Source organism: Companilactobacillus sp., from assembly GCF_022484265.1.
In the GTDB taxonomy this organism is placed as follows: domain Bacteria; phylum Bacillota; class Bacilli; order Lactobacillales; family Lactobacillaceae; genus Companilactobacillus.
The window spans coordinates 1326441-1384111 of the sequence record NZ_JAKVLR010000001.1; the positions used below are offsets into that span (position 1 = coordinate 1326441).

53 protein-coding genes and 3 riboswitches (2 of these 56 cut by a window edge) are annotated in these 57671 nt (G+C 39.2%); of the genes, 28 read left to right on the forward strand and 25 right to left on the reverse strand.

Annotation, left to right across the window (positions count from 1 at the left end):
* On the reverse strand, positions 1-642 hold the 5' portion of the coding sequence (locus LKF16_RS06500; protein WP_291469816.1) for a LacI family DNA-binding transcriptional regulator. The gene continues 357 nt to the left of window position 1, outside the view; only the first 642 of its 999 coding nucleotides appear in the window; the start codon lies at positions 640-642; its stop codon lies beyond the left edge, outside the window.
* A gap of 211 nt (positions 643-853) precedes the next feature.
* Between LKF16_RS06500 and LKF16_RS06505 the strand changes: the two genes are divergently transcribed.
* Both LKF16_RS06505 and LKF16_RS06510 read left to right on the forward strand, forming a co-directional pair.
* The gene (locus tag LKF16_RS06505) at positions 854-2263 is read left to right on the forward strand and encodes an SLC45 family MFS transporter (protein ID WP_434735161.1); all 1410 of its coding nucleotides are present in this window, start codon (positions 854-856) and stop codon (positions 2261-2263) included.
* A gap of 2 nt (positions 2264-2265) precedes the next feature.
* On the forward strand, positions 2266-3939 hold the full coding sequence (locus LKF16_RS06510) for a glycoside hydrolase family 13 protein (RefSeq protein ID WP_291469818.1): 1674 nt from the start codon (positions 2266-2268) through the stop codon (positions 3937-3939).
* A 154-nt stretch (positions 3940-4093) separates the two neighbouring features.
* On the opposite strand, the gene LKF16_RS06515 is transcribed toward LKF16_RS06510, so the two are convergent.
* Complete coding sequence (locus LKF16_RS06515) at positions 4094-4714, reverse strand: NAD(P)H-binding protein (protein ID WP_291469820.1); 621 nt, start codon at positions 4712-4714, stop codon at positions 4094-4096.
* A gap of 73 nt (positions 4715-4787) precedes the next feature.
* Between LKF16_RS06515 and LKF16_RS06520 the strand changes: the two genes are divergently transcribed.
* Positions 4788-6131: an aminotransferase class I/II-fold pyridoxal phosphate-dependent enzyme gene (locus LKF16_RS06520; protein WP_291469821.1), complete on the forward strand. Its 1344-nt coding sequence runs from the start codon at positions 4788-4790 to the stop codon at positions 6129-6131.
* A gap of 111 nt (positions 6132-6242) precedes the next feature.
* On the opposite strand, the gene tenA is transcribed toward LKF16_RS06520, so the two are convergent.
* Together tenA and LKF16_RS06530 are read right to left on the reverse strand one after the other, a co-directional pair.
* A complete protein-coding gene (gene tenA, locus LKF16_RS06525; RefSeq protein WP_291469823.1) occupies positions 6243-6917 on the reverse strand; it encodes a thiaminase II in 675 nt (224 codons plus the stop codon).
* A 42-nt stretch (positions 6918-6959) separates the two neighbouring features.
* A riboswitch (TPP riboswitch) is annotated at positions 6960-7060 on the reverse strand.
* A gap of 25 nt (positions 7061-7085) precedes the next feature.
* Positions 7086-7499, reverse strand: a complete 414-nt coding sequence (locus LKF16_RS06530; RefSeq protein WP_291469825.1) for a winged helix-turn-helix transcriptional regulator — start codon at positions 7497-7499, stop codon at positions 7086-7088.
* Positions 7500-7627: 128 nt separating this feature from the next.
* Here LKF16_RS06530 and LKF16_RS06535 point away from each other — a divergent pair, with 128 nt between their 5' ends.
* The 4 genes from LKF16_RS06535 to LKF16_RS06550 all read left to right on the forward strand — a co-directional run bounded on the left by LKF16_RS06535 (position 7628) and on the right by LKF16_RS06550 (position 11767).
* Positions 7628-8791, forward strand: coding sequence for an NADH-dependent flavin oxidoreductase (locus tag LKF16_RS06535; protein ID WP_291469827.1), 1164 nt, complete (start codon positions 7628-7630; stop codon positions 8789-8791).
* 98 nt (positions 8792-8889) lie between these two features.
* Positions 8890-8979, forward strand: a riboswitch (TPP riboswitch).
* A gap of 111 nt (positions 8980-9090) precedes the next feature.
* Positions 9091-9681, forward strand: a complete 591-nt coding sequence (locus tag LKF16_RS06540; RefSeq protein WP_434735178.1) for an ECF transporter S component — start codon at positions 9091-9093, stop codon at positions 9679-9681.
* 9 nt (positions 9682-9690) lie between these two features.
* Positions 9691-11127 (forward strand): ABC transporter ATP-binding protein, encoded by a 1437-nt coding sequence (locus tag LKF16_RS06545; protein ID WP_291469832.1) that lies wholly within the window; start codon positions 9691-9693, stop codon positions 11125-11127.
* A complete protein-coding gene (locus LKF16_RS06550; protein WP_291469834.1) occupies positions 11111-11767 on the forward strand; it encodes an energy-coupling factor transporter transmembrane component T family protein in 657 nt (218 codons plus the stop codon). The genes LKF16_RS06545 and LKF16_RS06550 overlap by 17 nt, the downstream gene beginning before the upstream one ends.
* Positions 11768-12101: 334 nt before the next feature.
* Here LKF16_RS06550 and LKF16_RS06555 read toward each other — a convergent pair whose 3' ends face one another.
* The 5 genes from LKF16_RS06555 to LKF16_RS06575 form a co-directional block, all read right to left on the reverse strand.
* Entirely contained in the window at positions 12102-13331 is a 1230-nt protein-coding gene (locus LKF16_RS06555) for an MFS transporter (protein ID WP_291469835.1), read from the reverse strand.
* Position 13332: 1 nt separating this feature from the next.
* Positions 13333-14217: a shikimate dehydrogenase gene (aroE, locus tag LKF16_RS06560; RefSeq protein WP_291469836.1), complete on the reverse strand. Its 885-nt coding sequence runs from the start codon at positions 14215-14217 to the stop codon at positions 13333-13335.
* A 19-nt stretch (positions 14218-14236) separates the two neighbouring features.
* A complete protein-coding gene (locus tag LKF16_RS06565; protein WP_291469837.1) occupies positions 14237-15121 on the reverse strand; it encodes a shikimate dehydrogenase in 885 nt (294 codons plus the stop codon).
* Between the two features lie 105 nt (positions 15122-15226).
* Complete coding sequence (locus tag LKF16_RS06570) at positions 15227-16066, reverse strand: SDR family NAD(P)-dependent oxidoreductase (protein ID WP_291469838.1); 840 nt, start codon at positions 16064-16066, stop codon at positions 15227-15229.
* A gap of 21 nt (positions 16067-16087) precedes the next feature.
* Entirely contained in the window at positions 16088-16939 is an 852-nt protein-coding gene (locus tag LKF16_RS06575) for a sugar phosphate isomerase/epimerase family protein (protein WP_291469840.1), read from the reverse strand.
* 213 nt (positions 16940-17152) lie between these two features.
* Between LKF16_RS06575 and LKF16_RS06580 the strand changes: the two genes are divergently transcribed.
* Entirely contained in the window at positions 17153-18058 is a 906-nt protein-coding gene (locus tag LKF16_RS06580) for a LysR family transcriptional regulator (protein WP_291469841.1), read from the forward strand.
* 66 nt (positions 18059-18124) lie between these two features.
* On the opposite strand, the gene aroD is transcribed toward LKF16_RS06580, so the two are convergent.
* Together aroD and LKF16_RS06590 are read right to left on the reverse strand one after the other, a co-directional pair.
* A complete protein-coding gene (aroD, locus tag LKF16_RS06585; protein WP_434735162.1) occupies positions 18125-18886 on the reverse strand; it encodes a type I 3-dehydroquinate dehydratase in 762 nt (253 codons plus the stop codon).
* Positions 18887-18901: 15 nt separating this feature from the next.
* Entirely contained in the window at positions 18902-19780 is an 879-nt protein-coding gene (locus LKF16_RS06590; protein ID WP_291469842.1) for a shikimate dehydrogenase, read from the reverse strand.
* 118 nt (positions 19781-19898) lie between these two features.
* Here LKF16_RS06590 and LKF16_RS06595 point away from each other — a divergent pair, with 118 nt between their 5' ends.
* Positions 19899-20828, forward strand: a complete 930-nt coding sequence (locus LKF16_RS06595) for a LysR family transcriptional regulator (RefSeq protein ID WP_291469844.1) — start codon at positions 19899-19901, stop codon at positions 20826-20828.
* A 13-nt stretch (positions 20829-20841) separates the two neighbouring features.
* Here LKF16_RS06595 and LKF16_RS06600 read toward each other — a convergent pair whose 3' ends face one another.
* Complete coding sequence (locus LKF16_RS06600; protein WP_291469845.1) at positions 20842-22029, reverse strand: MFS transporter; 1188 nt, start codon at positions 22027-22029, stop codon at positions 20842-20844.
* 218 nt (positions 22030-22247) lie between these two features.
* Between LKF16_RS06600 and LKF16_RS06605 the strand changes: the two genes are divergently transcribed.
* Together LKF16_RS06605 and LKF16_RS06610 are read left to right on the forward strand one after the other, a co-directional pair.
* Entirely contained in the window at positions 22248-22982 is a 735-nt protein-coding gene (locus LKF16_RS06605; RefSeq protein ID WP_291469847.1) for a hypothetical protein, read from the forward strand.
* Between the two features lie 83 nt (positions 22983-23065).
* Positions 23066-25192 (forward strand): LTA synthase family protein, encoded by a 2127-nt coding sequence (locus LKF16_RS06610; protein ID WP_291469849.1) that lies wholly within the window; start codon positions 23066-23068, stop codon positions 25190-25192.
* Positions 25193-25416: 224 nt separating this feature from the next.
* Here LKF16_RS06610 and LKF16_RS06615 read toward each other — a convergent pair whose 3' ends face one another.
* Positions 25417-26457, reverse strand: coding sequence for a glycoside hydrolase family 73 protein (locus tag LKF16_RS06615; protein WP_291469850.1), 1041 nt, complete (start codon positions 26455-26457; stop codon positions 25417-25419).
* A gap of 233 nt (positions 26458-26690) precedes the next feature.
* Here LKF16_RS06615 and LKF16_RS06620 point away from each other — a divergent pair, with 233 nt between their 5' ends.
* The 4 genes from LKF16_RS06620 to LKF16_RS06635 all read left to right on the forward strand — a co-directional run bounded on the left by LKF16_RS06620 (position 26691) and on the right by LKF16_RS06635 (position 31949).
* On the forward strand, positions 26691-28460 hold the full coding sequence (locus tag LKF16_RS06620; RefSeq protein ID WP_291469852.1) for a glycerophosphodiester phosphodiesterase: 1770 nt from the start codon (positions 26691-26693) through the stop codon (positions 28458-28460).
* A gap of 563 nt (positions 28461-29023) precedes the next feature.
* Positions 29024-29701 (forward strand): helix-turn-helix domain-containing protein, encoded by a 678-nt coding sequence (locus LKF16_RS06625; RefSeq protein WP_291469854.1) that lies wholly within the window; start codon positions 29024-29026, stop codon positions 29699-29701.
* A 98-nt stretch (positions 29702-29799) separates the two neighbouring features.
* A complete protein-coding gene (locus LKF16_RS06630; RefSeq protein WP_291469856.1) occupies positions 29800-30720 on the forward strand; it encodes an aldo/keto reductase in 921 nt (306 codons plus the stop codon).
* 299 nt (positions 30721-31019) lie between these two features.
* On the forward strand, positions 31020-31949 hold the full coding sequence (locus LKF16_RS06635) for an aldo/keto reductase (RefSeq protein ID WP_291469857.1): 930 nt from the start codon (positions 31020-31022) through the stop codon (positions 31947-31949).
* A 90-nt stretch (positions 31950-32039) separates the two neighbouring features.
* Here the strand turns inward: LKF16_RS06635 and LKF16_RS06640 are convergent, their stop codons facing one another.
* Together LKF16_RS06640 and LKF16_RS06645 are read right to left on the reverse strand one after the other, a co-directional pair.
* Positions 32040-32825 carry a YibE/F family protein gene (locus LKF16_RS06640; protein WP_291469859.1) on the reverse strand — a complete coding sequence of 262 codons (786 nt, stop codon included), beginning with the start codon at positions 32823-32825 and terminating at the stop codon, positions 32040-32042.
* Positions 32825-33913 carry a YibE/F family protein gene (locus tag LKF16_RS06645; RefSeq protein ID WP_291469861.1) on the reverse strand — a complete coding sequence of 363 codons (1089 nt, stop codon included), beginning with the start codon at positions 33911-33913 and terminating at the stop codon, positions 32825-32827. Before LKF16_RS06645 ends, LKF16_RS06640 begins: the two co-directional genes overlap by 1 nt.
* A 401-nt stretch (positions 33914-34314) precedes the next feature.
* On the opposite strand from LKF16_RS06645, the gene trpX reads away from it, so the two are divergent.
* The 5 genes from trpX (at position 34315) to LKF16_RS06670 (ending at position 38198) form a co-directional block, all read left to right on the forward strand.
* Positions 34315-35322, forward strand: a complete 1008-nt coding sequence (gene trpX / locus LKF16_RS06650; protein WP_291469863.1) for a tryptophan ABC transporter substrate-binding protein — start codon at positions 34315-34317, stop codon at positions 35320-35322.
* Positions 35319-36209 carry an ABC transporter permease gene (locus LKF16_RS06655; protein ID WP_291469865.1) on the forward strand — a complete coding sequence of 297 codons (891 nt, stop codon included), beginning with the start codon at positions 35319-35321 and terminating at the stop codon, positions 36207-36209. The genes trpX and LKF16_RS06655 overlap by 4 nt, the downstream gene beginning before the upstream one ends.
* Positions 36206-36955, forward strand: a complete 750-nt coding sequence (locus tag LKF16_RS06660) for an ABC transporter ATP-binding protein (protein ID WP_291469867.1) — start codon at positions 36206-36208, stop codon at positions 36953-36955. Before LKF16_RS06655 ends, LKF16_RS06660 begins: the two co-directional genes overlap by 4 nt.
* 203 nt (positions 36956-37158) lie before the next feature.
* Positions 37159-37515 (forward strand): hypothetical protein, encoded by a 357-nt coding sequence (locus tag LKF16_RS06665; protein WP_291469869.1) that lies wholly within the window; start codon positions 37159-37161, stop codon positions 37513-37515.
* A gap of 17 nt (positions 37516-37532) precedes the next feature.
* Complete coding sequence (locus tag LKF16_RS06670; protein ID WP_291469871.1) at positions 37533-38198, forward strand: helix-turn-helix domain-containing protein; 666 nt, start codon at positions 37533-37535, stop codon at positions 38196-38198.
* 47 nt (positions 38199-38245) lie between these two features.
* On the opposite strand, the gene LKF16_RS06675 is transcribed toward LKF16_RS06670, so the two are convergent.
* Positions 38246-39853: an amino acid ABC transporter ATP-binding/permease protein gene (locus tag LKF16_RS06675; protein WP_291469873.1), complete on the reverse strand. Its 1608-nt coding sequence runs from the start codon at positions 39851-39853 to the stop codon at positions 38246-38248.
* Positions 39850-41541: an ATP-binding cassette domain-containing protein gene (locus LKF16_RS06680; RefSeq protein ID WP_291469875.1), complete on the reverse strand. Its 1692-nt coding sequence runs from the start codon at positions 41539-41541 to the stop codon at positions 39850-39852. The genes LKF16_RS06675 and LKF16_RS06680 overlap by 4 nt, the downstream gene beginning before the upstream one ends.
* Positions 41542-41893: 352 nt before the next feature.
* Between LKF16_RS06680 and argC the strand changes: the two genes are divergently transcribed.
* The 8 genes from argC to LKF16_RS06720 all read left to right on the forward strand — a co-directional run bounded on the left by argC (position 41894) and on the right by LKF16_RS06720 (position 49736).
* Positions 41894-42922 carry an N-acetyl-gamma-glutamyl-phosphate reductase gene (argC, locus tag LKF16_RS06685; RefSeq protein ID WP_291469876.1) on the forward strand — a complete coding sequence of 343 codons (1029 nt, stop codon included), beginning with the start codon at positions 41894-41896 and terminating at the stop codon, positions 42920-42922.
* A 46-nt stretch (positions 42923-42968) separates the two neighbouring features.
* Positions 42969-44147, forward strand: coding sequence for a bifunctional glutamate N-acetyltransferase/amino-acid acetyltransferase ArgJ (gene argJ, locus LKF16_RS06690; protein WP_434735179.1), 1179 nt, complete (start codon positions 42969-42971; stop codon positions 44145-44147).
* A gap of 39 nt (positions 44148-44186) precedes the next feature.
* Positions 44187-44921, forward strand: a complete 735-nt coding sequence (argB, locus tag LKF16_RS06695) for an acetylglutamate kinase (RefSeq protein ID WP_291469878.1) — start codon at positions 44187-44189, stop codon at positions 44919-44921.
* Between the two features lie 33 nt (positions 44922-44954).
* Positions 44955-46085, forward strand: coding sequence for an acetylornithine transaminase (locus tag LKF16_RS06700; RefSeq protein WP_291469880.1), 1131 nt, complete (start codon positions 44955-44957; stop codon positions 46083-46085).
* Positions 46086-46234: 149 nt separating this feature from the next.
* A complete protein-coding gene (locus LKF16_RS06705; protein ID WP_291469882.1) occupies positions 46235-46999 on the forward strand; it encodes a VOC family protein in 765 nt (254 codons plus the stop codon).
* 129 nt (positions 47000-47128) lie between these two features.
* A complete protein-coding gene (locus LKF16_RS06710; protein ID WP_291469884.1) occupies positions 47129-47989 on the forward strand; it encodes an SDR family oxidoreductase in 861 nt (286 codons plus the stop codon).
* Positions 47990-48004: 15 nt separating this feature from the next.
* Complete coding sequence (locus LKF16_RS06715; RefSeq protein ID WP_291469885.1) at positions 48005-48454, forward strand: Rrf2 family transcriptional regulator; 450 nt, start codon at positions 48005-48007, stop codon at positions 48452-48454.
* Positions 48455-48671: 217 nt separating this feature from the next.
* Entirely contained in the window at positions 48672-49736 is a 1065-nt protein-coding gene (locus LKF16_RS06720) for a hypothetical protein (protein ID WP_291469886.1), read from the forward strand.
* A 3-nt stretch (positions 49737-49739) separates the two neighbouring features.
* Here the strand turns inward: LKF16_RS06720 and ribH are convergent, their stop codons facing one another.
* The 8 genes from ribH to LKF16_RS06760 form a co-directional block, all read right to left on the reverse strand.
* Positions 49740-50207 (reverse strand): 6,7-dimethyl-8-ribityllumazine synthase, encoded by a 468-nt coding sequence (ribH, locus tag LKF16_RS06725; RefSeq protein WP_291469887.1) that lies wholly within the window; start codon positions 50205-50207, stop codon positions 49740-49742.
* 1 nt (position 50208) lies between these two features.
* Complete coding sequence (gene ribA, locus LKF16_RS06730) at positions 50209-51426, reverse strand: GTP cyclohydrolase II (RefSeq protein ID WP_291469889.1); 1218 nt, start codon at positions 51424-51426, stop codon at positions 50209-50211.
* Positions 51419-52024 (reverse strand): riboflavin synthase, encoded by a 606-nt coding sequence (locus LKF16_RS06735; protein WP_291469890.1) that lies wholly within the window; start codon positions 52022-52024, stop codon positions 51419-51421. Before LKF16_RS06735 ends, ribA begins: the two co-directional genes overlap by 8 nt.
* A complete protein-coding gene (gene ribD / locus LKF16_RS06740) occupies positions 52005-53072 on the reverse strand; it encodes a bifunctional diaminohydroxyphosphoribosylaminopyrimidine deaminase/5-amino-6-(5-phosphoribosylamino)uracil reductase RibD (protein ID WP_291469892.1) in 1068 nt (355 codons plus the stop codon). The genes LKF16_RS06735 and ribD overlap by 20 nt, the downstream gene beginning before the upstream one ends.
* Positions 53073-53199: 127 nt before the next feature.
* Positions 53200-53330, reverse strand: a riboswitch (FMN riboswitch).
* A 56-nt stretch (positions 53331-53386) separates the two neighbouring features.
* Positions 53387-54526: a trans-sulfuration enzyme family protein gene (locus tag LKF16_RS06745; RefSeq protein ID WP_291469893.1), complete on the reverse strand. Its 1140-nt coding sequence runs from the start codon at positions 54524-54526 to the stop codon at positions 53387-53389.
* 1 nt (position 54527) lies between these two features.
* Positions 54528-55451, reverse strand: a complete 924-nt coding sequence (locus tag LKF16_RS06750) for a PLP-dependent cysteine synthase family protein (RefSeq protein WP_291469894.1) — start codon at positions 55449-55451, stop codon at positions 54528-54530.
* Positions 55452-55702: 251 nt separating this feature from the next.
* Positions 55703-57289, reverse strand: a complete 1587-nt coding sequence (locus LKF16_RS06755; protein ID WP_291469895.1) for a cation:proton antiporter — start codon at positions 57287-57289, stop codon at positions 55703-55705.
* A gap of 17 nt (positions 57290-57306) precedes the next feature.
* Positions 57307-57671 carry the 3' portion of a MarR family winged helix-turn-helix transcriptional regulator gene (locus LKF16_RS06760; RefSeq protein ID WP_291469896.1) on the reverse strand. It continues 61 nt past the right edge of the window, so 365 of the gene's 426 nt are visible here — the last part of the coding sequence; its start codon lies off the right edge, out of view — the gene reads right to left on this strand; the stop codon is at positions 57307-57309.

A 57671-nucleotide genomic window follows, 5' to 3' on the forward strand; every position in this document is an offset into this window, starting at 1 on the left:
TTTTGGTTCGACACCCGCATCTAACAGTGCTTGATGATATCCCTTCAACCTCAATACACCAGTGATCGTGCGTTCAAATTCCAATCCAGCCAAGCCGATTTTTGTATGTCCGCGATCCAACAAATATTTAGTTGCTTGATAACCGATCTGATAATCATCTGAACTAATAAATGGCAAATTGCGACCATCCAATGAGATTGATAAAAAGCAAAATGGAATATTCGCCGATTGTAACAACTCTAAATTTTTAGGAGCTAAATCTACGGACAATAGCAATACTCCCATGACTGAGCGTTCTACCACTGTGTTGATGGCTCTACGCTGTCGTTCTGAATCTTCATCCCCTGCGTACAAGATGATGACATTCAAATTTTGTGGAAAAGCCATTTCTTGAATACCATCAATAATTGCATTTGAAAAATTAGTCTTAGTAGCGTTAACGATCACAGCAAGGTCATTGCTCTTTTTCGTTACTAGTTCCATCGCCGAGGTATTCTTTCGGTAGCCTAATTCTTTAGCTGCGTCACGAACTTTCTTAGCTGTTTTGTCGCCAAAAAAGCCTTCTTTATTCGTTAAAACTCGCGAGACGGTTGCTGCCGAAACTCCAGTTTTTTGCGCGATGTCTTTAATAGTTGCGACCACTAGAAATTCCCCCTTGATGATTTGTTAATTACTATTCTACTTGTTTTTCACAAATAAAACATAGATTTAGGGAAATTTACGCAAATTTACACAAACGTTTGTGTTTTTGATTTAAAGGTATTGTAAACGTTTGTGTAAAATGTTAGTATCATTCATGAAACCGGTTGCAACAAATGTACGACAATATTTTTTCACTTGAGGGGGACTACAAATGGTTGATAATAAAACTCTAGAAACTGACATACCTGCTGAAACAACCACAGCCAAAAATTCAGTTTCAAAAAATTCACTACCAAATTTATCTATGCGAACAATTTTTGCCATGACTTTTGGATTCTTCGGAGTCAACATGGCTTTCTCGCTTCAGTCATCACAAATGGGACGTATCTTCCAGACTATCGGTGCTGATCCTACTAAATTAGGATTTTTCTTCATCTTGCCACCACTAGCCGGAATGATCGTTCAACCTTTGATCGGTAAATATTCCGACCGCACTTGGAATCGTTTTGGACGCCGAATGCCATACCTTTTGATCGGTGCTCCAATCGCTGCTTTAGTTATGGTCTTATTGCCAAACGGCGGAAACCTGGGCTTAGGCTTTGCCTCTGTTGCCGCACTTTGGTTTGGTGCTATTTCAGTATTATTTATGGACTTATCTTCTAATGTTTGTATGCAACCATTCAAGATGATCATTGGCGATATGGTCAATGAGGATCAAAAAGATCTTGCTTGGTCTTGGCAACAATCATTTTCAAATCTAGGTGGCGTTTTAGCTACTATCCTACCTTTCTTACTAACTTGGTTCGGGATTTCAAACGTTGCTCCTAAAGGAACCGTACCATTGTCACTCCGTTTAGCTTTTTACATTGGTGCAGCTATTCTTTTGATCACCGCTTTATACACTGTTATGTCAGTTCACGAATATGACCCAGATACTTATGCTGACTACCACCACATCGACCGCAACGCTCATAAAAAATCAGTCAGTCTTTGGAAATTAGTTAAGACTGCTCCAAAGTCTTTCTGGGAAATCTTCGTCGTTCAAATTTTCAACTGGTTTGCTTTCCAATATTTATGTACATACGGAACTGGTGCTATTGCAAAAAATGTTTGGCACACAGTCAACGCTTCATCAGCCGGATATCAAGCTGCTGGTAACTGGTTTGGAATCATGACCTGCGTTCAATCAATTGCCGCCGTTGTTTGGGGCTTTGCAGTTCTATCGCACACAAAACCTACACAACGTAAATTCTGGTTGAGATTAAGTTTGATTTTAGGTGGATTAGGATTTGTTTCAATTTTCTTCATTCACTCACAACTACTATTGATCATTCCATTTTGCTTGATCGGTATTTGGTACCTAACAATGCAGACACAACCACTTTCACTTTTTACAGAATCATTGAATGGTGAAAATGAAGGTGCTTATCTAGGATTATTCAACTGTGGTATTTGTTTGCCACAAATCATCGCTTCATTATTGAGTTTCGTGATTTTCCCAATGGTCGGAAAATCAATGCCAGGAATGATTGCTGTTGCCGGTGTTGCCCTATTGATCGGTTCGCTAGCTGTCAGCGTTATTCACCCAACTATTACTAAAACTACTGAGGAGGAAATGTAATTATGACTAAGAAATGGTGGCAAGGTTCGGTTGTTTATCAAGTTTATCCACGTAGCTATCAAGATAGCAATGGCGACGGAATTGGCGATTTACCAGGATTAACTCAACGCCTACCTTATATTAAAAAATTAGGTGCAGACGTCATTTGGTTAAATCCAATCTATAAATCTCCTGACAAGGACAATGGCTACGATATTAGTGATTATCGTTCGATCCAACCAGCTTATGGCACAATGGACGATTTCGATACCATGCTTGAATCAGCCCACAAACAAGGTTTAAAAATCTTGATGGACTTAGTTGTCAATCACACTTCTGACAAACACGAATGGTTTGAACAAAGTCGCCAATCAAAAGACAATCCATATTCCGATTACTACATTTGGAGAGATCCTGTCGATGGTCACGCTCCTAACAATTGGGGGTCATACTTCTCAGGACCAGCTTGGACTTATGAACCAAAACGTGGACAATACTACTTACATCTTTTTGCACCAGGACAACCTGATCTAAATTGGGAAAATCCTAAGGTCAGACAAGAAGTCTACAGTCTGATGAAGTTCTGGCTCGACAAAGGTGTCAACGGATTTAGAATGGATGTTATCAATCTGATTTCTAAACCTGCCGGCTTACCTGATGCTCCGCAAGCACCAGGTGCACCATACGGAAATGTTGAACCACTAGTATCTGACGGACCACGTTTGAACGAATTTTTGCACGAAATGAACCTGGAAGTTCTTTCAAAATACGACATTATGACCGTTGGCGAAATGCCTGGTTCAACTCCAGAAGATGCCATCGAATATACCGGCTTGAAGTCAAACGAATTGAACATGGTCTTCCAATTTGAACACGTTGGACTAGCTGCTAACCCTGATAAAAAGCTCGGTAAATGGAACGACCAACCAATCCAACTAGTCGACTTGAAAAAAGCTTTATCACGTTGGCAAGTCGAACTTGATGGCAAAGGCTGGAATAGTCTTTACTGGAACAACCATGACCAACCACGTGCCGTATCAAGATTTGCAACTGATGATCCTAAGTATCGCGTTAAAGCTGCCAAAATGCTCGGCACGACTTTGCATATGATGCAAGGAACTCCTTACGTTTACGAAGGTGAAGAGTTAGGCGAAACTAACGTCCATTATCAAAAACTCGATCAATACGAAGACATCGAAAGTATCAATGCTTATCACCAATTGGTTGAAAAAGACCAAGCTGTTGATGGCCCCACAATGTTGAAATACATGGAAAACATGTCTCGTGACAATGCTAGAACGCCAATGCAATGGGACGATAGCGATAACGCTGGATTTACCACTGGTAAACCTTGGTTCGCACTCAACCCTAATTACAATGAGATCAATGCTAAGAGCCAAGTTGACGATCCTAATTCAGTCTTCAACTACTATCGTCAATTGATCGACTTACGTCACAATAGTGATTTGATCACGCTCGGAACTTATGAGGAGATCGACCCAGACGATAACGAAGTCTTTGCCTATCGCCGTCACTATCAAGGACAAACTTTGCTAGTCATCAGTAACTTTACTGACCAGACAGTTCAAAGAGATTATGGTCAAGCAAATGCAAAACGCTTGATTGGTAACTACGAAGATAGTCAAAATGACACTCTTAGACCTTATGAAACAAACGTTTATCTTTTAAACGACTAATAAAACATGCAAAAAAGAGACACATCTAAATGAATAGATGCGCCTCTTTTTGTAAGCGGACTATTAATCGACCATGATTAGATAATCCAATACACGAGATTGTATTTTTACAAGAGTTCATTATACATGAATTAAAGCTAATTGCTAGAAAAAATCATTTCTCAGCTGAGATCATATATTCTTTTTCAGGATAATTGTCTTGATTGTAAAGCATTTCAGCAATTGATAATGACAGTGAGTATAAACTAATTGGTTCGCCACTGACTTTTTCACGAACTGGTTCAACGATTGATTTTTCAACATCATCATTATATTTAAAGAAATGGCATAACAATAGTGTGTAGTCTAAATTACTGTTCTTAATAGTATCCGCACCGGCTTTTTGGCCAGTCACATAATTAGTTTCAATTTCTTCACTGAATCCAAATGTTTTAGCTAAAGCAAAGTTCTCCGGAGTGATCTCAGGATAGTTAAGTTGAAATTGTGTTGTCCAGAAGAGACGCTTAACACCAGTTTCTTCCATTGCTTTAACTAATGGTTTCGCAAATTGGTCAACATCGAATGGTCCAAGCGTTGAATAAACAACATCAATCCCCTTTAAAGCAGCTTTCAAATCATCAACATTAGTTGCATCTCCAATAATTTGTTTAGCTAATGATGTATCTTGCTCTGATGGCGTACGGTCAAATAAAGTGATATTCGTGCCTGAAAAAACTGATACCTTCTTGTATACTTCGTAACCTAATTTACCTGTTCCTAAAATAAGAATATTCATAATAATTTCCTCCAGATGTTTCAAATATTTTTTTCGTGGTATGGTTATTTCAAGTTATGTTAAGGAGCTTATGATGTTAGCTATTGATAGAGATTCCTCTACTCCAATTTTTCAACAAATATCTGAACAGATCCAGCAAGAAATAGTTGCTGGTTCTTTATCTGCTCATCAAACTTTGACTAGTACTCGGACATTGGCCCAAGACTTGGACATCAGTCGAAACACTGTCCGTAGAGCCTACGAACAATTGATCATTGAAGGTTTTATTGAAAGTAAGCCCAAAGCTGGCTATCGTGTCGTTGCCCACCTGCCAAGCATTGTTCATCAATCCGAAACTGCGATTCAGAATCGTTATATTTATAAAAACTTGATCGACTTCATGGAAACTTTTGATAAGTTAGAATTTTTTCCACAAAAAGACTGGTCTCGTGCTGAACAAAAGATGAAATTACAGGGATTGCAACACGTCCAGCCCGCCAATGGCGACTTAGACTATCGAATCCAATTGTCGACATTTTTAAAACGGACTAAACAAATCGAGGTTACGCCTGATCAAATCGTTATCGTCAGTGGCTTTAATGAAGCAGCCGGGATCATTCATACTCTAGTCGATTTTGAAGCCGTCTCTGTTGTTGATCCTTTAGCGCCAAACGCCCAAGAAATTTGGAAAACGATGAACGTTAATGTTAACTTTTTCAAACTTCATGATGATTACCAGACTTGGTCAAAACCACCGATTTCGCTGTTAACCGCGAATCATACTTTTCCAAATGGCAATTTTCTTACAACAACTGAACGACAATCATTGGCAAAAAAGTTGATTGCCGATCATAAATATATAATCGAATTAGATACCGATGGAACTTTTAACTTTGAAGACCATCCCTCAGATAGTTTAATGACCTACGCACCAGAAAATAGTTTTTACTATAGTAATTACGACGATACTTTGGGCAGTTCACTCTGCATTGGATTTTTGGTGATTCCAACGAAATTTCAAAGTAAGTTTCAAAGACTCTATCAATCGTTTCCCAGCCGTGTTTCTCAATGGCAACAACGCATCATTGCAAATATGATGGCTGACGGCAGTCTGACTGCATATTTACGAAAGTTGGAAAACGTTTATAACCAAAGAAGAAAAGTCTTGATGACTAGTTTGAAGATGGCTTTTGGGGAAAAAATCAATTTCATCGGTAGCAATCGCGGTACCTTCATTGTGTCAAAATTAGACACTGACAAATCGGTCAAAATGCTCTGCCAGATTGCCAAAGAACATCATATTATCGTGGGCGATGTTGATCGTTCATGGCAAAAAGGACCCTTGCCGTATAAAATAATCGTATTTAGTATCCGACAAGTACGGATTGATGAAATTAAAATTGGAATTAGAAAGCTTTCTAAATTATGGAATCTCTAGTCGACAAGCAATAGATTAACAAAAACAATTGAGGAATAAGGACCCAATTAAATAATTTCATAGGACCCAAAAAGAGGATATCTGTTTTTCAGATATCCTCTTTTAATATTGTTAAATAAACTTCCAATCCCTTTGATAATAAGCTTGGTCCCAGAAATGCCATTCAAGTTCACAGCTCTTCAAAAATCTTTCTTCAACTTCTTGAAGTCGTTGATCTGAATAGTTCTCAGCTTCTGAGTCGATGATTGAAAATAGTTGGTCGCTTAAATCTCTGTCGCCAGTATCTTCTGTCGAATAAAAGTCTATCCAGGATTTAAATGGGTTGCTTTCAGTCGTCTTTAAGTCCTTGAATGCATCCCCAATTTTGGCATAGGTCCAAGGACACGGCAGAATCGAAGCGACCACATCGATCAAATCGCCAGTCCGAACGGCATTGTACATATGCTCATTATATAGGTAGGTCATTGGTGCCTGTTTTTCATGCTGCAACGTTTCGTATTCCACGCCAGCAATCTTGCAAAAATCAATATGAGCTTCGATCTCGCTATTCAAGGTGAACTCAATTTGTTGAGTAAACAAAGCAATCTGCTTACGGTCATTACACTTTTGAATTGCGGCTGCATAGACTTTCATAAAAGCATTTAAATAGTTATAATCTTGACCAACATAAAAGGTCAACGCATCATTAGGCACATTACCCTCACCGATTCCTTTTACGAATGGATGAACCATAATTGCATCTAAGATTGGTTGACCTTTTTTCATTAATTGTTCAGAAAATTTCATTAATACACACTCCTACTGACCTATTTTTTCACATACGACCAGTGAGGATAATCATCACTTTCCTACGTTGGTATTGACCAAATCAGGTTCAAAGGGATTGGCAAAAGTCATCTCAGCAGTATACTGCACCCCTAGTGATCGTATTCGAATGATTTAATTTTAGCATGACTAAGCTTGTTTAGCAGCATACGCATCAGGATTGATTTCTCTGTATGAATAATCAAAAGTAATTGGGTCATCGTCAGATTGAAGTTCTTTGGCGATATCTTCGCCAAATTTTGACATTTCGATCATCATGCCACGTAATTCTTGACCATATTCTGTTAATGAATAAACCACTTTAGGTGGAACTGTTCCGAAACTAGTCCGTTCCACAATTTGATCATCTTCTAATTGTTTGAGTTGTTCGGACATAACCTTTTTAGAAATTTCGGTATTATTTACTTCGCACTCGTATCGCAATAATTCGTTGTATCGCCTTTCCTTGAGACCTAATGCACAAATTATTGATGGTTTCCATTTCCCATCAATAATTTTCAAAACTAAGTTTATGCCCATGTGGTAATTATTTTTATTATCCATATTCCCATGTCCTCACAAAATCTACTTTAAAGTAACTAGTCTACAAAAAAGTGCCTTCTATAAAAATGTAACCCTTAACATTATACTAATTTTGTAAAAGATATCACAAACAAAAGGGGTTTACAAATATGACCGAATATAAATTTTTACAACCTTATACTTTCAAAAATGGAGCTAAAATCAAGAATCGTGTCGTTATTCCACCAATGACAGAACAATCAAGCTTAGAAGATGGAACTGTCTCTCGCGATGAATTGTACTACATGGGGATGCGTTCTGGTGGCGTTGGCATGTTCATCAGTCCGGTAGCATTTGTTACTGATAATGGTAAAGGATTCGAGGGTGAACTTTCTGCAGCGCATGACCACTTCATCCCTAGCCTTACAAAACTAGCCGATACCATGAAGAAAAATGGTACTAAGGCAATCTTACAAATCTTTGATGCAGGTAGAATGTCTAACACGGCAATCCTACGTGGAACTCAACCAGTCAGTGCCAGTGCGGTAGCTGCTCCTCGTGAAGGTTACGAAGTTCCTCGCGAATTATCAAGCGATGAGATTGAAAATATCGTAAAAGATTTCGGTGAAGCAACTCGGCGTGCTATTCAAGCAGGATTTGATGGTGTAGAAATACACGGTGCAAATACATACTTGATTCAACAATTCTTCTCACCACATTCCAACAAACGTACTGACAAATGGGGAGGAGATGTCAACAAACGTATGACTTTTGGTTTAGAAGTTATTAAGTCGGTGAAAGCTGCCGTTGATAAATACGCCAATAAAGATTTTATTGTTGGTTACCGTATATCTCCTGAAGAAATCGAAAACCCTGGAATTCGAATCGATGACACACTTCAATTTATTGATAAGTTAGCAGATCAACCAATCGACTACTTACATATTTCAATGGGTAATGCTTGGAGAGCTTCACTAAATGATTCTTCTGACACAACTCCAACAATTCTCCGTATTAAAGAAAAAGTCAACGGACGTTTACCTTTGATCTCAGTGGGTTCAGTGAATACCCCAGCAGATGCTGAAAAAGTGATGGATGCCGGCATTGATTTCGTTGCTATAGGACGTGAATACTTACGTGAACCTAAGTGGATTGAAAAGGTGCAATCTGGTGCTGAAGACACCATTAGATACACGATCAATCGTGAATCTCTTGATGAAATCGGGCTTAATCCAGCCTTAATGAGTTTCCTTGGTTTGATGGGACAAGATCTAGGTTTTGAAGGTGAAAAGAACAATAACGACGATGAAGCTTTCTCGACAGTTTTTAAATAATTTTTTAAAAAAATTTCTCTACAATAATATTAATTATCCTTGCTTTACACACCATGAGCTCAATGATAAGCTTGGTTTGTTATCATTGATTCTTAAAAGCAATATATCTGGGGTGCTGAAAAGCTGAGATCAAACCCATTGAACCTGATCTAATTAATATTAGTGTAGGAAGATATTGGATAAATTTAAAGGCCAACTATTTCTGTACACTTACATGAATAGTTGGTCTTTTTTTACCTCGTGGTTATATTCTTTCAAGAAGCTGAACAAAACTTTTTTGAGGGGACAGATTTATTATGATGAACAAACAAAGCACTAACGCTTCAAGCTCATTTATGAGTTACAAATTGCGTGACGTCGCATTTATTGCCTTAACAGGTGTATTTTGTGGTGCGATTTTCTTTGGTACTAGTCTTTCCTACAACTTTTTAGCTGCTGGACTTGCCGCTATCGGTATGGGACCAGTTGCCAACGACTTATTGCTAGGCCTTTGGATGATTGCCGGACCACTTGCTGCCATGTTGACACACAAACTTGGCGCCAGTACTTTAGGTGAGTTATTAGGTAGTTTCGTAGAAATGATCTTAGGTGGTCAATGGGGTGCTGCTACTTTGATCTCTGGATTGATTCAAGGTGCTGGTAACGGACTTGGCTTTGCCCTAACTGGTTACAAACGCTTTGATAAATTAGGCTTATTGTTATCAACAATCACAGGTACGATCATCACTTTCGGTTGGAGTTTGATCAACGAAGGTTATGCTAAATACAATATCGGATTTTTACTGCTATTATTCGTCGTTCGTTTTATTTCAATTGGTTTCTTTGCCGGCGTCTTAGTCTACTGGATCAACAAACTTGTTGAAAAATCTGGTATCTTGAATCGTGACTAGGAGCTGCTTATGGACAAAATTGCAATAAAGAATTTAACTTTTCGATACACTAAAGATGGTAAAGACATCATTAAGGATCTCGATTTTTCGCTTGATGCCGAGTCTTTTAACGTTTTATATGGCCCTTCTGGATGTGGTAAATCCACATTGATGCGGATCATGGCCGGCCTTTATCCAGAATATGCTGGACACGTTTTGAGTGGCGAAATGTACTTTGATGGCAAGAGTACTGCTGAGTGGAATACCCAAGACGTTGCTAGTGCTATTTCCATCCTTTTCCAAGATCCAGTCGACCAATTTTCGATGAAGACTGTACGTCGCGAATTCATTTTCACATTGGAAAACCTTGGTATTGATCGTGAAAAAATCGATCGTATCGTCGAGACTTCGTTAAAACGTATCGGAATTTTTAACCTGATCGACCGCCATTTGGATACCTTGTCTGGTGGAGAACTTCAGAAGGTTTCTTTAGCGATCACAATTGCCATGAACAGTGACGTGATCATTCTGGACGAACCTTTTGCTTCAGTTGATACAAAATCACGGGCTCAATTATTGGAATTGTTAAAAGACCTTCAGGTACACGATCATAAGACTATTTTGATTACTGATCACGATTTGATCGGCTACCAAAATTTGATCGATCACTTATATCATTTTCAAAACCAATCAGTGGTTTTAGTTGACGACCCTAGTCAAGTCTTCGCTAAATATCACCGCGAAAATCAACAACTGACTTTTTCTCTTCCCGATCAACGAGTGGGAAACTCTTTGATTCGAATCGATGATTTAGAGTTGATCAATGGACCAAAGGATCTGATCAAAGATTCTACTCTAGGGATTCCCAAGGGAAAAATGATTTTATTAACTGGTGAAAATGGCTCTGGTAAATCAACCTTCTTCTCTGCCTTGACTAGATTGCACGATTATAAAGGTACGATAACTTATCAGAACAAAGACATTCAAAAGTATAAACAACGAAAATACGCTCGAGAAGTTGGCCTGATTTTTCAAGATGCTAAAATGCAGTATTTGAAATTGACGGTTCAAGAAGAAATCGAGCTGAGCTTAAAACATACTAATTATCAGGATTATTGGACCGCTGAGACAGTCGACCAATACTTGCAAAAGCTCCATCTGGACCAATTAAAGGACCAAATCGTTTATCAATTGTCCGGCGGTCAAAAGAAGAAACTTCAGATTTTTGAAATGTTGATTCTGGGCGACCCTGTGCTGTTGTTCGATGAACCTTTGGCTGGCTTAGATATTGATTCCACCCATGTGGTCATGGAAATGATCAAGGAATTATCTCAGAAACAAAATCAAACTATTATTATGATCAGCCATCAATTAGGTGGTCTACAAGAATATTTTGATTATCATCTACAACTATCAGACCTAAATCTACAGTATACGGAGGTGCTTAATTATGAATCCATCTCTTAAGCTGGCTTTAGTTTTGATTTTTAGTTTTGAAATTGCCTTTATGCAAAGTATTTATGCCAACATCATTATTGCTGCAGTTGGTTTTATCTACTTATTGGCAAAAAGAATGAGCTTTAAAAAGTTACTCTGGTTATTGATCGTACCGATCATTCCAGTATTTGGTACTTGGTTCTCGTTTTACATGCATGGATCTGGAGATTCGATGCACAGTGCTTGGTTGCTATCGACCAGAATTTACGCCTACATTTTCTTAGGCGGTATCCTTTCCTTTACTGTTGACGTTGACGATTTACTTGGCTCCCTAGAACAAAATTGTCACATTCCTTCCAAGTTCGTTTACGGAACTCTGGGTGCATTCAACTTTGCTCCTCGAGTTGTTCAAACAGTTAAGCAAATGAAGACTGCTGCGATGATGCGAGGCGAGGTACTGCATGTTTGGTCACCAGAATTATTCTTCAAATCAATTTTGATATCGTTGCGTTGGTCGGATAATTTGTCACAAGCGATGCAATCGCATGGTTTTAGCGAGTATTCCGATCGCAGTCATTACGATGTTTATCCGATTCCAGCTTGGAATTGGGTTTTAGCTGTTGTATTAATAATTAGTTTACAATTTTTGGCATTTAGTCACTTAACCTAAAAAGTCAGTAATCAGGATTGTCTGATTACTGGCTTTTTTGATTGAAGTTTACTGCCGACTCCAGACGAAAATCGATTGCCTTTCGTCTGGCATCCTTGATTGGTTCGTTGGCGTAGCCAACATTTTAAACGGTTGCGCACGCACCAAAGGCGACGTACGTTCCATTATTTATTTTCCTACTGAGCCGGGCATCGATTTTCGTCTTCCGTCTAAATAGAATTAAGTCAAAATCTCTTCGTAGGTTGAAAGAAGGTATGCTTGCAGTTCCTCAATAAACTGGAATTACCTAGTTCCAAACCTATTGTGATCTTATTGGAGATAATGTACTTTCGAATTAATTTTCAGGGCTTGCGACTACTGCTGGTTCGCTTTTGTGGCGTTTTACTATTATTGCCAGTCCTATTCCGATTATTGTGATGATCACGTTTAAAATAATGATCATTCTTGGTGCGTCTGTTCCGGTTACTTTTGTCAAATATGCAGCTGTTGATAGCACTGCGTAATTGGCAATTGCAGATGCAATCATAACTAATGAAGTAGCTAATCCTTTATTACTTGGGAAAAAGCTGATTGTTGTTGAAGTTGCTAATTGAAGAACTCCTCCGGCAGCTGCGTAGCCAATTACAAAACTTCCGACATATAAAATAAACGGACTTTCAATTAGATAACATAATAAAAGCATGACGACTGAGATACTTGGATACAGGATCAAGATTGTTGTCTCCTTGATTCCCTTATGAATTAATTGAGCAGTTAACAAGACGGCAATCGTTGCTCCGACTGCATAAAATGATTGCAGAACACTCGGGTCACTGATTCCGTAACTCTTCCCTAATTCCTGATTACAGTTCAACCAGATCATAAATGTTGTGGAACTAGTAAAGCCAATCAGGATCGAAGCAATTGCAGCTCCTGAAAAATGTATCTTAGACTGTTTGGCTTTTTTAGTATCATCTTGAACATTCACAACATTTTGTTGTGGGAATGGCAAGATGAGAATTAAAATTGCATCGATCACCATGACTACTCCACAGAAAATGAAAATAACTTTATAAGACATGTGGGCACTTGCGACTAAACCAATTGCAAATGGCAACAAGAATTGTGCGATAGTGATGGCAAATTTGGTGAACAAGTTAGCGATTGATGCTGACTTTGGAAAAATTTCCATGACACTTGGTGAAATACAAGTATCAAGAAATGAATTTGCTACACCATTCAACACACCCATTCCGTATGCGATCCACATTGAATGAACGTTGATGATTCCAAAGAAGAATATTGCGTATAGAGCGATTCCGATAAATCCACTCACTCTTCTTCCTATCTTATCTGAAACTGGTCCAGCAAACGGATAAGCAATTAAACGCCCTAAACCATAAGCGGCAATGACTGAAACGACCATCGATTCATCAATGGCACCACTTGGTAAGCGAGTTGCTCCCCAAGCTTGGGCAAATTCAGGTTTGAATTGACCCATGATCGATAATGCAATTCCTAAAATAAAATAAGCAAAATATAGTGCAAAAGCAGTTGGGTAATACTTCTTCTGACTGTTAACCATCTTAGTTTCCTCCACTATTTGAGAAGAATAGTTGTTGAACTTGTTTTACTGGCATTGTTTTTCCAGTGTATAGCTTGAACGCTGCGGCTCCTTGCCACAACAGCATCCCTTTGCCACCAATCGTGGTACTGCCATGTTCTTTGGCATCAGCTAGCATTTGTGTAACTTCAGGATTATAGACTGTATCCGTTACTACTAGATCTGGACGATAAACTGAAGCATCCGTGATGTTAGTTTGGCTGAAGTTTGGTGCCATACCAGCCTTGGTAGCATTTGCTAAAATATTGCTCCGTTGGATGGATTCGTTCAATTCCTTTTGGCTATTAATATCGCCGACGGTAACTTTACAACTTGAAACTTCTTTGGAAATCTTCTCCGCAGTTAATTCCGCATTTTTATAAAAAGCGTCTTTTGGGTTAAAAATATGAATCTCCTTAGCGCCATCTAATGCTAATTGAACGGCAATTGCAGTACTTGCTCCACCGGCTCCTAACAAAGTTACAACTGCATCTTCAGGTGCAACTCCGTGCTGACGCAGGTTTTCAACATAGCCTGCACCATCGGTGTTATAGCCAGTTAACTTACCATCGTCGTTAACAATCGTATTAACAGCGCCAATCAATCTAGCGGCTGGCGACAAGTCATCAACCAACTGCGCAGCAGCTTTTTTACAAGGCATTGTCACGTTAGCTCCACGCATGTTCAAAACTTTCATCTCTGTTAAAGCTTGTTCCATTTGATTTTCTTGAATGTCAAAAGCAAGATAAGCGTAATTGATTCCTGCTTGTTCAAAACTGTAATTGTACATAGCCGGAGAACCAGAATGTCCGACCGGAGAACCGAGCAGACCTAACATAATCGTATGTCCATCAATTCTAGACTCCATGTTCAAAACTTCCCTTCGTTTATTGCTTTACCTTAGCTTGTTCAGCTTCATAAGCCTGATATTCTGCAGTTGGCATTTCTTTGCCAGTAAATAGTGTGTATGCGGCAGCTCCTTGCCACAACAACATCCCTTTTCCTGGTGCTGTTGTGCAGCCTAAACTCTCAGCATCTTCGATCAATTTAGTCTTCAATGGATTGTAGACAGTATCCGCAACCACCAAATCTTTTCTCAAAAAACTTTTATCTACTAATGATTGACCATCTAGTGGCTTCATTCCAACGATAGTTGCATTCACTAAAATATCAGCATCAACAATTTCTGACTTCAATTTTTCTTGGTCAGCTAAGGGATAAACATTAACCTCAACTTCTGGTTTAGCCTCGTTGATCTTGTTCTTAGTTTGTTCAGCATTTTGATAGAAATCGTCATCTTGATTAAAAATTGAAATAGCTTCGGCACCATCTAAAGCACTTTGAACTTGCAATGCAGTAGCAGCACCGCCGGCACCTAAGACAACTAACTTTTTACCAGCAACTTCAACGCCATTTTCTTTCAGGTTACGTACAAACCCGATTCCATCTGTGATGTGTCCAGTTAGTTTTCCGTTGTCATTGACGATAACATTGATTGCTCCAATGATCTTGGCTGCTGGCGATAAGTCGTCAACTAGGCTTGCGGCCACGGTCTTACATGGCATTGTGACGTTACTTCCTCTTACTTTAAATAACTTTAAAGCATTGATAGCCTCTGGCATCTGGTCTTTTTTAACATCAAAAGCCAAGTAAGCATAATCTAATCCTTGTTGCTGAAAACTGAAGTTATACATTGCTGGCGAACCTGAGTGTCCAACGGGTGAACCTAACAATGTGAATAATCCTGTAGTACCTGAAATACGTTTTTCCATGATTTGCACTCCTTTTTAGGTCGAAAAAAGAGACTGAGACAGTGTCCCAGTCTCTTATACGAATTTTTTAATTGTTTGCGTTATGTTTTAGTTCAAATTACTGTTTTATTTCTTTGCTGGAGCATGATGGTCAATTGCATATTGACGTCTGCCACCTGGCTTTGGAATCATATCGGAGATCATCATATGGATTCCGCCGTCAACAGGAATTTCTGAACCATTTGTGTAATCTGATCTGTCACTGGCCATGAACAAAACAGTGTTGGAAATGTCAGTTAGATTACCAATTCTCTTGCTGGCTACCAAGCGTTTTCTGCCATCTTCTACCTTAGGATCGCTGTAGAAGTTTTCTGACAATGGTGTTTTGACTAAGCATGGGAGAACACAGTTACTACGTAGTCCAAATTGTCCCCACTCAGCTGCCATTTGTTTCGACATCATGTTAACAGCTGCTTTAGTTGTGCTGTATGCACCACTGTATGTTTCTGGAGAAAGTGAAGCGGCTGTTGAAATATGAACCAATGTTCCGTGTTTTTGCTCAATCATGACACGGCCAAATCTTTGCGACATCAAGAAGTATCCTGTGATATTGACGTTCAAAGCTTGTTTCCATTCGTCTAGGCGTAAATCTTCGAGTGGTGAAAAACGTAGGATTGCGGCTGTATTGACTAATACATCGACTTTTCCAAATTTATCAACAACCTTTTTAACAGCTGCATCAACCTCATCTTCATCTGTGGTATTGCATTGAACTGCTAATGTTTCAACACCATACTTATCAGTAATTTGCTTTGCCAATTCTTCTGTCTTGTCTTTTAACAAGTCGACCAAAACCACTTTGGCACCTTGTTCAGCGAAGTCATTGGAAAATTTCGTTCCCATTCCGCCGACAGCACCTGTGATGACGACGACTTTATCTGTTAGTCCTAACCAATTGTTAGTCATTATGAATTCCTCCTGAAAAAATTAAGCGTGAATCGTTTCTTTTAAAATTTCTGGCCATGCTTGTTTCAAAACATCAACCGTTTGTTTATAAGTATAATCAGCCACATATTTGATACCTTTTGCCATATAGTTGTCGGAAATAACTTCAACACCGATAACTTTAGGATCAACTCCTGCATCTTTGATCATCTTGACGAATCCAGCTGTATCAAGATCTCCAGCACCTGGTGCTAAACGGTCATGCATTGATTCGTCACGTAAAATCGAATCTGCATATGGACGGGTATAAGCATCGTCTAATTGAATCGAAATAACTTTCTTGGCTTGTTCCTTTGTCAAAAGATCGTATGGTTGGTCAGCTCTGACCCAGTGCCACATATCTAGTAGCATATAAACATTGTCGCAATCAGCTTTTTGCATGATCTTCCAAGTCTTATCCAAGTTTGGCAAACCACTGTATGGCATTGGTTCAAGCGCGATGATCAAGTCTCCAGCACGTGCAGCTAATTCTTGCAATTTCTTAGCTGTATATTCAACAGAATAATCTTCCATTAATCCAGTATTGATATGCTTTACGCCAAACAAGTCGCACATGTGGAAGCAAGCTTGTTCCTTATATTTTTGTTCATATGAACGAGGTTCTTCACACCATTGAACAATATATTCAACTTCAGTACATTTGATGTTGTACTTGTCGAGAATATCTAAAATATCTTCATCAGTTAAACCTTCATTTAATGCATCAACATAAGTTTCAGCTCTCAAGCCAATACCATCGTAGCCAGCTTCACTTGCAGCTTTGCAACGATCTTCAAAACTACATTTGTCTCCGAGTGTCCAAGAACTAATTGTAATAGGATTTGCTTTTGTCATGATTGATTCCTCCAAAAATTTTGTGTTTTCAGAACATGCATGTTTGTTTCTTCACATTTAATTTACAAATATAATGTAATCTCGAATTGCCACATCGTCCAATTGCTTTTTATCGCTTTGATTCATAGCCAAAAGCTATAGATTCTGCTATATTAATCTAGTAGCAAAGGGTTCAAGAGTTTTAGTAAAACTCTTTTGGAGGAGAAATTAGTCATGAATTTAGATCATTTAAGATATTTCGTTGCACTTTCGAGCACGGAAAATTATACCCAAACGGCGAAAATGTTACATATTACACAACCGAGTTTGACTAAAGCAATCCACTCTTTGGAGAGTGAATTATCAGTTCAGCTTTTTCAAAAAACTGGACGTGGCGTGACTCTAACACCGGCTGGACGACTGTTTGCCAACAGTGCTGCCTCCTCTTTGATCTCTTTGAACAAAAGTATTGCTCAAGTTAAAAATTTTAATCAGCAAAAAACTATTATTCGTCTAGCCTCGATTCGTACCTTGAGTATTAAATGGATTCCTGAAATTGCCCAAAGATTTCTGCAATATACCGCCAATCCTTCCGTCAACTTTCAATTCAACACTGATACTGGACTATCCCCAGACATTTTAAATGGACTACGTTCGAAGAAGTATGACGTTGCCTTTTGTTCACGATTAGACGAATACAACGATATTGATTTTTTCCCAGTTGCTGAACAAACTCTTGTCTGCATCACACCAATCAATCATCCCTTAGCCAATCGTTCAAGCGTTAACCTTAAAGAAACTTTGGCATACCCACAGGTAACTTTCTCAGAGCGAAGCGGTTTGCATTCCATTTTAGGGAAACTATTTGACGATGTCGGTGGAAAGCCCATCAGCGCATATTCTGTTGAAGAGGACCAGACTATTGCTGGATTGGTTGCCAATAATTTTGGGATTGCTGTGGTTCCTAATATGTCTATTTTGCAGACTTTACCAGTTAAAATCATTCCATTGTCATACCCTAAATGGCATCGAATCTTGTATATGGCCACGTTGAAGCAAAATCAATTTCAACCGGAGACGGATAACTTTGTAAAATTTGTTAGGGAGCAGAGCGAACAAATAACAATTAATAATATTTAAAGTACCTTGCACTGCAAAATGTATCGTAAAAAAAGAAGCTGAAAACTTTTTGTTTTCAGCTTCTTCTTACTTTAATTTCAAATCATTTAAATCATTTCTCAAATTATTGATGGGGATTTGACCTGGAGCTGAAGCTGCTCCGACTGTAGCAAATGTTACCGCTGAGCCAAATACCTCACCTGAAATTCTAGTTACCTTGCCTAAATCTCCCATCGACATGGTAATGATCGGAGTGGCCAATTTATTTTGGACGTTGTTGGTTGCCTCTAATAACGTCAAAACGTCGTCAGCCGTTTCTGGCATCACTGCCATTTTAGCGACATCGGCACCCATCTCTGACATCTTCGTCAATCGATTTTCGATATCGATCTTGTCCGGAGTCTTTTCAAAGTCATGGTTACTCATAATGGAAACTATACCCTGTTCTTTTGCGGCCACTAGCAGCGACAATACCGAGTTTGACTCGTGATAGAGTTCGATATCGACACCATCAGTTTGTCCAAAGGCAATAATATTGTGGCAGATCTCGAAATATTTCTCATCGCTTAATTCAAGTTCTCCACCTTCACCATGAGTCCGAAAAGTCGTCAATAAGGGCACATTTAAGGTCGATCTGAGTTTTTCAGCGATAGCTTTTAATTTGTCAGCATCAGTCACGTCATTGAAAAAATCGATTCTCCATTCAACCAGATCAGGTTTTTCAAGAATAATTTTTTCAGCCTGTTGAATGACCTCGTCACTGGTCTTACCCGTGATTGGTACAGCAATCTTAGGTATGCCAGTTCCTAATTGGATGTTTCCAAATTGTACAGCTTTTGTTTGACTCACGATGATTCCTTCTTCCTACTTGTCTTCAGAGAACAACAACTCTCGAATGTATTCAACCGGCATTTCCTTGCCTGTCCACAACTTGAAGGCTTCCGCACCTTGTTCAAGCATCATTCCTAAACCATTGAAGACGTGCTTTACACCAGCCTGTTGAGCAACTTTCATCAACTTAGTCGTTCTTGGAGCATAGACTGTATCAAACACGATCATTTCGGGTCTGAACCAATTTGGATCTTCAACTAAAGTCATATCTTCTAATGGTTTCATGCCTACGCCAGTAGAGTCACAGTAAATGTATGAATTAGCAATTTCATTTTTGAAATCCGTCTTGTCTTCGATTGAATGTAAGGTAGCGTGACAGTCAGTTTTTTCATTGATAATGTCGACATTGCGTTTGGCATTTTCCCATGAAGGATCCTTGGCGTTAAAAATCGATATCTCTTTAACTCCATCGAGAGCTGCTTGAATAGCAATTGCTGTTCCTGCTCCGCCAGCTCCAGCGAGCGTCATTTTTTCGCCACGAATATTTAATCCCTCGTCATCAAGTGACTTCATAAAGCCAGTTCCATCAGTAGTATAGCCAGTTAAAATACCGTTGTCGTTAACGATAGTGTTGACGGCCCCGACCATTTTGGCAGCTGGGTCCAATTTATCCAACAATGGGATAACCTTTTGCTTATTCGGCATCGAGATATTTGATCCACGCATATCCAAGGTCCTGATTGCATCGATAGCTTTCGGCAATCGGTCATTGTCGACGTCAAATGCTAAATAGGCATAATTCAAACCTAATTTTGCAAAAGCATTATTGTGCATAGTTGGCGACATCGAATGGCGGATGGGATAAGCCATCAAGCCAATTAATATCGTATGTCCATCAATTCGTTCTGTCATTTTATCCGCTCCTAATTTATATTACGTAAAAATGTTAACATTACATTTTTGTTTAGTTAATAACCTGATATTGATTAATTAATAGAATGTCTCTATCATTTAAATAGAGGTATTTAATATGAATATCAAACACTTAGTTTATTTTCGAGAATTAGCTCACACGCAGCACATGTCGCAAGCTGCTGAAAACTTAGGCATTTCACAGCCGACACTCAGTTATTCAATTGATAACTTGGAAAAGCAATTGGGCGTGCCACTATTTGAACATGAAGGTCGCAACATTAAATTGTCGCGTTTTGGAGAAATCTATCTAAAGTTCGTTACTCGCGGATTGGATGAGATCCAACGTGGCGATGCCATTTTGGAGCAATTATTAAATGTCAACGAAGGAAATATCCGCATGGGTTTCACCTATACGTTAGGTCAGAAGCTGATTCCAGAAACATTGTCAGCGTTCCAGAAAAAAGCTGACACCGAAAATATTTCGTTTGAATTATTCCAAGGCAATACTAACGAATTACTAGATAGCCTCTTGAAGGAAAAATTTGATTTCGTGCTGTCCTCAAAAATTGACGAGCTCAACGGCGTTCCCATCAAAAACAAGTTGAACTTTTTACCGATCATCCAACAAGAGATCATGTTAGCCGTTCCCGCTGATCATCCTTTAGCTCAACAAGATAGCGTTGAATTAAAAGATATCGCTGATGAGCCATTGATAGCTTTCGCAAAAACTGATCACATGCGAACTTTGATCGACGAGATTTTTACAAACGCCGGTATCGTCCCCAACATCAAATATGAAGTTGAAGAAGATCACACGTTAACTGGTTTCGTGCAATTCCATCAAGGAATCGCCCTGGTTCCCAATTTGCCACAACTTGACCAAACTAAAGTTAAATTGTTGCACATCAAAAACAATCAAGTCGTCCATCAAATATACATGGTCTTAAAAAACAATCGTTTCCTAACGCCATCAGTTTCCAGATTTCAAAACTTTTTGACTGACTTCTGCAAGCAAAATTACAAACATCAACATAAATTACTTTAGACTAGGTGCATGCCTAGTCTTTTTCTATCGCTAATTGACGGCGATTGAAAAAGACGATTAATCCACAGATTGCACCGATCAAGGCAATAAAGCAGTCAAAGATCATGATGCTTTGGACACCAAATTTATACAAGTATCCAGTGATGACTGGAATGGTAAACGATGAAATGGCTCCAGCTGTGTAATAAATCCCTGTGATAGTTCCCTTTTTGGTTGGGAACAATTCACTCATGATCACTAATCCAACTTGCATGACTCCTCCGGCAGCTGACATACCAATAACAAATGAGGAAATGAAGATCGTTGTTTGATTCAGAATAAACGTCATTGCTAATAACGCTAATAACGAAATGATGGTGCTGACCATCATTACGTAGACCGATTTGATCCGACGGCTAGTTAAAATTGTGATCAAAACAACGCCCGTCAAAGATCCGATACTGTAGACGCTGACTAAAAATCTAGCGTTAGCCATGCCCAATTTTAATACTTCCTGACCATACTTTGTGAGCCATTGACTGACTAAGTAAAAAGTCGACATTGAGATATAACCGTAAATTGTCAGTGTGACTGCGTTAACTTTTCCCAGAAAAGTCATCTTTGGATGAGACTCGGCGATAATTTTTTGTTGAGCAGTCAATTGTTTTGGAAATTCTAGTTTGGAAATAAAGAAGAAATTGACGAATAAGATCACGGCACAGAGAATGAAGTTTACACCATACCAGATATGATTGGTTTCGACGACGGTAACCAAAATTGGCAACAGCAATTCCCCAGCCGAAATAAAGGCCTTAATAAAAACGTTGGCTGAAGCTGCTCGGGTTGGGAACAACTCCATCAAAGCTGGATACGTACCTGAATCTAAAAATGAATTAGCCATTCCGGCTAAAATTCCGCAAAAATAAGCTACATAAACGTTAGAACTGACAATTATTCCTAAGAAAAACGGAATATAAGTCCAGATCCCCAATTTAATAAATATCTTTCGACCGAATCGATCCGACAATCGTCCCGAAAAATACAAGACTATCAAGCGCCCGATTCCTAATGAAGAAATTACCATTGAAACTCTGGCAACTGAAACGTCCCATTGTTGCCCTAATGGGACCATATTCTGCGCCAAAATGACAATCGCCATTCCATGGACAAAGTAGTTCAAATAAAGATGAAACCCCAACCTCATCTTTTGCTTTGTGTCCATAAGATCCCCCCTGAAATTAAAAATATGATTAAAACGTTCTTATTAAATTAACGCAATATTAATCAATAATCAACGGCTTACTGAAAAATGTAGTACTAATGAAATAATTACTTCAATCAAAAATTATTTCAAAAAACAATGAAAAATCAGTGTTTCTCCTTGGTGTAGCAAGCTAACAATCACGTATAATTTTGCTAAATCGTCAAGGAGAATACCTCATGTACAAAATTTTTTCATTAATCATGGCAACCCTATTATTGATTCCACTCAGTGCTTGTAGCTTAATTTCTAATAATTCCAAAAACGATGTTGAGCAACATCAAAAGTTCAGTCAGCATCAATTGGATAAAAATGATCGAGTCTGGAATCAAAAGCTCAAGGATGCCAAAATCGAAACTACTTCTTACGGTGCTTCCGTGCAGTATTCGATGATCCCGACCTCCATTGCCGAACTCAAGCAATACAATAAAACTCTGGTCAAAGGGACGGTCTTTAATCTCCAACAGATGACGGGCTGCAAAGATGAAGCCTATACCAAAGTTAGTCTTTTTGTAGATGAAGTCATTCGTGGCAACAAGTCGATCCAGAACACGATCATCAGTTTCAATTTAAACAGTGGCTTTATCGACCATCCCAAACAATCTGAATACGACTACATCAAAAAAACTGAAGTCCCGATGCCGGCAATTGGATCTCAATTGATCACCGGTCTATCAAAAAGAAACATCAACCAGATCAGCGATGCCAAAATCAAAAATTTTTTCCAGACGAATCAAGTCGCTAATTTCAATTCCTATAGTTTGAATGACCCCGTGAACAGTCTATGGATCAAAAATCATGGCGATTCCAAATTCCATCTCAACAATCCCCTTTTAAATAAACGTTCTAAAGACGATTGGTATGCCAATAAACTTCTAAAACTAACGGATAAACTGAACCAAATTGAAAACTGAGCGATTGACCTCTTATTGAATGAAACTGAGATTCCAGTATAATGTTTACAGTATTTGTTTCTATATTATGGAGGTATCTCCGGTTGTTAAAAAAATTTCACCAGCTGGTCAACAAACGTCTTGGCTTTATGAGTTTGTTAGTCCTAATGCTCTGGATCAAAACAGTTATCGCCTATTACTTCGACTTTTCACTAGGCATGACCGACCCTTTGCAACACTTTATCGCTATATTTAATCCATTAGGCTTTTCGGTTGTTTTACTCAGTTTGGCGCTTTATCTGAATAAACCGAAGCCTTCATATATCTTGATGATAATCTTTTATATCATCCCTAGTTTGTTGCTGTACGCTAACGTGCTCTATTTTAGAGAATTCACCAACTTCATTTCTTTTTCCACCATCACTGGCGTCTCGGCAGTTTCCAAAGGATTAGGTAACAGTACGATGTCAGTCATGACTGGACATGATATCATCTATTTTCTAGATTTGATCATCTTGTTGGTCATGTTTGCGACTAAATACGTTCAGATCGACCGTCGACCTTTTAGAAAATTGAATGCGTTAGCAACCACGATGTTGGGTGCAATGATTTTTACGTTAAATATGATGATTGCCGAATGCAATCGGCCACAGCTACTCGGACGGACTTTTGACCAAACTTATGTGGTCAAGTACTTAGGCGTCCCCACATTCACGATCTATGATGCGATTCAAACGACTCATTCTGATCAAGTCAAATCCAGTGCGACCGGCTCTGATATCGATCCTGATTTAACATACATCAAACAACATTACGCAAAACCTGACCAGAAATACTTCGGCGTTGCCAAAAAGAAAAATGTCATTATTATTCATTTAGAGAGTTTCCATCAATTCTTGTTGAATATGAAAGTCAATGACCAAGAAGTCACGCCTTTTTTAAATAGTCTTTATAACGGGACCGATACGATGTCGTTCGACAACTTCTACAATCAAGTTGGTTCGGGAAAAACTATCGATGCCGAAACGATGTTAGAAACAGGCTTGTTCGGCTTCCCTTCTGGAAACTTCTTCAACCATCAAGGAATGACCAATACCTCTCAAGCTGCTCCTGCTATCTTGAGTCAAGATAAAGGTTACACTAGTGCAGTTTTCCACGGAAATGTTGGTAGTTATTATTCTCGTGACACGGTTTATAAAAATTTTGGCTACAATTACTTTTTTGATCAAAAGTATTTCAATGACCAAAATAAGGATTCGCTGACTTTTGGTCTCAAAGATAAGCTGATGCTGTCGGAGAGTGCCAAATATCTTGAACAACTGCAGCAGCCTTTTTACACGAAATTCATTACTATCACTAATCACTACAGTTTCTCATTGCCTGACTATGATAACGACGGATTTGTCACATCAGACACAGATGATAAGACGGTCAATAATTATTTCATGACTGCTCACTACTTAGATAATGCGTTGAAGGAGTTCTTTGCATATTTGAAGGCTAGCGGTTTGTACGATAATTCGCTGATTGTTTTATATGGCGACCACTACGGATTGACACCTTCACAGACGCCCGCTGCTGGAACTTTGATGGGATACACAAATGACACCTGGACCGACTTTAATGAGTCCCAGATGCAAAAGGTACCTTTCATGATCCATATGAAAGGACTCAAGGGTGGCATCAATCATCAATATGGTGGTGAAATTGATGTCTTGCCAACGCTTCTACACTTAGTTGGTATCAATTCTGAAAATTATGCCCAAGTCGGGACTGACCTGTTGTCCAAAGACCATTCGCAAATCGTGGCTCAACGCAATGGCGATTTTATTACTCCAAAATACACTGTCTTAAATAGTAAAAAAGAAGTATTCGATAATAAAACCGGTGAACAAATTGATTTAGCTGCTAATCCAGATCTTGCTGCAAACGTAAAAGATTGGAGTCAGAAGGTCAATGATCAATTGAAGACGTCCGACAACATCAACAAACTTAATTTACTGAGATTCTATACTCCACTTGGATTCAAGCCAGTTGATCCAAAACAGTATAGTTACCAAAATCAGATCGACCGCTTGGTCAAGATTCGCAAGAATCTCGGAAGTAGTTCGACTAGTTTGTATTCTAAAAACGACGACGAGTCGACGACTAGTTTATATACGACCGATGCACCCGAATTAAAAGACAATCGTGATCCAATCGATAATTTGTATTCGGCACAGAACAAATAAAAATAGAGAGTGTGACAAAACATGGTCAGAGCTCGAGCATTAACGTAAAAAACGCCCTAATTCGTATTTTGAATTAGGGCGTTTTCGTAGTTCAGCGGAGGGCTCTATGTTTTGTCGCACGTTTATGCTGCATGTCTGTAGAAAATAGCAGTTATGTCACAGCCCTATTTATTTTGGGTATGAAAAAAGCTCATGATCCAACGCATCATGAACTTAATTAATTACTATTGCAATGTTGCGTATGTATCTTCAACCCATTCGTTTGTTGATACACGGTAGTATGTGTGACCTTTGTAAGTCTTTGTTTGGTCAGTTGCCCATGGAGTACCATTTGATAGTCCACGGTTTGACTTGCTGATCGTACCATTGTCGTTGAAGGCAACTAGTGGAACAGCATAACTGTTATTGTTGTTTACGTTGATAACCTTAGTTGATTCTGAAGGAGCTTGTGTAGCATTTTGTGTTGCAGCTGAATCATATTGTGTAAGGTTGTATGTTTGGATAACGTTGTTTAATGATTCTGCATAGTTAGGAGCAGTTGCGTATCTACCTTGTAACCAAGCAGTAGCGTCTTTATAAGTTGCGGCATTTTCTTTCCATGTTCCACGGTAGTATGTTGAATCCCAGTCAACACCGTTACGTAACTTGTTACCATTGTCATTGAATGATTCTAAGTAACTTGGGTATTTTCTGAAGTTAGCATAAATTTGATACCAGCCTTGGCTAGCACTCCATTCGCTAGTTGGCATTGAAACATAGGCACCGTTATAGTCACCTTTGATACCGAACAAGTTGTTTCCTTGTGTTGCAAGGTCTGATTGACCCCAAGCACTTTCAAGAATAGCTTGAGCTAACATAACTGATGCATAAACGTTATATTTTGCAGCAGCTTGTTGAGCCATAGGTGCAGCCATGGCTAAGAAAGCTTGTTGTTGGTCGCTAGTTGCTGAAGTAGCTGATGATTGAACAACAGCACTCAAAGCGTTGTTAGCTGTTGCAGCAGATGCTGCTTGAACGTTAGCAGTAGCAGCTGTTGAATGAGCAACAGTTGTATCAGCCTTTTTAACGTTTGATCCAGCAATGATATTTGATTTATTGTCAGTGTTTGAATTATTTACAGTTTGTGTGTTTGTGGCAGTAGTTGTTTGAGCAGCTTGAGTTTGGGCTTGTGTATCTGTTGCAGCTGAGGCTACAGCAGGTGTAGCAACTGATGCAAGAGTACCAAGAACTAAAGTGCTAGTTAAAATTAACTTCTTATAAGACATTTACGGTTTTCCCCCTAAGGATTTATCTACTAGAAATAGACTACTATTAAGGCTAGTCGTATTCAATGCAACTCGGTCATTTGTAATGAGAATTAAATATTTCTGTAATCAATACAAATTATTATATCGTTAGCAAGGTAACTTTTTTAAAAAATTGAATAATTTAAAAAAATTTTGTGTTTTATCTCATTCGGCATTAAACTTTTGATATGTAAATATCGGGGGATTTTTATATGAACACAATTAGGGATTTTCGTGCCCAAAACAAAACTTTTTGGCACAGATGGTGGACGTATGCTCAAATCTTGATCATCGTGGATATTTTGATCAATTTAGCCTTTATTCCACTATTAAATTTTTTATCTGACTCCATTTTGGAATTCAACAACATTGCATATATTTCATACACCAACTTGGGAAATTTGTTTACCCATAAACCACTGGCAATGCTGGAATTATTAATATTATTGCTATTCATTATGATGATCGTCTTTATGCAGTTTTCGATCATCTTCATCAGCTTTCGAGCCATTCGGTCTGAACAGCACTTGGGTTGGCGGCAATATTTGCAGGAATTGATCAAGCAGATCTGGCCAATTCCCTTCAAGACTTTCGGCTTTTTCTTGTTATATTTTTTACTGATCTTACCTTTTGGCGGCATCGGACTATACACACCACTATTGGATAAAGTTCAAATTCCGCAATTTATTACCGATTGGCTTTTTCAAGAACATTTGGTTTTCGGAATTCTATTGATAATATTTTATGCCATCGTTTTATACATTGGAATCCGCTGGATGTTTGTCCTACCTGAAATGATTTTCGACAAAGAAGGCGCCCGCTCAGCTATTAAGCATAGTTTGCGACTCACGCGACATAAAACCTGGCATTACTTTATGTTCATTGTGATCCTAGGTGTCGTGGTGACAATCGCTACGACCGCTTTATTCCTACTCTTGATTGGAATTCAATGGCTATTAGACTTAATTCCCGCCATTGCTAAAGCGGGTGCGATCACCAATTTGACGTTAGTTCAAATCATCAATGCTGCCGGCGGTTATTATTTCACCAGTATGGTCGCCCTCTTGATGATCTCCAAACTTCCTGATTTATCGGTTCCTAACGCAATCAAAGTCAAACATCGTCATTGGCCTTGGTTTGTCGTCTTAGGAATTTCTGTCGCTGGTTTTGCTGCTTACGGCGGTCTATATTTCAACAATCTCTTACTACAAAAGCCACTGACTGTGTCACACCGTGGCGTTGATGACGGAAATGGCGTTCAAAATACCATTTCTGCCCTAAAAGCGACATCAAAAGAGAAACCAGATTATATCGAAATGGACGTTCAAGAAACTAAAGATCATCAATTTATCGTTTTGCACGATAACACTTTGAATACCTTGGCCGGGATCGATAAGGGTCCAAAAGATATGACTTTAGCTGAATTGCAGCAAGTTACCGTTTCTGAAAATGGCAAATCTGATCATCTGGCTAGTTTCGACGATTACTTGCGTGAATCTCACAAGTTAAATCAGAAATTGATTGTCGAACTTAAAAAGACGCCTTCAACTAAATCTGATTTCGTCAAGAAATTCACAACTCGTTATGAGAGCCAGCTTGAAAAAAATCATGACATGGTTCATTCGCTAGATTACGATTTTATTCAAGAAAGTCGTAAGGATATGCCAAAGGTTCCATCTAACTATATTTTGTCATTTAATTTGTCGGGAGTGCCACGGTCTCGGGCAACTGGATTCACTATGGAAGCTACCACTTTAAATGATACTTTTATTGAAGAATCTCATTTTGAGAATAAAAAGGTTTTTGCCTGGACGGTCAATGATCCAAGCACTATGGATAAAATGATGTTCATGGATGCGGACGGAATTATTACTGATAATCTTACTGAGCTTAATGATGAGATTAGTAAGAATTTTGATTCGAAGAGTTATGCAACCAGAATTTTCAATTATCTGGTTGTGTTGCAAGACCCAACTCGATAGTGAAAAAAAGAAGCAGTCATCTGCTTCTTTTTTTGTGGTTTGAGAACCGGGTCTGATTCTTGCGGTGTGAGACTCGGCTCCGGACGGTTATCGATTGCCTTTCGTCTGGCATCCTTGGTTGTTCGTTGGCGTAGCCAACAATTTAAACGGTTGCGCACGCGCCGAAGGCGACGTACGTTCCATTGCTTGTTGTAAGCCGCCGTCATCGCCGGCAAACAATCACTCCACCACTGAGCCGGGCATCGATAACCTTCCTCCGCCTAAACAGAGTTAAATCAAATTCTCTAAATATTTTGGAAATAAGGTATGCAATTTAAACTTGTGTATAGATTTGGCTAGTCATTCACTTCTTTTAATGAGAATGCTTTATTAGATCAGATAAAACCTGATTAATGCTGTTTATACAAATAAATATTCCTACTTGCCCTGATGTATAGCGGTTTGCCCGTGTTGCGTGCTGGTCTATATTGGCTATTATCTGTCATGCTTTTTATGAGGGTAATGGCGATTGATTTGGTAAAATTTATGTACTGGCCTTCAAATTTTTTTAAGGGGAACTCACTGTGGAATTCAACAAGATTTTAAAGAGCGAACGAACTAAACAAGGTTTGAGTCAATCTGATTTGGCTACTAAATTACATGTTGCTAGACAAACTATTTCTAAATGGGAAACTGGCGAAAGTTATCCAAATCTTGACGTATTACTCTCAATTAGCGAAATACTCGACATCCCTACTGATGTCTTATTAAAAGGAGAGAATAATACTGTGGCAGAAACCATCAGTAAAGCAGTTAACAAAAAAACTATCTACAAGCGTGTGGCAATTATCAGCGCCAGCATCGTTGGCGTATGTATCTTAGGGATTGCCTTTCTAACTTTCGGTCGGGCAACGCAAAATATTTGGATCGACCGTTTTAATCCTTTTTTGCCAACACGAATTGGTTATGCACAAATCGGAGAAAAACATGATATTAAAGAAAATGACCGGTTGGTGATGGATGACGCCTTTGGAAATGGCGATTATCTGAAATTTTCTACCGGCGAGACTCACGACGGATTATATTGGGCAGCTGTCCAACACAAAGGATCATATGTATCACGTGCTAAATTGATCAAATCTTCTCAACTGCCATTATTAATGAGAGATTATTCCATGGGCGACGACACCGACACCAGCTACATGAACTACATTGACTATAAAACGAATGGTCCGAGAAATAGTTGGAACCCGTTTAATTAAAAATATTTACCAGAACTTTTCATCTTCAGTTGACTATTGGTAGCGTTTCCATTGATAATTATACTTGTAAATAAATATGCCCTAATAGGAGGACTACCATGAAACAACTCAATCTTGGAGGATCAAACTGGCAAGCTTCACAAATTGCTTTTGGAGCCTGGAGAATGGATGCTTTATCTGTTGACCAAGCTGCAAAGGCAATCGATACCGCATATGACTGTGGAATTAATTTCGTCGATAACGCCGACATGTACGGCAAAGGCGAATCAGAACAACGATTTGGCGATGCTCTTAAAAAAACTAGCGTCAAACGTGAAGACTTATTTATTCAAACTAAGGCAGCAATCGTCTTAGGCGAAAAATATGACTTCTCACGCGAACACATTATGAATGCGATTGAAGGAAGCATGAAACGCTTGGGCGTAGACTATTTGGACTCATTTTTACTTCACCGTCCAGATCCATTGATGGAACCAGAAGAAGTAGCAGAGATATTTGACGACCTGCAAAAAGAAGGCAAGGTCAGACATTTTGGAGTTTCCAACTTTAATCCACAACAATTTTTACTATTACAAGAATCCTTGAACCAACGACTACTAGTAAATCAAGTCCAATTCAGCTTGATGCATACACCAATGATTGACCACGGCATCCATTCAAATATGGCTGATGACCGTTCGATCAACCGCGATGGCGAATTGATCGAGTTCTCGAGAAGAATGGATGTCACGCTTCAAGCATGGTCACCATTCCAATACGGATTTTTTGAAGGAGTCTTTATCGACAACCCTAAATTCCCAGAATTAAATCAAGAATTACAAAAAGTAACTGACAAATACGAAGTATCCAAGAACGCCATCGCAGCCGCTTGGATTCTCAGACACCCTGCCAAAATGCAAGTGATCATCGGAACGATGAATCCAAAACACATCATCGACAGCTGCCAAGCAGACGGAATCGAAATCACTCGACAAGAATGGTACGACCTGTATAAAGCTGCTGGTAACGATTTACCATAGAAAAAAGAGAGTTGAAAGTGCCCGTTTAGACTTCGAGCATTGCTCAGGATAGTGCTCACTGCGGTCTTGGCAGTTAGTACTATCCGTGGCAAGCGGAAAAGTCTGGCACTTGTAACTCGTTTCCACACAGAGAGTGGAAGCCAATTGGGAGCTTCCGAGTATTGCCTAGGATAGGACTTATTGCGATCCTGGCAATCAGTCTTATCCGTAGCAAGCGGATGAAGCTATTGGCTGTAACTCGTTTCCATCCACCCTCTCTTCTTGTCCTATAATATTCACAAAACCTTTGGAGGCACATCTTGAAATATATTAATCTCGGCGATACCAACTGGCAGGTTTCTGCTGTCGCATTTGGAACTTGGCGCATGCATAGTGGCAACAACGTTTCTCTTGACCAAGCTATGAAAGCTTTAGAAGCTGCCTATGACTGTGGCATTAATTTTATCGACAGTTCAGACGTTTACGGTCGTGGTGAATCAGAAAAACTGTTGGGACAAGCTTTGCGCAATAGTAGTATCAAACGTGAAGATGTGTTCATCCAAACTAAAGGTGGCATCATCCCTCATCAACGTTATGATTTTTCCAAAGAACATCTATTAAATGCAGTTGATGACAGCCTGCAAAGATTAGGACTAGATTATTTAGATGCTTACGTTTTACATCGACCTGATCCACTAATGGAACCCGATGAAGTGGCTGATGCGTTTGACCAAATGCAACGTGAAGGCAAAGTCAGACACTTTGGCGTTTCCAACTTTAACACGCAACAATTTTTACTATTGCAAGAATCCCTTGATCAAAAACTACTCGTCAATCAACTCGAATTCGGACTCAAACATACTGGTATGATCGACCACGGAATTCACTCAAATATGAGTGATGAACGCTCAATCGATCACGATGGCGAATTTCTCGAATTTGCTAGAAGAATGGGCGTGACGATCCAGGCCTGGTCACCATTCCAGTTAAGTAATTACGGCGGCTTATTCATCAACAATCCTGATTACCCTGAATTAAATCAGGCATTGCAAAAACTAGCCGATAAATATCAAGTTTCAAAAAATGCGATTGCTTTAGCTTGGATACTGAGACATCCTGCCAGCTTCCAAGTCTTGATTGGTTCGATGAATCCCGAGCATATCGTCGATAATGCTCAAGGTGCTGACATTCAACTGACTCGTCAAGAATGGTACGACCTTTATAAGGCTGCCGGCAATGACCTACCCTAGCCGTCTGTAGGATTGGTATTAGGAATCGTGTATCTAAATTAAGCAAAAAAATACGGCCATGTTTACCTAAACGTAAGCATGGTCGTATTTTTATTTATCCTTTTTATCTTGAGATTCTTCTTCAGAACTTGCCAACAACTTTTTACGGTCAATCTTGGAAACTTGATATGCAGTAATGGGAACGGTCAAGATCACGCCAATTGTACAGATGACCGTGGTCAAAACTTCAGCCCCAAACAATTTGTCATTGATGATATCGCCAAATTTATAATTCAACGTACTCATCAAAAAGAATAACGGGAACGTTGTGGCAAAAAAGTTGAATAGCAAAGTATTCGTTTGCGTACTCAAAATTTTATTTCCGACTGAAAAACCATCGCTGAAAACTTCTTTTGAAGTCAAAGTTGGTTTGTTAATCACGATTTCGTTCAACCCACTAGTGATTGCGACACTGGTTTCGGAAATCACTCCTAAACTATTGACGACGATCGTTGCAATCGCCAATTGTGGAAACGAAACCCCGGCAGCCAACGAGAACCCTTCAAGTTCCTCTTGGTCTTCAACCCCCATCCCTTGAGTGCTGGACCAGTACAAGATTGGGATCGTGATCAATAAAATCACTGCTGTGATTATCAGCGATGTCTTAAACGAAATGTTAGCAGTCGTAGAATTTTCGACGTTCATGTAAATTGCGACGACCAAAATTATCACCGAAATAATTGCCGTGGTGATCAAAACATTGAATCCGTCCGCAATCAGTATCAACAATGCAATAATTGCGACCACATTAATGCCTAGTCCCAGTAATAGCGAAAATCCCCGATTACCGGTAACTAACAATAATAAAATTACGAAAGCTACTAATAAATACAGCATTAGCTCGCCCTCCTTGCTACCATTTGACTGGCTATGAAGCTAGTCGTTGGTACAGTCAACACAATACCAATGGCACTGATCATCAGCTGCGTTACACCTAAACTCAAAGTCATGTCTAAGGTGTAGCCGACTGAATTTCCATTTGTCAGATACAGCATAACTAAGTTCAAATTCTCAGCAAAAACAATGAACAGCAAAATGTTGATCAGGGGGCCAACAAGTTCACGACCAATTGCCATCCCTGATTTAAATAAAGTTTTTGCATCAACATCTGGAACTTCTTGTTTCATTTCGATCAATGATGATGAAATATCCATCGTCTCATCCAAAATGACACCCAGAACACTGAAAATAACTTGCGAGATAAAGACACCAAAGTATGGTTGCAAGTCGAACTCGATCATTTCAAAATGAATCCCACTGTTTCCTGAAAGTCGCAGCAACCAAACGCTCAGCAACAATGCCACTGATGTCGCAATAAAGGTACTCATAAATGCCATTAACGCATCTTGCGTTGGTCCTAGGATAATGACTAGAGCCACCGCCGCAATCAGAATCGAGGTAATAATCGTCAAAACAACTAGCATACTAGTTTTTACTTTTATCAGCGTTTGCATAAAGGCATAAAAGATCACTAAATTGATCCCAACACTGGCAAAAAGTTTTCCACGGGTAAATTTCATGCAGAATAGTAAGATCACGACTAGTCCTATTGCAAAAACGATAATCGCATCGCGCTTAGTGCTCTGGATCGTGTAGGAATTCTTCGCCGATTTAGACACAAAAACTTGTTGATGCGGCTTGTATCGTTCGTCGGTCAATTGCGATTGAGTATAACTATTAGTTATAGTTACGGGCTTACCTTTTTGAGCTGTATTAGCAAAATGTCCCTTCACTAATTGGACGACCTGGTAGTCAGTATTCTTATATTCATCAGTACCTTTAGTTTTACTTTTTTGAGTGACTTGTTCAATCTGAACGATAGGTTTCTTGTACATAAAGGCATCAAAATAAGTTATGGTCGTCAAGACTAAGACGACTAATATTGCTGCAATTATTTGAAAACGACGCGTTTTAAAAATAGGCATTTTAGCAACCTCTCAAATTACAATTATAATAACATTATTGATTATAGGTAGATTAATAATCTGACTGAGAACTACTCATACTCGCAATTTGACTCTTTAATTATTTTTAATAATAGTTGACAATTCAACGTTTTTGAAATAACATTTTTTTATCAACTACTTAGGAGATTTTCTCATGAAAACTATTACTTCTCTTAACATTTTAAATGGTTGGCAAAGCCGATAATCAGGTTGATCCGAGATGGATATGACCTGAATAGGATCATATCCGTGTCGGCTTATTAAGTGTTGTACCTAAATACGTAATTAAGAGCCCACATGGATTTCAAGATACATGTGGGTTTTGTCATCTAAAGGCAGCCCTGTGCAAGGACTGCCTTTTTGTGTAAGGGGGAAAAATTATGAAACACGTTAAGCGTTTATACGGGACTTTAATATTCTTATTTGCATTTTTGGTATTCGCCTTCTTCTACGTTGGCCACCAACAAAATGCTTCTCAAAACAAGATTCCTAAGGTTGGAGTCTTGCAACTGCTATCTCATCCAGCCTTGGATCAGATCAACAAAGGGCTCGACGATACTTTGGCAAAAAATGGCTATAAGAATGGCAAGAACATTCAGATCATTTTTCAAAATGCTCAAGGGGACCAAAGTAACTTACGGACGATCAGTAAACAATTCGTTCAAGATAACGTCGATGTCGCTGTCGGTATCGCCACACCATCAGTTCAATCCTTGAAAAATGCGACTTCAACAATTCCAATCGTCATGGGTGCTGTTACCGATCCTAAGGGATTCGGGATCGTACCATCAAACACTCATCCCGGTGGCAATATCACCGGTGTTTCTGATCAAGCACCATTGGAAGATCAATTAAAACTTATGAAACAAATCATGCCTAACATGAAAAAATTGGGTATTATCTATACTTCTTCTGACATGTCAGCTACCACCGAAAGCAAGAAGATGAGAAAACTTGCTAAAACTGCTGGTCTAGATGTCAACGTGGTAAGTATTAGTAATATCAACGATTTGGAACAAGTCTCAACTAACTTGTCGCAAAACGTCGATGCCATTTTTGTTCCAACTGATAACACGATCGCTTCAGGTATGAAATTGTTATCGAGCGTTGCTGCAAAGCAAAACGTTCCTGTCTTCCCTGCCGCTGACACAATGGTCAAAGACGGCGGTTTAGCCACGCTTGGACTTTCACAATATGAACTTGGTCAAAAGGCCGGTGAAGATGTAGTCGCAATTTTGAAACATCACAAGAAACCTGCCGACATGCCAATCACCTTCATCAAAAAAGGTCATCTGATCATCAATGAAAAAATGGCTCAGAAACTCAACATCACATTCCCAGATTCACTAGTCAATAAAGCTCAAAAAGAAGGAAGGATAATCAAATGAATCTAATCGTATCTACTATCAGTCAAGGTCTCATTTGGGCCGTAATGGCAATTGGTTTATTCATTACTTTCAGAATTTTAGACTTCCCTGATATGACGGTTGAAGGAAGTTTTCCATTGGGTGCTGTCACAACGGTCATGTTTATCCAAAATGGCATGAATCCAGAACTCGCTATGTTGATTGCCTTTGTATTCGGATGTTTAGCCGGTTTTGCGACAGCCTTCATGTACGCAAAAATGAACATCCCAATCCTTTTAGCCGGAATTCTTTCAATGACTGGTCTTTACTCAGTCAACTTGAGAATTCTTGGTAAAGCCAACATGTCGTTAACTAAACCAGATAATGTTTTTAACCAATTTGGCTTAGATAAATTGCCAACGAACTTTAACGGAATTTTTCTAGGGATTATCATTTTAGCTATCATCACCTTCCTATTAACTGTCTTTTTAAATACTGAAAAAGGCCAGGCAGTCATCGCTACTGGTGATAACGAAACTATGGCCGCATCAATGGGTATCAACACTACCGTCATGAAATTTATCGGTTTGATGGTTTCAAACGGAATCGTCGCTTTAACTGGTGGCTTGATTGCCCAACAAAACGGATTTGCCGACGTTAACATGGGTATTGGATCCATCGTTATCGGACTTTCTGCCATCATTATCGGTGAAGTTATTTACCCTGATGTTCCATTAAGCATCCGTTTGATCACAGTTATCATCGGTAGTATCGTCTACCGTTTGATTTTGATGATCGTGCTCCAATTAGGTTTCAACACCAACGACTTGAAGCTGATCTCAGCTATTATCTTGGCACTCTGCTTGGCACTTCCAAGCATCCGAGCCGAATTTTTCAAACTCTTTAGAAATGGGGTAAAAACGAAATGAAACCAATCATGGAATTAGATGACGTTGAAAAAACAATTTATAACGACAACGAGTCTTTAAACATTTTAGACGGCATCAATTTAAAAATTTATCCCCAAGATTTCATCGTTGTCTTAGGAACTAACGGTGCTGGTAAGTCGACCTTACTGGACGCCATCACAGGAGCTAACCGGATCACTTCTGGAAAGATCATCCTAAACGACAAAGATATCACTACCGAAAATTTGGCAAAACGTGCTCAATTTATCAGTCGTGTTTACCAGGATCCAAAATTAGGAACATCTCCTAGAATGACCGTTGCTGAAAATCTCTTGTTAGCTGAACGTCGTGGTTTACCTAGACGTATGCGTTCAAGACGTTTAAAAGAACACATGCCTAAGTTTGAAAAATTTATCTCAACTATGCCAACTTTGGACAATCGTCTAAACACTTTTACGGAAAAATTATCAGGTGGTCAAAGACAAACGTTGAGTTTCTTGATGGCAATCATTCAAAAACCGGAATTGTTATTGTTAGATGAACATACAGCTGCCCTTGATCCGCAAACTAGTGCCGACTTAATGGAAGCAACTGATCGAACAATCAAGGAACAAAAGTTGACCAGTCTAATGGTCACGCATAATTTGACCGAAGCTGTAAAATATGGCAATCGCTTAATCGTCTTGAAAAAAGGTAAGATCATCTTAGATCTGAATACCGAAGAAAAAGCTAAATTAAAAGAAGAAGACTTGTTAGAGTACTTCTAAAATAACTAAAGCTAGTTCCCAAACGGAACTAGCTTTTTTAGTGCAATCAAAAATTTTTTGCGTAATCTAATCTGAACTCAATAATTGATAATTGACGGATTTTTAGTGATTGGTCGTGTTCTTGTTTCTCAGGAGAAACAAACGTGCTATAGTCTGTTTAATTAGATTGGTTGAGTAATCTGACATTGGATGTATACATCATTATGATCAACCAAGAAGCTATTGAATCTGTTATTAATAGAATCAAAAGAAAAAAATATACTTGGAAAATGAGTCAACGCGTTGAAAATTTAAACACTTTATCAAAATTGAAATTAACGCAACAGGAAGTATTCAATTATATTTTTGACGTCCTGACTTGGACTGACTATATCTCTGGACCTGAAATGGATAGACACTACCCTCCAATTCCAGGAGAAGTATGGATTTTTGGTTTAGAAATAAATCATGTTAATACCTACTTAAAATTTCAAGATAGAACTGACGGAATCATATTCTGGATTTCTATTCACGAAGCACGCTTTCCACTGCATTATTATTTCTCAGAACAAGATATATGACAAAGAAGGTACACAACATGGCAACTAAAAAATCTTTTTATAATCTCGAAACTGAACGAGTTTCTGAATATACTGAAAAATTCATTTTAAGCGATGTCCAGGTCGGCAATGTCACTGGTCTCAAAGTCATGCACCACTATTGGCAAGATTCTGATGGTGAATTTTGGGGTGACTTCGATAACCCAATGGAAAATGTTTTAGCCGACTTCGCTGCCTACCGTAAATATCTGCACTTTCTAACTCCTGAAGAGATTTCTAAAATTATTAAGCCGTTAAATATTGACCTGCGCAGTTTGGCAAATTTCCTTGGAATTAGTGCTTCAACGATTTCTTCAATATCAACTAATAATCGAGCTCAAGACAAATATCAAGATAATCTTTTTCGATCATTGCATGAACGAATTCAAACTGACGGAATTGATGCAACCAAAAAATATATTGAACAAGTCAATAACCGACAAATCGACACAAATTTGAACGGGTCTGAAATTAAAGATATCCGCCACAAACTCAATTTGACCGTGAGAGAATTCTCAAAGCAATTAGGTATCGGTAGCTCTCAACTGTCGCAAATCGAAAACAATCTTCGTGAACCAACAACTTATCAAAAAACTTTGTTTTGCTGGAAGCAATGGCAATTAAAACATGACTTCCACAGTAAGAATCAAGAAGTTTCAGATTGATCAGACGCAAAAATCGAGCCCAATTACTGGACTCGATTTTTTATTGTCTAATTTACTTCTGTTAATTTTCCTTCTCTTAATTCCAATACTCGGTCACACAATGCCAATGAGCTGTGGCGATGCGTGACTAACACAACAGTCCCGTGATAATGGACTTTGACGGTTCTTAAAATCAGGGCTTCATTGACGACATCTAAGTTGCTTGTAGGTTCATCCAAAATCAGCAGTGAGCTCTCACGGACTAATGCTCGCGCTAATTCTAAACGCTGAATCTCACCAGCAGATAAGACTTGGTCAGCACTTGAGATCATCGTGTCCAATCCCTTATACAAACTGTTGATGGTATCGGTCAGATCTAACCATCCTAAGACTTCCCAAATTTTTTCATCCGTGATTTGGGTATCACGTAACGTTAGGTTTTCACGAATACTGGCGTTAAAAACTTGAGCCGTTTGAGGAACATATTTGATGGTCCTACGCAATTGGTCTAAGTCGTATGATTTGGCATCGTCATCGTTAACCTCAACGACGCCTTGTTGAGCCGCATACCAACGCATGACTAACTTCATAATGGTACTCTTTCCAGCACCACTGGGACCAATCAATCCAACACGTTCACCCTGTTTGACCTTTAAGTTTACTGAATCAAGTATGACATCATCTGGACGCTGTGGATAAGCGAACGAAACTTTTTTCAAGCTAAAATCATTGATGGTTTGAATTGTTTCAGTTCCCTCATCATCCACTAATGGCTTCTCATCCAACAACTCAAAGACATGACGTGCTGCTAACAATCCACCTGCTAGAGATCCTGGTAAATTACCTAAAGCTAGGACTCGGCTGAAGGTAAACGGAAAGACTAAGGCCCAAACTAAGGATACGTTGGTCAATTTAGCAACGACCACGAACAGGATCAAACTAACGACCATAGTCAGCTGCATGCTCAAAGCATTGCGAACTTGGCCAGTACTTCTTTGACGTTCAAGCTGCCAATAATGCTTGCTAGTATTATTCAACTGTTTTAAATGCGAGTCGACTGCTTGATACTGTTGCAATTCAGACTTGCCATTGATTGCGTCGGACATCAAGCGCTGTTCCTGCAAATCTGCTTGATTCAAGTCATCGGTCAAACTAGTTAAATGACGTTGACTCCAGATTGGATAAACTAACCCTATTAATAGGTAAGAAACTAAGGCAATAATGCCTAAATATGGCTGTACCAACCAAAATCCAACCACAAACACAATCGATGTTAAAAAGCCGAGTACGACTGGCGAGATCGTATGTGCGTAAAAGATTTCGATCTGGTCGATATCTTGAGCCAACAATTTCAAAACGTCGCTACTACGAGCGTCATCTAACTTGGCAGGTGCCAACTTGAGAATTTTTTGATAGACCATATTTCTCATATTTGACAGGATCTTGAAGGCTGCCAAATGTCCTAAATACTGTTCGCCAAATCTAGCTACCCCACCAACTAAAGCTAGGACGATAATCCACAGCCAAAGAGCAGATACTGGATGGAAAAAGGCGCTAAAACCTTGCCACAAAATACCGATTTGGAAAAAAGTTGCGACTAGTCCGGCAATAATGCTTGCTAGCAAGATCCAATTCAAGCGGCCGGCTGTTTTTAATAATCTCATCAATAATTTCATTGCAATCCGGCCTCCTGTAATAGATTTTGTTGAGCCTGAACTAGAGCTTTAAATTCAGGGACTTGTTTCTGCAAGCTTGAGAAATCCCCTGCAATTAATTTTTTGTCGGAGATCAAATACAATTTTGAAAGTTGTTCTAAATCAGCTAATCGATGCGTGATCAATAAAACAATCTTAGTAGAAGAAATCTTTTTAATAACGTTTAAGATCGTATCAGCATTTTCAGGGTCAATGTTTGAAGTGACCTCGTCAAAAATATACACATCCTTATCGCTCAAAACAGCTCGAGCGACGGCAATTTGTTGACGTTGACCTGGAGATAGCTGCGAACCATTCTCCCCGACTGGAGTTTTGAAACCTTCAGGTAATTCCGAAACAAACTGACAAAGATTTAACTCTTCCAGTTGTTGTTTCCAGTCAGCTGGATGTGGTCCTAATAATAGATTATCTTCAATTGTGCCATCGAATAACGCCGTTACAGGTCCTAGGTAAGCAACGTGTTTAAGCCAAGTCAGTGGCGCAATGTTTGCCAGGTCAGTTTGACTGTTTAACTTGATTTCTCCATTTAGTAGTGGAATTTGTTGCATCAACGTTTTAGCCAATGTACTCTTCCCGCTACCACTAGGTCCAGTCAATCCAACGACTTGTCCTGGTTTTAACGTTAATTCAGTGATATTTAATAGCGAGTCCTGGTAACCAAAGTCGCCACAGAATTCGATTTTTTCAATGGAATTTAATGATTCTGCATTGGTTGATTGCACTGGTTTGTCTGCGTCGATAATGGAAAATAAATGTTTGATTTTTGGAAGTGTCGACATAAAGACGTGCATGAAGTAGCCGAATTTACGAAAGTCGATCAGCCAAATGGCCGTCAACGTACTCAAGCCGACCGCTGCACTGATGGTCAAAGTTCCGGCCAGGACTGCTTGTCCTTGGGCGAATAGGAAAAATCCAATCGCACCATATAAGAAGAAATCCATGATTGTCAGCGACTGAAGCTGATAAACCAGAACCCCCATTGTTTTTTGGCGGAAATTCTCAGAATCATTTTTAAAATCCTTGGCATATTCATGTTGGCGCTGATCCATGATCAAAGTTGACATCCCTAAGAAGTCATCGAGAAAACGTTGGCCCATTCGGTTAAAACTGCCAATATAGGCAAGATTAGTTTTGTCGCCCATACCTTGAAGCATCCCCATGCCCATTCCAAGAAGCAGAATGCCAGCAAATGGAATCAAGACTGTCAGTGGATGGATGAATATGCCGACCACGATGACAACCACGCCCATCAAGGCTAATTGCAAAATCGTCGGAATGATCGTGTCGAAAAATATTGTGACGCTTTTCAACGTCCGCAAATCTTGATGCAACACTTTCATCACATCATCGTCAGAAGTATCGGTCGTTTTTAAATAAGCTTTCAAATACCGGTCCTGCAAGTCACGACTGGCTAACACTGCCCAGCCATTCTTGTTGATCTGCTTAATCGCAGATAAATAAATCACTGTGACCAAAATTTGAAAACCAATGATCCAATATAAAACTGGACTGACCACACCCACGGAGATCCACTGTGCGCCCGCCCAAAGGACCGTAACTACTAACAATTCGCTTAGCCACTGCCCCAGAATTTGGATCCACATCTTCCAGCGAGCAGAAGCCCCTAGCCCCCACAATCTTTTAACCATAAAATCGCCTCTCATTGAAAAATAAATTCTATCTTTAATACAACAATTATATGAGAGAGAAATGCTAATGTCGAAGATTTTTATCAAATGATAAATATATTTTTCATTACACTTCTGACTAAAATCACTTTTAATAAATTAAATTCCAATTATTAGAAATAATTAGATATTTTCAGAAAGCATCTTGAAAACCCTTGATATATCAACAATTGATTTTTTAGAAAAATTAGAACCATTATTAAAAAACACTTGTAATTTACAATCTATGAGTGTACATTAGTAGTTAATTCCTTACCCATAAATTATTCGGTAAGAAATCATAATAAAGATATCAAGAAAGGAAGAAAAGCATATGAATGTTGGTCTTGTCGGCGTTACTGGTTATTCCGGTAGCGTGCTCTACGAATTATTACTGCGACATCCTAACGTTGATCACGTCAACTTATACGGACACGCACAAAAAGTAGCACAATCTTTAGAATCGGTACTACCTGGACTGCGACGACGCGATAACATATTGCCTTATAATTCTGCTGATATCATGAAAAATAATGAAATGGTATTTTTCGCAACCTCGGCTGGAGTCACAACTGAGTTAGCTAAGCCGTTTATCGACGCTAACTTCCCTGTGATCGACCTAGCCGGTGACTATCGTTTGAAGTCACGTGACGTTTACAAGAAATGGTACAAAAAAGAAGCACCAGAAGAGAAATACTTGCAAAAGTCACATTATGGAATCACTGATTTTACTAGTTCTAAGAATGAAACTTACGTTTCAAATCCTGGCTGCTACGCCACATCAACTATCTTGGCTCTAGCACCACTAGTACAAAATCATCTGATCGACCCAACTTCAATCGTAGTGGATGCCAAATCTGGTACATCCGGTGCGGGAAAGAAATTAACTGAAATTACTCATTTCAGTAAAACCAATGAAAATCTGCAACTGTATAAGGTAAATCAACATCAACACATTCCTGAAATTGTTCAACAATTGCAAGAATGGGACGAAGACGTACCTTATATTCAGTTTACAACTACATTATTACCACTGACACGTGGAATCATGGCCAGTTGCTATGCAAAGGCAAAACCTGACATAACTGAAGAAGACGTCAAAAAAGCATTCGTCCAAACTTATTCAGACGACACCTTTGTAACTGCTACTGAAGGAGTATTCCCAACTTTGAAACAAGTTGTCGGAACCAACTTCTGTGACATAGGTTATCAATTAAACCCTGTTACCCATCAAATCGTGATAATCAGTGTGATTGATAACCTCCTAAAAGGTGCTGCCGGACAAGCGATTCAAAACTTTAACCAAATGTTTGATTACGCACCGGAGACAGGATTAGATCTAATCCCTGTCTTACCTAATTAGGAGGAATTTTTTTATTCTAAAATCTGAAGACGAAACCGGCTTTAATATCGTGCCGTTTACCTGGCCAAAGGGATACAAATCTGACGGAGTCCATGCCGGACTTCGTAAAGATAAAAAAGATATGGGCTGGATTTTTTCAGAAACTCCTGCCCAAGCTGCTGGAACTTACACCACAAATCAATTTCAAGCAGCTCCAACTAAATTGACTAAGAATACCATCAATCAGGATCACAAATTACAAGCAATCATCATGAATTCAGCAAACGCCAATTCAGTCACCGGAAACCAAGGCGACCTTGACGCTGCTAAATCTCAAAAACTAGTCGCTGATAAATTAGGTATCGACCAAGATCTTGTTGGCGTTGCATCAACTGGCGTTATCGGCGAACCTTTGCCAATGGATATCATTGAAAAAGGTATCAATGAACTGCAGTTGCTAGATAACGACAATGCAACCTATGCGATCCTAACGACTGACAAGCATAACAAAACCATTTCTACCCAAGTTCAAGTAGCTGGAAAAACTGTTACTATCTCAGGATTCTGTAAAGGTTCTGGTATGATCCATCCCAAAATGGCAACCATGCTGGGATTTGTCTTAACAGACGCAAAAGTAGCTGACGGTTTGTTACAACTGATGTTGAGCAACGAAGTTGAGACTACCTTTAACCAGATCACCGTTGACGGCGATACTTCTACCAACGATATGGTTGTCACCATGGCCAACGGACAAGCCGGCAATGATGAATTAACAACTGATAGTCCTGACTATCAAAACTTCGTTTCTGCTTTTAACAAAGTCTTAGCTGAACTTGCCAAAGATATTGCTGCTGATGGCGAAGGTGCCACTAAATTAGTAGAAGTAAACGTTAAAAACGCTGCTAATCATGACGACGCCCAGAAAGTTTCCAAGGCAATCGTTGGTTCAAGTTTAGTTAAAACCGCTATTTTTGGACAAGATGCCAACTGGGGCCGGATCATTGCAGCAATCGGTCAAACGAACGCCAAAGTCGATATCGACCACACTTCAGTTTGGCTCAACGGTTTAGCTCTAGTCGACAATAGCAAAACTGCTAACTTCGACGAAGCTGAAATGAAAGAATCACTTGGAAACGATAAAATCACCATTTTAGTTGACCTCAATTCGGGAACAGCTACAGGTCAAGCCTGGGGCTGCGACCTTACTTACAATTATGTCCGAATCAATGCATCTTACAGAAGCTAATTAAACTAGAACATAAATTTAAGTATGAGGTGAAAGATTATGAAGGAAACAATCGTTATTAAAATAGGTGGAAACGCGTCTGACCAATTGCCAGCGACATTTTTTAAACAAATCAAAGACTGGTGGGAACAAGGCAAAAAAATCTTGATCATCCACGGCGGCGGTCCACAGATCTCCCAATGGAGCGAGAAGATGCACCTATCAGTCAAAAAAATCGACGGTATCAGAGTTACTAATTCCGATACCTTGAATGTCACTAAAGCTGTCCTACTAGGTTTGGTACAGCCAAAACTATGTCAATTCGTTGCTAATGCTGGACTCCCCGTTATCGGTATGAACGCCAGCGACAATCACCTGCTCCAAGGAAATTATTTGAATCAATCAGAATATGGAGAAGTTGGTAAGGTTACTAAGATCAACAAACGTTGGCTCGATGAACAATTACAGGACCAAATCGGTATCCTAGCTCCATTAGCTCAAACTGCTGATGGTCATTGGCTAAATGTCAATGCCGACATGGCCGCTGCCACGATTGCTATTCAATTAGGCGCTGAATCGTTAGTCTTATTGACCGATGTACCCGGCGTGCTGAATTCTGGCAAAGTTGTCCCACAGCTGACCGAAACAGCCGCCAACCAACTGTTCCAAAAGGACGTGATCAAGTCAGGCATGATGCCAAAGATCCAAGCTTCATTCAGAGCTTTGAAAAATGGCGTCAATCAAACCTTTATCACCAACGACTTAGGTCGTCCAGGAACTCAATTTCAATACTAATCACTAACATCAAAATATTTCTGGAGGTTCATTATGGAACACGTTTTCCCAACTTATGCTCGGTTTCCATTCGATCTAGTCGAAGGACATGACGTTTATCTGACCGACAACAATAATAAAACTTATCTCGACTTTACTAGTGGCATCGGTGTTTGTAGCTTCGGTTACAGCAACAAGGTAATCATGGAAAAAGTCGAATCTCAATTACACAAAGTGTGGCATATCTCTAATCTTTACGAGAGCCAAATTCAAGACGAGGTCGCTGATCAATTAACTAATGACGACCAATTAGCTTTTTTCTGTAACTCAGGTACTGAAGCTAACGAAGCAGCCTTTAAACTGGCACGTAAATACACTGGCAAGACCACAGTCCTAGCTTTCAACAATGGATTCCACGGACGTACCTACGGTGCCATGTCACTGACAGGAAATCCAGATATTCAAAAAGGCTTTTTCCCATTAGTCCCCGATGTTGAATTTGCCGACTATAATGATGAAAAAGCTGTCTCAATGATCAATTCAGATCTTGCAGCCGTGATTCTTGAAGTTATCCAAGGCGAAGGTGGCGTTTATGTTGCTGATAAATCTTGGCTGGCTGATATTCAAAAAGCTTGTCACGACAACGGCGTATTGTTGATCATTGACGAAGTACAAACAGGTATCGGAAGAACCGGAACAAAATTTGCATACGAGCAATTCGACCTAGACCCTGACATTATTACATCTGCTAAGGCTCTAGGAAACGGCACCCCAATTGGTGCGATGATTGGCAAAAAGAAACTGGCTAGTGCTTTTGGACCAGGAACTCACGGAACAACCTTTGGTGGCAACAAATTATCAATGGCTGCGGCGAATGGAGTTCTGGAACAACTGACTCCAGAATTTCTTGATTCTGTTCAGGCTAAATCCACATTAGTATGGAAACAATTAAATGACGAGATCAAACCATTGCCAGTCGTGACGGATATCACTGGTCTTGGATTTATGATCGGAATTCATTTAGATGAATCCGTTAACGTTTCAGATATCATTACTAAATTACATCACGAAGGCTTGCTGACACTCTCAGCCAAGCACAATACCCTCCGTTTGCTCCCTCCACTTATTATGGATGAAGACAATCTTTCAAAAGGTATTGAAAAAATCAAACAAGTCCTTTCATAGAATAAAGACACGATTATCTTTAATTAGATATCGCGTTTTTTTTATAAAACCTATAGGTTTTCCCTATAATAAAAAGTTATTCTATTGAATTTGTCGATAAAGTGATATAAATTTAATAATGAAATAGTTTGCGAGAGGAAGTCTATTGCATGGTAGAAAAATTAAAATGGGATCACACTATTATTGATGTCAATGATATCGATGGTGCCATTAAATGGTTTGACGATCTAGGCATCACCTTTCATTATGGCGGGAAACACGAGCAATGGGGAACCTCAAACGCCGTTGGATATTTCGGTTTGAACTACATCGAATTGATGAGCGTCTACAATCCTGAGCTAGCTAGTCATGTCGTCCGCGACGGTGCTACATCTATCTATGACTGCATTCACGATTTACCGCAGCAACACATTAACACGATTGGTTTTAGAACCAACGATATTCAATCCGTTCATGAGCGCTTATTATCACAAAATTTCCCGGTTGAAGATATCCAGACCGGTACTAGAATGGATCCCAAGGGCAATTTGATCACTTGGAAAATTTTCTTCGTTAGAAACAAATTCTTTGAAACACCTTATCCTTACGTAGTTCAATGGAATAACCCTGATTACATCAGAAAAGAAAATTTGATCAAAAAGGGATTGCTAGTTGATCACAAGCGTAAGGGAATTACGGTAAAACAAGCTATTTACCGCGTATCTAATCCGGAAATAATGGCGATAAAATGGGGGCAATTTGTCGGTATTAGTCCAATTAGACAAGGACAAGATTTCGTAATTGATTTTGGACTCAAACAAATCGTCTTCACGTCCGGAACTAGGAATCACATCACCGATTTAGTATTTACCAACTCAGGGGATTTAGCTGGTAAAGTCTTAAAATTCGGCGATGCTAATTTACAATTTGAATAACCATTTATACACATCCATTGCGGTGTGTATTTTTTTTAAACAAAATTCTTGTATTAATATTCGAACGTGTTATTATATAAATCACAAGTTACTTATAAAGTAACAGCGATCAAAAGGAGATCTTATATAATGAAATACGCAATCACAGGTTCAACTGGAAAATTCGGTGGCCAAGCCATCAAAACACTTTTAGAAAAAGTCGATGTTAAGGACATTGTTGCTTTAGCAAGAAACGAAGACAAAGCTAAGAAAGTTTTGCCAGCAGGAATTGAGATCCGTCCTGGTTCTTATGAAGATGCTGATCAACTAGCAGCATCCCTTGAAGGAATTGACCGTCTGCTGTTTATTTCATCGCAACCAGGTCAAGCAACGCCAAGACTTGAACAACATAAAAACGTCGTGGCAGCTGCAAAAAAAGCTAATGTTAAATTTATTGCTTATACTAGTTTCCCACGTGCAACTGAACAAACCGTTCCTTTAGCCCAAGACCACATCGAAACTGAGAAATTGATCAAAGATTCAGGTATCGCCTACTCATTTTTGAGAAACGACTGGTATTTGGAAAACGAAATGGGCTTTATTGCAGGAGCAAAGGCTAACACGCCATTTATTTATTCTGCTGGCGATGGAAAAACTGGTTGGGCACTAGAACGCGAATACGCTGAAGCTGCTGCCAAAGTTTTACTATCAAATGATCCGAAAAAAATCTATGAATTCGCCGGACCAGCCGTGACTTATGCTGATTTAGCAAAAGCTTTACAAGTTGCTACGGGTAACGATTTTGAAATCAAATCTGTTTCTGACGCCGAATTTAAGCAGGCTAGTCTTGACTCAGGTATGGACGAAGCTACTGCTGATATGATGACAAGCTTTCAAACTTGGATACATGATGGTACCCTAGATTCAAACAGCAATGACTTACCTGAAGTCTTGGGTCACGAATTACCAAGTTTAGTAGATTCAGCTAAGGAAGTTCTTGCCAAAATTTAAGGTGTGGTGTGAACAATGAAATATTCACATAAATTAAGCGATGCCGTGCATATCTTGGCATTCGTTGATATTTTTCAAGACGGTGACCTTTCAAGTAAAATGATTGCGTCCAGCGTTGAATCAAATCCAAGTCTGATCAGAAGATTAATGTCGCTTTTGAAAAAAGCCGGCTTGTTGAGTACTCAGCCAGGGACTGTTGCCCCCAAATTAAGTCGACCAGCTTCAGACATCAGTCTGCTTGATATTTATCAGGCTCTGGACGAAGAACGGAATCTTTTGCATATCGATCCCAAAACTAATCCCAATTGTTTGGTCGGCGGAAATATTCAAGAAACCTTGGATGAGGCTTATGCAAGAGTTCAGAGCTCTGCCGAAAAAGAAATGTCGCAGATCACATTGCAAAGTATTATCGATGGAATTTTGGATAGACATGCTAAAAAGACAGCTGATGATTCAAATTCTTAAAAGAATCTCTGACTAATACAAACAACTTTAAAAAGGTAGTGGAAGATAATCAATTAATTATCTCTCACTACCTTTTTGTTTGTTCCGGAACCAATACGGAATATCCTTCACTTCATTTATGCATTATTTTGCTAAAGTTCTTTTATTTTAATTTCATTTATTATAAGTTATGTCTAATTAATACCACAATTAAAACTAATGTAAAGGATACGTAACAGTGGACGAAGAAATTAAAATAATTAAACAACCAGGCTTGAACATTAACAATTCAATTCATTCAGTACATCTATCATCTGCCGAGCGCAAAATTCTATTAAATAAATTGACTGATGCTCAACGGGATACTCTTGAAGAACATAGAAGATTCAGAGTGAATTCAATGCTATTAACTCAGTTTAACGAGACTGGGACTGAATGGATGTTTATTGAAAAACAAATTGATCCAACCTTTGATATACATTTTCCAAATGAATCACGTCTACATTGTTCATGTGGACGAGGAGTCAAATATCTGTATGTCTGTAAATCTAAAGAAAATAATATTATCCAATCTTTCGGCATCAATCATTTAGAACAAGAAGCTGGAATCAGTAAGTCCATTATTAAAGAAATAAAATCTAAAGAGCACCAAATTGATAGAGGACTTGATGAAATCTTAAACTCTGTAAAACTGGGTAACTCCTTCCCCAATGTTGAATATGAATTTCTAAAGGAACGTGGATACATCGAAACTATATTTTCCGATTTGAAACTGGAATATTTATCTGCATTCAAAAAAGTTGATTTACCTATCTATGAAGATGATATGGCAAAATTAGTTGAAAAATGTAAAGAAATCCAACGTGCTCTTGAAGTGAAAAACTCCGAATGGTCATTGCACACTATTGCGGGTGAGGAATTCATTAGACAGGAAAATGATTATTTTCTTGAGAACAGGGAAACTGTTCAAGATGCTTTACTCAATCAACAAGAAAGAGTCATGAATAACGCAAGAAAAATTTTTAAGAAAATTTTTCTACAACATACAAATGTAATCGAAAAATACGACCTTGATACACAAGATGGATTGTTGATACTAATTATATCCGTGCTATTTTCCGAAGAAAATGGGCAGCAAGTTACTCGTAAGAAAACAGTGTTTGACACATTGTATAGATTGAGTAATAAGTATGGATATGATATTTCAAGCTTTGACAAAATATATGAAATGATTTTTGCAATATTAAAAGATGAAGGCATGATCAAGCATGATAATAATATGTGGAAATCGAATTACAAGTAGATCCTACCGGTCAATTTCTCGCTCTAGATCTATCATTTCCAATACTCCTGTTGCACACTCTGCTCCCTTATTTCCGACTTTTCCGCCGGCTCGATTCATAGCTTGATCCATGTTTTCAGTTGTCAGTACTCCGTACATTACGGGAACTTGGCCATTTAATGAAAGATCAGTAATGCCGTTAGCTGATGTTGAACAAACGTAGTCAAAATGGGAAGTTTCCCCACGTACCACTGCTCCCAATGCAATTATTCCATCGACTTGACCACTTTCGGATAGTTTTTTAGCAATTCTTGGTATCTCGACTGCACCGGGTACCCACGCTACAGTAATATCGTCATCTTCAACATTGTATTGCTTCAATTCGTTAACCGCACCACGTAATAATTTTTCCGTCACGAGTTCATTAAATTGAGCTACCACGATACCGATTTTTAATCCCTTGCCGTTTATCTTTCCTCTGATTTCTCTCATCTTAGTTGACCTCCCGTAATAAGTGATGGAACTTAGCTTTTTTCGTTTCTAGGTAATGAACGTTTTCCGGCGTTGGCTTAGTCTCTAGTGGAATTCTTTGGTTAATATCAATTCCCAATTGTGTTAATTTATCGACCTTGTCAGGATTGTTAGTCATCAAATCAACCGACTTGATACCCTCGTGGTTCAAGATTGCTGCAGCAATCCCATATTCGCGTTCGTCAGGTTTAAATCCAAGCTTGACATTGGCTTCAACAGTGTCATAACCCTGCTCTTCCAATTCGTATGCTTTCAATTTGTTTGCTAGACCAATCCCACGTCCTTCTTGACGCAGATAAAGAACTGCACCAGAACCATTTTGTTGGATTTTTCCCAAAGCAGTTTGCAGTTGTTCGCCACAGTCACAACGTTTCGACCCCAAAATGTCGCCAGTCAAGCACTCGGAATGCATTCTAAAAAGCAGTGGAGAATCAGCACGAATGTCGCCCTTACTGATCAACAACGTTGGTTCATCATGATCATTGACTTGGAATGCTTTCAAGTCGAAATCCCCATAACGAGAAGGCAACTTCACATTAGCAATTTCGTGTAAAAAAGTTGAATCCTTCATGTAACGATATTTGATAATATCTTCAATCGTGATCAACTCGAGATCATTTTCTTCTGCAATCACCCGCAAGTCCTTCAAGCGTGCCATCGTTCCGTCATGTTTAACGACCTCACAAATGTATGACACCGGAGAACCACCAGCCAACTTAGCCATGTCGACTGAAGCTTCAGTATGTCCAGTTCTTTCAAACACACCATTTTCAGCAGCAATCAATGGAAAAATATGACCCGGATGGAAAAAGTCGTCATAGGTGCTATCTGGTTGAGCTAGTTTTTGAATCGTCTTGGCACGGTCAAATGCTGAAATACCGGTCGTGGTCGTCTTAGCATCTGTACTGACTGTAAAGGCAGTTCCAAAAGCATCAGTTCCATGAGACACCATTGGTTCAAGTCCTAATCTGTCGGCATAGTCTTTAGTCATTGGAACGCACAATAATCCACGGGCATGCGTGATCATTTTATTGACCGTTTCACCAGTCGCATAGTCAGCCAAACCCACCATGTCACCTTCTGATTCACGATCAGGAGAATCTGCAATGATTATCAAATTACCTTTTTTCAATTGTATTAATGCACTTTCAACTTTGTTAATAATCTCTTCACTAGTCATGTTGGTAAGCCTCCACTTTCGAATCTAAAATGTATTTTCCTAAAATGTCAGTTTCAATATTTACCGTGTCATCAGCGGTTAATTCACCAAGCATGGTATGAGACATGGTGTACGGAATTAGTGACACTTCAAAATACTCCGACGTTGCCTTTGAAACAGTCAAACTAACGCCGTCAATTGCGACCGATCCTTTTTCAACAATATATTTGCGATACTGCGGCTCGATCTGAAATCTTAATACAATTGAATTTTGGTCTGAGCGATGAGCCAGTAACCTTGCTGTCGTATCGACGTGTCCCAGAACAAAGTGACCATCCAACTTTTCGGACGCACCCAGAGCAGGTTCAATGTTAGCGTGATTGCCAATTTCGAGCTGGCTCAAATTGGTCCGACGGAAGGTTTCTGGCATAGACTCAACTTCAAACCCTTCAGCAATCAGCTTTGTGACTGTCAAACAAGTACCGTTGACCGCGATGCTGTCGCCTAACTTGAGCGAAGAATTCCTAAGTTGGTCCAACTTGATTGCTAACGTAAATGTCTCCGCATGTTTTTGAATGTCAGACACAGTGCCGACATCTTTAATTATTCCGGTAAACACGGTCATCCCTCCTCAATTCAATTTTTAAATCTGGCCCAAGTTCAGTGACCTTCGGCGGTAAAAAGTCGATCTCGGTAGCTGGATAATTTGCCCTGATTGCCGGCAAGCTTTGACCACCAAAAATTTTGGGTGCTTGGTAAATAACAACTTGATCGACTCTATCAGCCGCAACAAAAGCAGCTTGCAACTGACTGCCACCCTCGACCAACAATGATTCAATATTTAGTTTTGTTAAGAACTCCAAAATGTTATCCGGCGTCCAATTATCAGACACTTCGACTTGGACGTTCTCAGGAAAACTCTGTTTTGATTCAGTCTGACTTAACAAAAAAATTTTCGAAAATTTATCTTGAAAAATTTTTAAATCCGGACTGACAGTATTTACATCTCGAATCACAACAATCCGAAATGGCGGAAAATTCATTTTTTTAGAACGAACCGTTAACAACGGATCATCGATTTTTAAAGTTCGTTCACCAATCAAAATTGCTTGATTGTGCGACCGCAACTCCTGTGAATCTTGGTAAGCTTTTTCGCCGGTAATCAAAGTTCGGATATCCTTTGACTGATTGATCTTGCCATCTAAGGTCATCGCATACTTCAACGTCACTAGTGGTCGCTTATTTTGATAAAAGAAGTTATAAGCTTGATTGATCCCGCCGGTTTGATTCAACAACTCAACGTCCACATCGTGGTCCAGCAAGTACTTTATGCCGTTACCGCCAACGATTGGATTAGGATCCTTTTGACCGATAACCACTTTCTTGATGCCGACTTCGACCACCTTTTGGACGCACGGCGGCGTCTTGCCAAAATGCGAGCAAGGTTCAAGCGTGACATACATTGTTGCACCCTTGGCATCAGCAATTTTTTCCAAATGGTTCAAGGTATTGATCTCAGCATGAGGACCGCCAAATCTTTCATGGTGACCTTGTGCGAGGACCCGTCCATCCTTGACAATCACTGCTCCCACTTGGGGATTGGTCCAAGTATCGACTCCCTGCTTAGCTTCAAAAAAAGCTAGATCCATTAACTCTTGTGTTTCCAAATCCTATTCACCCCACTAAAAAAGGCCCCGCATAAAAATGCGGGGCCACATTAAATAAGCCAAATAAGATTTCATACGAGAACATCGTAGCCAAAAGAGACTACACCTATGGTATGAAATAATACATGTTTTTCTTCTCCCATCCAGACTTTACTGTCGGTTCTAGAATTTCACTAGGTCAATCGCTTACGCGAGTCACGGACTTCAACTTAAGTTGTCACCGTCGGTCGGGAATTGCACCCTGCCCCGAAGAAATCTATTTAGTTTTCAAAGTGAATATTATCACTAAAAAAATCGTCTGACAATATTATTTTTTAAATTTGTGAAAACGCTTGCTCTAAATCGGCAATCAAATCGCTGTCATCTTCAACACCAACAGATAGTCTGATCAACTCATCTTTGATACCGTTCTTAAGTCTGATCTCACGCGGAATAGCGGCATGTGTCATGACTGCAGGAACTTCGATCAAACTCTCGATTCCACCTAAACTTTCAGCCAGGTCGATCAAGTGCAAACTTTCAACAAATTTTTTCGCATCGAGGCCTTCATTTAATTCAAATGAGATCATCGCACCGAATCCGTTCATCTGCTTCTTGGCAATTTCGTAGCCTTCGCTGTCAGGGTTGCCAGGATAATAAACATTTGCAACCTTGTCATTTTTTTGCAAGTAGTCATAAATGATTTGGGTATTTTCTTGATGAACGCGCATTCTAACACCGAGCGTCTTGATTCCACGCATTAATAGCCAACTGTCATCAGGTCCTAAAGTTGAACCAATAGAGTTTTGCAAAAAGGCTAAATCTTCGGCGATTTTAGGATCGTTAGTAACTGCTAATCCGGCAACAACGTCTGAATGTCCGCCAAGATATTTAGTTGCTGAATGCACCACAATGTTTGCACCGAGTGAGAGTGGATTTTGGTTATAAGGTGTGGCAAAAGTATTATCAACAATCGTCTTCAAATCATGCTTTTTAGCAATATCTGAGATAGCCTTGATATCTGAAACGCGTAGCAATGGATTAGTTGGTGTTTCCAAATAAATAGCCACTGTGTTGTCTTGGATAGCTTTTTCAACAGCATCGAGGTCACGTGTATCAACGACTGTGAATTCCAAACCAAAACGTTTCAAGACTTTGTTGACCAAGCGGAATGTTCCACCGTAGACGTCATTTCCGATGACGATGTGGTCGCCGGCTGAGAATAGTGAAAATGCAGCATGAATAGCTGCTGAGCCTGATGCAAAAGCAAAGGCATTCGTTCCGTTTTCGATGTCAGCAACTAATGATTCTAAAGCTGCACGAGTTGGGTTACCAGTTCTGGAATATTCCCATTTTGGTTCTCCACCTAATTCGTGTTGATGGAATGTCGATGAACGATAAACTGGAATCGATACTGCTCCTGTTGCCTTGTCTTCGCTAATGCCACCGTGGATAAGTTTTGTATTAAATTTCATGTTATTTCTCCTCTTCACCATAAATATTTTTACTTAAATAACGTTCGCTTGAATCTGGGAAAATTGTTACGATCGTAGAATTTTCAGGTAGCTCTTTGGCCACTTGTAAAGCTGCTGCTAGTGCTGCACCAGATGAACTTCCAGCAAAGACACCTTCGTTATCAGCTAACCACTTAACATTTGAAAAAGCATCGTCATCGCTGATTGTTTTTACTTCATCGACTTTGATCGATTTGAAAAATGGTGGGATAAATTCCACACCGATACCTTCTGTTCGATGGGCATGTTCTTGACCACCATTTAAAATTGAGCCTTCCGGTTCAACCGTGATAGCCTTCATTTCAGGATAGGCCTCTTGCAATGCTTGAGTCACACCAACAAATGTACCGCCGGAACCAGAACCGGCAACGAATGCATCGACTTTTTGACCAGGAAGGTCTTTCACTATTTCCGGACCTAAGGTCTTGTAATAAGCTTCTGGATTAGCCGGATTTTCAAATTGTAGCGGAACATATGAATTGTCGATTTCTGCATGAAGCTCTTTAGCCTTGGCAATTGCTCCCTTGATGCCATCCTCAGAAGGAGTGTGAATAATTTCTGCCCCCAACGCTTTCATCAAAATTTGTTTTTCCTGACTGAACTTTTCGGGAACGACTAGCTTGACTGGCAAATGATATTTTTGTGCAGCCAAGGCAACGCCGATGCCGGTATTTCCAGCTGTGGGCTCAATGATCGTCGTACCATCCTTGATAAATCCCTTTTTACGGCCATTTTCGATCAAGTTGACTCCGAGACGATCCTTGACAGAACCGCCGGGATTAAACATTTCTAATTTCGCATAAATTTTTACATTGTTAGGTGCTTTAATATCTAGTTTCAGTAGCGGCGTATCGCCAATAGTCTGATAAATATTTTCTACTAACATTTTTCCCTCTCCAACTTAAAAAGATACAAAAAAGGTGCAGACTCCTAATAGAATCTGCACCTTATACGATTGATCTGATTTAAGTTTACCCCTCAAAATTTATCTGGGCACGCAAATCAGTGGATCGCATAAGATGCGAACCACAACAACAACTGTTTAATTGAACAACATTTGCGTATGCCATGATGAATTCCTCCGGTTGATTTATGTATCAAGATTATATTTCTTTATAAACTTTGTCAATTATTTTTTCATTCTTGTTGATTGATCGGGTCTAAAACCAATGATTCTGAAAGCAATATCTCACTAGTCAAACTGTATATGTATTTTGAGTCAAATTTGTGTTCCAAAGATATATCATGCAAGTATTTACGTTCTTCCGTAAATGCGTACATCAATGCCCGACGTTCTTGTAATTTCTGATCTTCGTCAAAATCAAATGCATTCTGATTAACGCCACGCCACTGATGCAAAAAATCACCAGTAGTATTATCTGCATTTTGATCTTGTAAATCATAAATGACCGACTTACGAACCGATTCATCAATATCCATTTTTTTAACTCGGCCAATTCCTCTTTGAACCATTTTTTCACGAATGACACTCATTTGATCCAAAATATGGGAATCATTTTCAGTCCCTGGCAGAATGAATCTAAACAAAATTGTTGGAACAATCATACTCAAAATGATGACGACAGTTTCAACCAGGACCAATAGGTTGAATTTTTGAAGCGATAAAACCTTACTGCTTACACTGAATACCATGGCTAAAGTAACGGCACCATGGATTCCGCCAAGTGAGAAAACAATCGAATCTTTAGACGTATTTCTCAAAACAAATTGTGCATATAAATAACGAATTATTAACGATATCAAGTACATCACGATTCCGACCCAAAGCCAAACTAAAGAATGAGTAATTTCATTAAAGTTATCACGGATAATGCGAATCAAAGTGATCCCTAAAACTACAAAAACAAAACTATTTAAAACTTCCGAAATGAAATTCATTAATGAAACGCCAAGATGAAATTGATGTGGCGAGGAAAACCGACTGCGACTCGCTTCACTGTTATTGATCAATCCGGCACAGACAACTGCAATAATTCCAGACATCTGTAGTTCTTCTGCCAAATAATAAATCACAAATGGCGTAATTAAAAAGATAATGGTCTGCGATGAGATAACATTAATGTGCGATCTTAATAGCATTTGACGAAACAGCATTAATAAAAATGAAATTACCGAGCCTAATATCATCCCGCCAATTGCTGAATACAGGAAACTACCGGCATTTTGTGCAAAAGATAAATGTCCAGTTTCAAACCAAGCCATTCCGGCAGCTAACAAAATAATTCCTGTAGCATCGTTAAATAAAGACTCAAGCTTTAAATTTTTCTCCACATTTTGCGGAACCTGTCGACCTTCAACAACTGAACCAAACGCTGTTGCATCTGTTGGCGTACTGATTGATGCCATGATCAACGCTAATGGAAATCCTAATGCAAAAATAAGATTGATCGACCAACCGACTACAACCGCAATAATGACGGCTAATAATACTGCTGTGCCGATAATTGACCCAGCCTGTCTAACAATCGTATTATTGCGTGTCTGCTGTCCTTCGAAATATAACAAAGGAGCCACAATCAGAAACATGAAAACTTCGTTGTCAAAATTTAGAATCAGTTTATCCGTATATGGAATTAGTCCAAATACTATCCCCACTGCAAGGTTGATATACGTATTCGATAGATTTGGCACAAAACGTGCCAAAATATTAGCAATAGCCACCGCAATCACAATTGTTATCGATGAAACAAACACTTCCATCATAGCTCCCACCTACTTACCTAATCTGAAAAAACCTCTAGTATATTTTTCAATCCCTCTTTAACAATGCCTTCGTTGTCTAATCCGACTGCTTGGCAAAGTTTATCCTCAGTTTCTGAGAAATACTTGCGAATACTTTTCGACAACTGTCGTGATTTGGGAGTCAACAAGATTCGTTTTAATCTGGCATCGTTTTCCATTGGCACCCGGACCAATAAATCGTTTTTCTCCATCAATTTTAACGCACTCGTAGCACTTGCACGTCGAATATTAAATTCTGATTCGATATCTTTTTGAAAAATATATTTATCGTTTTCCAGACGAGATACATAATCGATAATGCTGATCTGCATCCGTGTCAATCCCAGTGTTTGGGCAAATTTGT

Bases quoted from the DNA above. Each gene is read 5' to 3' on its own strand.
- LKF16_RS06540 (WP_434735178.1), top strand. From the start codon at position 9,091: ATGAACAAACAAAGCACTAACGCTTCAAGCTCATTTATGAGTTACAAA.
- LKF16_RS06590 (WP_291469842.1), bottom strand. From the start codon at position 19,780: ATGACAGAACGAATTGATGGACATACGATATTAATTGGCTTGATGGCT.
- LKF16_RS06645 (WP_291469861.1), bottom strand. From the start codon at position 33,913: ATGCCTATTTTTAAAACGCGTCGTTTTCAAATAATTGCAGCAATATTA.
- LKF16_RS06520 (WP_291469821.1), top strand. From the start codon at position 4,788: ATGTTAGCTATTGATAGAGATTCCTCTACTCCAATTTTTCAACAAATA.
- LKF16_RS06675 (WP_291469873.1), bottom strand. From the start codon at position 39,853: ATGAAATTATTGATGAGATTATTAAAAACAGCCGGCCGCTTGAATTGG.
- aroE (WP_291469836.1), bottom strand. From the start codon at position 14,217: ATGGAGTCTAGAATTGATGGACATACGATTATGTTAGGTCTGCTCGGT.
- LKF16_RS06530 (WP_291469825.1), bottom strand. From the start codon at position 7,499: ATGGATAATAAAAATAATTACCACATGGGCATAAACTTAGTTTTGAAA.
- LKF16_RS06750 (WP_291469894.1), bottom strand. From the start codon at position 55,451: ATGTTAGTAGAAAATATTTATCAGACTATTGGCGATACGCCGCTACTG.
- LKF16_RS06505 (WP_434735161.1), top strand. From the start codon at position 854: ATGGTTGATAATAAAACTCTAGAAACTGACATACCTGCTGAAACAACC.
- argB (WP_291469878.1), top strand. From the start codon at position 44,187: ATGAAGGAAACAATCGTTATTAAAATAGGTGGAAACGCGTCTGACCAA.
- LKF16_RS06550 (WP_291469834.1), top strand. From the start codon at position 11,111: ATGAATCCATCTCTTAAGCTGGCTTTAGTTTTGATTTTTAGTTTTGAA.
- LKF16_RS06655 (WP_291469865.1), top strand. From the start codon at position 35,319: ATGAATCTAATCGTATCTACTATCAGTCAAGGTCTCATTTGGGCCGTA.
- LKF16_RS06595 (WP_291469844.1), top strand. From the start codon at position 19,899: ATGAATATCAAACACTTAGTTTATTTTCGAGAATTAGCTCACACGCAG.
- argC (WP_291469876.1), top strand. From the start codon at position 41,894: ATGAATGTTGGTCTTGTCGGCGTTACTGGTTATTCCGGTAGCGTGCTC.
- LKF16_RS06535 (WP_291469827.1), top strand. From the start codon at position 7,628: ATGACCGAATATAAATTTTTACAACCTTATACTTTCAAAAATGGAGCT.
- LKF16_RS06665 (WP_291469869.1), top strand. From the start codon at position 37,159: ATGATCAACCAAGAAGCTATTGAATCTGTTATTAATAGAATCAAAAGA.
- LKF16_RS06510 (WP_291469818.1), top strand. From the start codon at position 2,266: ATGACTAAGAAATGGTGGCAAGGTTCGGTTGTTTATCAAGTTTATCCA.
- LKF16_RS06745 (WP_291469893.1), bottom strand. From the start codon at position 54,526: ATGAAATTTAATACAAAACTTATCCACGGTGGCATTAGCGAAGACAAG.
- LKF16_RS06630 (WP_291469856.1), top strand. From the start codon at position 29,800: ATGAAACAACTCAATCTTGGAGGATCAAACTGGCAAGCTTCACAAATT.
- LKF16_RS06515 (WP_291469820.1), bottom strand. From the start codon at position 4,714: ATGAATATTCTTATTTTAGGAACAGGTAAATTAGGTTACGAAGTATAC.
- LKF16_RS06705 (WP_291469882.1), top strand. From the start codon at position 46,235: ATGGTAGAAAAATTAAAATGGGATCACACTATTATTGATGTCAATGAT.
- LKF16_RS06755 (WP_291469895.1), bottom strand. From the start codon at position 57,289: ATGATGGAAGTGTTTGTTTCATCGATAACAATTGTGATTGCGGTGGCT.
- LKF16_RS06680 (WP_291469875.1), bottom strand. From the start codon at position 41,541: ATGGTTAAAAGATTGTGGGGGCTAGGGGCTTCTGCTCGCTGGAAGATG.
- LKF16_RS06570 (WP_291469838.1), bottom strand. From the start codon at position 16,066: ATGACTAACAATTGGTTAGGACTAACAGATAAAGTCGTCGTCATCACA.
- LKF16_RS06715 (WP_291469885.1), top strand. From the start codon at position 48,005: ATGAAATATTCACATAAATTAAGCGATGCCGTGCATATCTTGGCATTC.
- LKF16_RS06710 (WP_291469884.1), top strand. From the start codon at position 47,129: ATGAAATACGCAATCACAGGTTCAACTGGAAAATTCGGTGGCCAAGCC.
- LKF16_RS06545 (WP_291469832.1), top strand. From the start codon at position 9,691: ATGGACAAAATTGCAATAAAGAATTTAACTTTTCGATACACTAAAGAT.
- LKF16_RS06620 (WP_291469852.1), top strand. From the start codon at position 26,691: ATGAACACAATTAGGGATTTTCGTGCCCAAAACAAAACTTTTTGGCAC.
- LKF16_RS06605 (WP_291469847.1), top strand. From the start codon at position 22,248: ATGTACAAAATTTTTTCATTAATCATGGCAACCCTATTATTGATTCCA.
- ribA (WP_291469889.1), bottom strand. From the start codon at position 51,426: ATGACTAGTGAAGAGATTATTAACAAAGTTGAAAGTGCATTAATACAA.
- trpX (WP_291469863.1), top strand. From the start codon at position 34,315: ATGAAACACGTTAAGCGTTTATACGGGACTTTAATATTCTTATTTGCA.
- LKF16_RS06600 (WP_291469845.1), bottom strand. From the start codon at position 22,029: ATGGACACAAAGCAAAAGATGAGGTTGGGGTTTCATCTTTATTTGAAC.
- LKF16_RS06555 (WP_291469835.1), bottom strand. From the start codon at position 13,331: ATGGTTAACAGTCAGAAGAAGTATTACCCAACTGCTTTTGCACTATAT.
- LKF16_RS06615 (WP_291469850.1), bottom strand. From the start codon at position 26,457: ATGTCTTATAAGAAGTTAATTTTAACTAGCACTTTAGTTCTTGGTACT.
- LKF16_RS06575 (WP_291469840.1), bottom strand. From the start codon at position 16,939: ATGACAAAAGCAAATCCTATTACAATTAGTTCTTGGACACTCGGAGAC.
- LKF16_RS06700 (WP_291469880.1), top strand. From the start codon at position 44,955: ATGGAACACGTTTTCCCAACTTATGCTCGGTTTCCATTCGATCTAGTC.
- LKF16_RS06565 (WP_291469837.1), bottom strand. From the start codon at position 15,121: ATGGAAAAACGTATTTCAGGTACTACAGGATTATTCACATTGTTAGGT.
- LKF16_RS06660 (WP_291469867.1), top strand. From the start codon at position 36,206: ATGAAACCAATCATGGAATTAGATGACGTTGAAAAAACAATTTATAAC.
- LKF16_RS06580 (WP_291469841.1), top strand. From the start codon at position 17,153: ATGAATTTAGATCATTTAAGATATTTCGTTGCACTTTCGAGCACGGAA.
- ribH (WP_291469887.1), bottom strand. From the start codon at position 50,207: ATGAGAGAAATCAGAGGAAAGATAAACGGCAAGGGATTAAAAATCGGT.
- LKF16_RS06640 (WP_291469859.1), bottom strand. From the start codon at position 32,825: ATGCTGTATTTATTAGTAGCTTTCGTAATTTTATTATTGTTAGTTACC.
- tenA (WP_291469823.1), bottom strand. From the start codon at position 6,917: ATGAAATTTTCTGAACAATTAATGAAAAAAGGTCAACCAATCTTAGAT.
- LKF16_RS06670 (WP_291469871.1), top strand. From the start codon at position 37,533: ATGGCAACTAAAAAATCTTTTTATAATCTCGAAACTGAACGAGTTTCT.